We start from the raw sequence: 40,481 nt of genomic DNA, 5'->3' as shown, positions 1-40,481 counted from the left end.
GTTGGAGCGTTACGGAAAAGGCGTAAATATCAAAGCATGTTTGCATGAGGCGCTGGGGCGCCCCATGCAACACGTAATTGGGACATAGCCTTTTTATTGAGGGATCCCTTGTTTAACCCCGGGTTGCCAGTATAATCCGGAGCCCTTGATCCTCTGGATCCTCACGCTCGGCAGCGGCCTTTTCAAGACCACGGCAGGATGAGAGGGAACGGCGGATTGACTAAAAGCCGAACTCTGTTTAGAATTCGGCCTCTTTTGCTAGTCGTCACACGCTATAGCTGGCGCGTCGGCTAAGTGTGACAATCAAAACTGTACAGAAATACGGAATCGAATCATGAAACGTACTTTTCAACCGTCCAACCTGAAGCGCAAGCGCTCTCACGGTTTCCGCGCCCGCATGGCAACTGCCAACGGTCGTAAAGTTCTGGCCGCTCGTCGTGCCAAGGGTCGTGCCCGTCTGGTAGTTTAATGCCTACCCAGCACACCTTCTCTCGGGAGTTACGTCTGTTAACTCCCGAACACTTCAAACGCGTTTTCGCCGAGCCTGTCCGGGCTGCTTCCCCGCAAATTACGCTTCTCGCCTGCCCCAATTCACTCGAACACTCTCGTCTTGGTCTCGCTGTGCCCAAAAAAGCACTCAAGCGTGCCGTCTGGCGTAACCGTGTCAAACGGGTGGTCCGGGAAAGTTTCCGCCTCAAACAACATCAGCTGCCCGCTATCGACATCGTGGTGATCGCCAAAGCCGGTGTGAAAGAGATGGATAACGAGGAACTGTTCAAGTTACTGGAAAAGCTATGGCGCACCCTGTCACGCCGTTGCAATGGGTAGCTATCAAACTGATACGCCTGTATCAGCTAATCATTAGCCCTCTGCTCGGGCCGCGCTGCCGTTTTACTCCAACTTGTTCCCAATTTGCGATAGAAGCCATCCGACTTCACGGTTTCATAAAAGGCGTTTGGTTAGCTAGCAAACGTCTATTAAAATGCCATCCCTTATCCGAGGGTGGTTATGACCCGGTTCCGCAACCAAAGCGAAGAAACTGAAGACTATGGAATCACAACGCAATCTACTCCTGATCGGTTTGCTGTTCGTGAGCTTTCTGCTCTGGCAACAGTGGGAGTCCGACAAGGCTCCGAAGCCGGCCCCGACTACCGTGGCCCAAACCGAACATTTCGTACCTGAAGCCGGTCAGACCGGTGATATTCCTCAGGTTTCCGAGCAAGCCAACGCGACTGCCGCACGCAAGCTGATCACCGTCTCCTCTGACGTGCTCAAGCTGACCCTGGACACCCAGGGTGGCGACATCGTGTCTGCCGAACTGCTGTCTCACAAACTGGAAGAGGGCAAGGACCAACCGTTCGTGCTGCTGACCAGCAAGCCTGAGCACCTCTATATCGCCCAGAGCGGTCTGGTGGGTCGCAACGGTCCGGACAGTCAGGCCGAAGGTCGTCCTACCTATGAAGCCGCCCAGACCAGCTATCAGCTGGCCGATGGTCAGGATCAAGTCGTCGTTCCGATGACCTGGACCGACAGCAAGGGCGTGGTCTTCACCAAGGAGTTCATCCTCAAGCGTGGCGACTATGCCGTTGGCGTTGATTACCAGATCGACAACAAATCTGCCGAGCCGGTTCAGGTGCAGTTCTATGGTCAGCTGAAGCAGACCGTAGCCACACCGAAGGATCAGGAAGGTCATGCCATGGTAGCCAGCGCTTACCGTGGTGGTGCCTTCTCCACTGAAGATACCCGCTACAAGAAGTACACCTTCGACGAGATGAAGGATGCCGACCTGAACAAGACCACCAAGGGTGGTTGGGTCGCCATGCTGCAACACTACTTCGTCTCTGCCTGGGCACCGAATGCCGACGATACCAACAGCTTCTACAGCCGTGTGATCCCGGGCAAAGGCCAGGCCATCATCGGTTACAAGGCGCCGCTGGTTGACGTGGCCGCCGGCCAACAGGCTGAAGTAACCAGCAAGCTGTGGGTCGGTCCCAAGCTGCAAGACCAGATGGCCAAGGTGGCTAACCACCTTGACCTGACCGTCGACTACGGCTGGCTGTGGTTCATCGCCCAACCGCTGCACTGGCTGCTGACCGTGTTCCACGGTTTCGTCCAGAACTGGGGTCTGGCCATCATCATGCTGACCCTGCTGGTGCGCGGCATCATGTTCCCGCTGACCAAGGCCCAGTACACCTCCATGGCCAAGATGCGCATGCTGCAACCCAAGATTGCGGCCCTGCGTGAGCGCTTCGGCGATGACCGCCAGAAGATGTCTCAGGGCATGATGGAGCTGTACAAGAAGGAGAAGGTCAACCCGCTGGGTGGCTGCCTGCCGATCCTGGTTCAGATGCCGATCTTCATCGCCCTTTACTGGGCACTGATGGAGTCCGTCGAACTGCGTCACGCGCCGTTTGCCCTGTGGATCACTGACCTGTCAGTGAAGGACCCCTTCTTCGTGCTGCCAATCCTCATGGGTGCCTCCATGTGGTATCTGCAGAAGATGAGCCCGACCACCGTAACCGACCCGATGCAGCAGAAAGTGATGCAGTTCATGCCGATCATCTTCACTTTCATGTTCCTCTGGTTCCCGGCTGGTCTGACTCTCTACTGGCTGGTGAGCAACGTCATCTCCATCATCCAGCAGACCATCATCTATCGTCAGCTGGAGAAGAAAGGACTGCATTCACGCAGCTAATCTTCCCGTGATGACAAAAGAGGCGGCCTTCGGGCCGCCTTTTTTATTACAATGTCTCCCACTACGTTTTCCTATCAGCGAACAAACGAGCCAAGCAAGATGACAACAGATACGATCGTGGCCCAGGCCACCGCGCCAGGCCGTGGTGGCGTCGGCATAGTCCGGGTCTCCGGCCCCGCCGCCGAACAGGTCGCCGGGATAGTGCTCGGCAAGCTCCCGCGGGTGCGCTACGCCGAATATCTGCCGTTCAAGGATGAGCAAGGCCAGGTACTGGATCAGGGCATCGCCCTGCTGTTCAAAGCCCCCAACAGCTTCACCGGCGAGGATGTGCTGGAGCTGCAGGGCCACGGCGGTCCCGTCATCATGGACATGCTGATCCGCCGCATTCTGAAAATCGATGGCATCCGCCCTGCCCGCCCCGGCGAGTTTAGCGAGCGCGCCTTCATCAACGACAAGCTGGATCTGGCCCAGGCCGAAGCCATCGCTGACCTTATTGAAGCCTCCAGCGAACAGGCCGCTCGCAGTGCCATGCACTCCCTGCAGGGGCAGTTCTCCAGCAAAATCCAGCAACTGGTGGAGAGCCTGATCCGGCTGCGCATCTATGTGGAAGCGGCCATCGACTTCCCGGACGAGGAGATCGACTTCCTCTCCGACGGCAAGGTGGCGGGCGACCTCTACGCCATCATGTCCGAGCTGGACGACGTACGCGGGGAAGCCAAACAGGGCGCTCTGCTGCGGGAAGGGATGAAGGTGGTGATCGCCGGTCGTCCCAACGCCGGCAAATCAAGCCTGCTCAATGCCCTCGCGGGCCGCGAGTCAGCCATCGTCACCGAGATTGCCGGCACCACCCGCGACGTGCTGCGCGAACACATCCATCTCGATGGCATGCCGCTGCACATCATCGACACCGCCGGTCTGCGCGACACTCAGGACAAGGTGGAGCAGATCGGTATCGAACGCGCCTGGGCCGAGATCGAACAGGCCGATCGGGTGCTGTTTATGGTGGATGGCACCACCACAGATGCGGTCGACCCGCGGGAGATCTGGCCGGAATTTGTTGATCGGTTGCCAAAAAACATCGGCCTCACCGTTATTCGCAACAAGGCCGACCTGACCGGCGAGGATCTGGCACCGAGTCAGGAGCAGGGCCACGCCGTCTACCGCATCTCCGCCAAGACCGAGCTGGGGCTGCCAGCCCTGCGTGAGCACCTGAAAGCCTGCATGGGTTTCCAGGGCAACACCGAAGGGGGCTTTATGGCTCGCCGCCGCCATCTGGATGCGCTGGAGCGTGCCGCCGAGCGGCTGCTGGTGGCCAAGGAGCAGCTGGAAGTGTTCGTAGCTGGCGAACTGGTGGCCGAAGAGTTGCGCCTGGCGCAGGAGTCCCTCTCCGAGATCACCGGTGAATTCAGCTCCGACGATCTGCTGGGTCGTATCTTCTCCAGCTTCTGCATCGGCAAGTAAGCCGGTTCGGCAAACAATAAAAAGCCCGGGTTCATCCCGGGCTTTTTGTTGTGCGTTTTTTGTCCGCAAACCTAGAGGCGACGCAGGCACCACATGAAGTAAGCGCCCCCTAACAAGGTGGATACCAGCCCAACCGGCACTTCCTGCGGGAAGAGGATCTGCTGGCCGACCCAGTCCGCCGAGACCATCAACAGGGCGCCGGAAGCGGCGGCCCCAAGCAGGTGCCAGCGTGCCCGCACCAACCCCATCAGCTTGGCCATATGTGGCGCCAACAGGCCGACGAAGGAGAGCGGCCCCACCACCAGGGTAGCGCTGGCAGTGAGCACGGCCACCAGCAGCAGGATGGCGAGCTGGGCACGGTTGAGGCGAATACCGAGTGCAGTGGCTACCGCCGCCCCCATCGGTAGCAGATCGAGCCAGCGGCTCACCAGCAGGCAGGCGGCCAGCATCAACAGCGCCAGCCCCACCAGCCCATAGGCCACCGGCAGGGTGACGTAGTAGGTGGAGCCGGACATCCAGGAGAGCAGTTGCTGCACCCGCATGTCGCCGTTGGCCAGCGCGATGGCCTGCAGCGGCTCAAACAACGCTGTGATGGCGATACCTGAAAGCAGGATCCGCTCCGGCTGGAAGCCGTGCTTGCGATTGACCAGCACCAGCAGCAAGAGACAAGCGAAGGCCCCGAGCAGGCCACCGACCAGCATCAGCGGCAAAGGCAACGCGGGCAGCAGCAGCGCCGTCGCTATCACCCCCATAAAGGTGCCACCGCTCACCCCCAGCAGCTCCGGGCTCGCCATCGGGTTGTTGCTGACCCGCTGCAACAGGGTACCCGCCAGCGCCAGCAGTACGCCAGCCGCCCCCGCCGCCAGAGTGCGCGGCAGTCGCCACTCCAGCTGGGCCTGCCAGCGCAGCCAGCTCGGCCAGTTCCAGCCCGTCATCCCCTGTCCAACCAGCAGGGAGGCGACCACGGCCAGCATCAGCCCGACCAACAACAGGCCAATAAGGTGAGCCGGAGCCGGATGGCGAGCCACCAGCAGGCTGGCGTTTGCCTTCGGCGTACCCGACTTGATGCCAAGGCGCGGGATCAGCCATAGCAGCAACGGTGCGCCCAGCAGGGCAGTCATGGCGCCGGTGGGGATCAAGACTGGCCAGAAGCGGCTCAGGCTCTGCAGCAGCAAATCGGTGGCCGCCAACAGCAGGGCGCCGAGGATCGGTGCCCACAGCAGCCGCTGGCCAAGCTGGCGGATCCCGAGCAGCCGCACCATGGCCGGTGCGGCCAACCCGATAAAGCCGATCAGCCCCACCACGCTCACCACGCAAGCAGTGACAAATACCGCCAAGCCAAGCCCCGCCAGTCGCAAGTGTTGGAGGGAGACCCCCAGACTGCGGGCGCTGGCATCATCCAACTCCAGCACAGCCAGCGGGCGTACCAGCACAACGGCCAGCGCAGCGGCTGCCAGCAGGCGGGGCAACAGGTAACTCACCCCGCTCCAGCTGTTCTGCACTAGCGAGCCACTACCCCACACCAGCAAGCCTTTCAGCTCCTCCTGAAAGAACAGCAAGAGCCCCATGCTGATGGCCGCCAGATAGAGGTTGATCACCAGCCCGGCAAAGACGATGACCACCGGATTGAGCTGGCGACGCCAGGCCAGGGCAAACACCAGTGCCATCGCGAGGCTGCCACCGGCCATGGCGATCCACTCCCGCCCCAGCAGCAACCAGGAGGGGGCAAACAGGGTCACCATCATCAACGCCAGTTGGGCACCGGAGGCCACCCCCAAGGTGGTCGGTGACGCGAGCGGGTTGCGCAGCACCTGCTGCATCAGGGTGCCCGCCAGCCCGAGCGCCGCCCCAGCCAGCAGGGTGACCGCCAAGCGGGGCAGCCAGCTGAAATGCACCACCGCTTGGCTGACATCATCCAGATTGGGGGTGAACAGGCTCTGCCACCAGAGCGCACCGGGCAGCTGGCGAGCCAGCTCCCAATACGCGAGCAAGAGGGTCAACCCCAGCAGGATCGAGACCGGCCGCAGCAGCGGTGATGTGAGCAGTCGCTTCATCGGCTCGCCTCCATACGCTCGGCATCTTGCAGCAATGCATCGCTGAGCAGACCGGCGAAACGGCGGGCTGCAAGTACGCCGCCAAAACTCCAGACCGCAGGCAGATGCAGCACGGGCGCCTGCCGTACCAGCGGCAGATGCTGCCACAGCCCAGGCTCCTGCAGCCGTTCGCTCACCCCTACCGGGATGGGATCGACCACCACCAGCCGCGCGGTTGGCAAGGTCATAAACTGCTCGATGCTGACCACCGAGAACCCCCAGTCATTGGTCTGCTCCTGCCAGCCATTGCGCAGGCCGAGCCGCGTCATCACCGCATCGAACAGGCTGTGGCGACCAAACACCCGCACATGGCGCTCATCGATAAACTGCACCACCAGCAGGGGCGGCAGATCCGCAGGCAATCTGGCCTGCATACTGGCGAGCTCCAGATCCAGCCCGGCCAGCAGCCGTTCGCCCTCGGCGGTTTTACCCACCATACGGGCGAGGGTCAGGGTCACCTCGTGTAGTCTCTGCCACAGATCGGTTTGCCCATCATAGAGGGCGATGGTGCTCACCGGCGCGATGCGGGAAAGAGTTGGCGCCAGCGGGGCCGCCAGCGGCGAGATGAGGATTCGATCGGGTTTGAGCTCCGCCAGCAGCTCGCGGTTGGGCTGGGTGCGCAGGCCGATATCCACCACTCCGGCAGGTAGCCGTGGCTCGCCGACCCATGCCTGATAGGGGCCTGCATCCCCAACGGCCAGCGGCGTCACCCCGAGCGCCAGCAGGGTTTCGGCTATGGTCCAGTCGACGGTGGCGATACGGGGTAGCGGCGCAGCAGCGATCGAGGATGTGTCGGCCTGCGCAACAAGTGGTAACAACAGGCTGATAAGGCAGGGAGCCATCTTCTTCAATAAAAGGTTCAAGGATGCCCCCGGTCAGACGATGGCGATGGGATGAGCATGGGCCGGGTGGCGAATGACCTCCATCGGGATGCCATAGATGGCGTTCAGGGTCTCGCTGGTCATGAGCCCCTCAGGTTCACCGTGGGTAAGCAGGCGGCCGGAGTGGAGCGCCACCAGCCGATCACAGAAGCGGGAGGCCATATTGATGTCGTGAATGACGATGATGACGCCGAGGTTTAGCTGACGGCTGAGCTGCCTGACCAGGGTCAGCACCTCCACCTGATGGGCCACGTCCAGCGCGGCCAGCGGCTCGTCCAGCAGGATGAAGCGGCTCTCCTGGGCCAGCAGCATCGCCAGCCAGACCCGCCCCCGCTCGCCGCCGGAGAGGGTATCCACCAGCCGATCGGCAAAGCGTTCGGTATGGGTAAGGGCGATGGCCCGATCGACCTGACGGTGATCCTCCGCCCCCATCCGGCCCAGCAGGCCGCGCCAGGGGTAGCGGCCCATCTCCACCAGCTCCCGCCCGAGCAGATTCTCGGCGCTCGGCAGATGCTGGGGCAGATAGGCCACCTGACGGGCAAACTCCCGATTGCCCCAGTCGGGCAGCGGCTTGCCATCGAACAGGATCTCGCCGTCGCTGAGGGGTTGCTGGCGTGCCAGCAGCTTGAGCAGGGTCGATTTGCCCGACCCATTGTGGCCGATGAGGCCATAGACCTGTCCCTGCTCGAAACGCAGGTCGGTGGGGTGCAGCAGCGTGCGGTCATTGACCGTGAAGCTGGCTGATTTCATCTCGAACATAAGCAATTCCTGTGCTGGCTTGCCGCCAGTCTCATCGGTGCCAGCATCAAGCCAGCACCTCGCAATCCAGGTGAGCGATCGCATCACGGCTCACTTCGGCGCGGCGCGCGCCGGTCAGTTCGGTGAGCTGACCCTGACGCATCTCCAGCAGGCGATCGGCCAGCGGGAAGTAGTGATCATCGTGACTGATGGCAATCACCGTCTTGCCCATCTCCTTGAGGCGCGGCAGCAGCACCTGATAGAAGATGCGACGGAACTGGGGATCCTGATCCGCAGCCCACTCGTCAAACAGCATCACCTCGCGCTGCTCGGCCAGCGCCAGCAGCAGGGCGACCCGCTTGCGCTGCCCCTGAGAGAGTTCGATATCGGCGATAAAGCCATCCTCGATGGTGAGCTTGCTGCCCATCTGCAACCGCTCCAGCCACTCGGCCACCAGCTCATCCTTGGGTTCCGGCCCCAGCAGGTGCTGGAACAGGTGATAGTCGGTAAAGATGGCGGAGAAGAGCGCCAGATAGCCATTGCGATTGGTGATCGGCTCACCATCCAGCAGGATCCGGCCCGATACCGGCTGGTAAAGGCCGGTCAGCAGCATGGCCAGGGTCGACTTGCCGGAGCCATTGCCGCCGATGATGAAGATCTGCTCCCCCTTTTCGATGACCAGATCGATGGGGCCAACGGCAAAGCCGCCCTCCCCCTGATAGTGAAAGCTCACCTGCTCCAACTCGATACGCTGCCAGGGGCGGATGGCGGGCGGCAGCGGGAAGTCCGCATCCGGCTCGGCCAGATTGAGGGCGGCGATCTTGTCGAACGCCACCTGAGCGGCAAGCAGGGTCGGCAGGGCGCCAATCCCCTGCAACAGCGGGGTACGCAGGAACAGCAGGGTCAGCGCAAAGGTGGCGGCCACATTGGTGTTGGCCCAACCAAGGCCGTTGGCCAGAAAGAAGACCAGACCGATCGCCCCCAGCATCATGATATTCGACCAGTTCACCGCGCTCAGGTGATAGGTGTCGGCGCGGATGATCTGCTGGCGGTAGTCACGGGCATTTTGCTCATAGAGCTGGTGGTAAACGAAGTGAGCCCGCTCGCGGTTGAGCGCCAGCTCCTTGCTGCCCGCGATGATGGCCTGATAGTTCTGATAGAGCCGATCTTCGGCCTGACGCATGTGGGAGAGATGGCGATAAACACGGTTCACCAGCAACCAGCCCACCACCATGGTGACGGTGACCCAGAGCGCAGTCACCCCGAGCAATGCAGGAGAGAGCCAGCCAAGGTAAAGGGCAGAACCCAGCGTGAGCACCAGCCCCTGCACCAGCTCAGGCAGGCGCACGAAGGCGATGGTGATCTGGCCGATATCGCTGGAGAGGGAGGCCAGCAGTGGCCCCTGACCAATCTGGCGGATGCGGGCGACATCGGTATCCAACAGTTGCTTGAGCAGACGGCCACGCAACCGGTAGACAAAATGGTGACCGAGAGTGGTCAGGGCCAGCTGAGATCCGAGCGTGATCACCAGCAGCAACACAATCAGGCCGACCAGCTGACCGAGGATCGGCAGCGGATCACCTATAGATTCGATAAGAGACTGATTGATAAAAGCAATGACGCCAATCCCGCTGACGGCACTGAGCAGACTGAGCAGGGTAATGGCGATAAAAGGCCAACGATATTGGCGATAAACCAGAGACAAGAGTTCCATAACGGACCGGTATTCCAGATATATCAGAACAACTGCGGGTGAAAAGAAGGGCGGGAACCCGGTTCCCGCCCGACTTCGATTACCAGCGGTAGTTGATGCTGCCCACTACGCTGCGCGGCTCGCCGTAGTAGCAGTAGTAGTCACAACTGGCCACGTAGGTTTCACCCAGCAGGTTGTTGACGTTGAGCTGGGCACGCCAGTTCTTGGCAAAGTCATACCCGATCATCGCATCCCAGACGGTATGGGCCGGCACCTCGGCAGAGCCGTAGATGGGGGTGAAGTCCGCATTCACGGCGCCAATACCCACGCTGGAACCGATATAACGTACACCGGTACCCAGCTCCAGACCCGAAGCCACCCCTTGCTGCACCTTGTAGTTGCCCCAGAAGGAGGCCTGGTGGCGAGGGATCAGGCTGGCACGGCGATCGCCACTGCCGGTGTCGTTGGTTTTGGCATCTGTGTAGGTATAAGCAGCGGTCAGACGCAGCGCATCTGTCACCTGCACGCTCCCTTCCAGCTCAATCCCCTGAGAGGTCATCTCGCCAGCTTGGGTCTGCTGGCCTGAGCCACTGGAAACCAGAGCGTTACTTTGCTCCAGATCGAACAGCGCCAGATTGATGTAACCGTCGAGGAAGGCAGGCGCATATTTGACGCCTGCTTCATACAATTTTCCCTCACGGGATTTATATGAAGTTTTGGTATTCGGATCGATCCCGGGCAACATCAAGAACGACTCAGAATAAGCAAGATATGGCGAGATGCCGTTGTCGGCCAGATACATCAAGCTGCCGGAAAGGGATAGCGCATGATCGTACTGCTTTTCATCTCTATCATATGTTTTGCTGATGTTATGGGTCTCGACATAGTCAAAGCGACCACCTCCTGTCAGCAACCAGCGATCGTCCCAACGGATCTGATGCTGGGCATAGATCCCCTCTTGAGCCATAGTTGTTTTCTGGTAAGTGGCCGTTGACTCATCAAATCCAGGGAAGCCGCTGTAATCCGGGTTCATGGTATTGATGGAGCCCATACCGTAGTTGTCGGCCTCGACCCCTTCATTGACGTGACGCTGCAGATCCACCCCCAGCAGCAAGGTCTGTTCGGTGCTGTCAGTGTTCCAGTAACCCACCATCTGGTTATCCATGGTGGCACTCTTGGTATTGCCATCACGGTAAACCAGGCCACGACTGGCGGTTGTGCCTTCATAGGTCGGGAAGATATAGGTCTGGCGCAGCAGCAGATCGTTATAGTTGAAACGGACGTTCTGCTTGAACTCCCAGGTCTGGTTGAGCTGGTGGGCCAGCTCATAACCGGTGGAGATCTGGGTATTGCGGTTGCGATCGTAATCCGGCTGGCTCAGGTTGGTGGAGGGATCAATCTGGCCACCTGACGTATTCAGGGTGCCATAGACCGGGAAGAAGCCGTTGGTCGGGACCCCTTCGTCGTGCAGAAAACTGGCCAGCAGGGTCAGGCTGGTACGATCCGAAAGATCGAAGGTAACGCTAGGCGCCAGATAAACCCGATCGTTGTAGGTGCCGGTGAGCACCCCATCACGCTCTTTATAAAGAGCAACCATCCGGAAACGGCTGCTGTCGGAGAGCGAGTCAGAGACATCCACCCCGACCTGACGATGATCCCGGCTGCCCAGTTGCAGATCCACCAGCCCTTGCGGTGTGGCGGTTGGTCGCTTGCTAATGGCATTGATCACCCCGCCCGGAGGCGCTACGCCATAAAGCATTGAAGCGGGCCCCTTCAGCACTTCCAGACTCTCCAGGCCGAACGGTTCCGGCGTCCAAAGATAGTAACCAGAGCCAAACAGGATGCTTCCATCGAGATAGGAAGCAGCATCGAAGCCACGTACCTTGAACCAGTCGGTGTTGTTGTCGGAGCCATAGAGGCCGGTCAATACACCGGAACGGTAGCGAATCGCTTCATCAAGCTGCAACACGGCGTGCTGATCCAGCTCCTCGCGATTAACCACGGAGACGGCGCGAGGGGTCTCTGCCATCGGCACTTCCACCTTCATGGCCGTACCGGTCACCACCATGGTTTCGCTGGCTTTGGGCAGCTCAGCGGTGGTTTGTTCGGCCATCAGCGGCAGGGAGACGAGCAAACCGGAGAGCGAAAGCACGCCGAAGGCGCCCTTCTTGCCGGGTCCTGTAGTGTATTTTTGCGCAATCATATTAAATTCTCGTTTATCAATGAGTTATGTTGTTTTAATTGTTATTTGTGGTCGTTTGTCACGACATCACCCTGTTCCATGGGCGAATAAAGCAGCGCAATCCTACTACAGGAGCTGTGATCGAATCGATTCAATAATTGCTAATCATTTGCATCTACATTGTTATCTAGCTGCATCGTTGGCAGGATTTCGCGGGAGATGGGAGCCATCAGGAGAGCCATGAGCGGAGAAGAAAATGGAGAGGAATATAAAGAAGCAGAAAAAAGATCGGCAGGATGAATCCGGTGGCATTATCTGACTGGATCCATTATCCCCAAGCTTTATCCATATTTATCCACACCCTTTGGCGGTAGAATCCGGCTTTCCGTTTCTTTGTCTGAAATCAGGATCCATTCCATGGCCAAACTCAATCTCGTCGTCGGCTCCATGCTGGGCGCCGCCGAATATGTCGCAGACCACGTCGCCAACCTGCTGGAACAGGCTGGCCACCAGACCCGGATCCACAACCCGGCCAAGCTGGCAGAGGTGCTGGATGATGCGGGATCCATCCTGCTGGTGGTCACTTCCACCCATGGTGCCGGTGATGTACCCGACAACCTGCAACCCTTCGCCAAGGATCTTGCCGAGCAGCATCCGGATCTTAATTCATTGAAATATGGCGTGATCGCCCTTGGCGACAGCAGTTATGACACCTTTTGCCAGGGCGGCAAGACGCTGGAGCGGCTGCTGGCCGAGTGCGGTGCCAGCCGGATCGGCGAGCGGCTCGACATTGATGTGACCCAACACGAGATCCCCGAAGATGCCGCAGAAGTGTGGATCCGCGACTGGATGACGATGATCGCCTGATCAGCGTGCGGGAGATCCTGAAAAAAAGCTTGATCTCCCCACTTATCCCCAGATCGACTATCCACCATGTTATTAACAGATTGATCCGGGGGAGTTGTTCTACAAGGTTACCCACAACGCCCAGGGGTAATGTGCATAACTACGGTGTAAAGCTCTGCAAAACCTATAGTTATCCATGTATTAGATCCAGACCGACAGACCTCTGTGTATAAAAGTCCTGGTTATCCCCTCGTTCACCGGGCCAGGATCCAAGCTTTTCCACAAGCTAGGATCGTCCTTAAATTAATGATCTTTATGATCAAAAAGTGCTTATCAACAGAAAGGGCGGATCCTAATAAGAGATCCAGTAAAAGATCGATCTAAAGATCCTTAAGATCTAATTAGTGGATCCTCCCTTCATACTGAACGTTAAGTAGACGTTCCCCTCAGGACGCGAAACAGATAGAATGTTCCGCCCTTTAGCCCAGGCAAATAAAGATCTTCAGGCGTGCAGATCAAGGTGATCCCAATGCAATACCATGAACAATTTGATGTGATCGTCGTCGGTGGCGGTCATGCCGGAACCGAAGCAGCAACAGCGGCAGCCCGCATGGGCATGAACACCCTGTTGCTGACCCACAATATCGATACGCTGGGACACATGTCCTGTAATCCGGCGATCGGCGGGATCGGCAAGGGACACCTGGTCAAGGAAGTTGACGCACTCGGCGGGATCATGGCGCGTGCCATCGATCTTGGCGGGATCCAGTTCCGCACCCTCAACTCCTCCAAGGGCCCGGCGGTGCGAGCCACTCGTGCCCAGGCGGATCGCCTGCTCTACAAGGCCGTCGTTCGCCAGATGCTGGAGAACTACCCGAACCTGAAGATCTTCCAGCAGGCCTGTGACGATCTGATCATGGACGGGGATCGTGTTGCTGGTGTGGTCACCCAGAGCGGGATCCGCATCAGCGGCAAGACTGTGGTGCTGACGGTCGGTACCTTCCTGAATGGTTTGATCCACATCGGGATGGAAAACTACAAGGGCGGCCGTGCCGGGGATCCTCCCTCGATCGCATTGGCCCAGCGCCTGCGTGAACTGCCGCTGCGCATCGATCGTCTCAAGACGGGCACCCCGCCGCGCATCGATGCCCGCAGCGTCGATTTCTCCGTAATGCAGGAACAGCACGGCGACGATCCGCGTCCGGTCTTCTCGTTTATCGGCAATGCCACTCAGCATCCCCGTCAGGTGCCTTGCTACGTCACCCACACCAACGAGCGTACCCACGAGGTGATCCGCAATAACCTGGATCGCAGCCCCATGTACGCTGGGGTGATCGAGGGGATCGGCCCGCGCTACTGCCCGTCGATCGAAGACAAGATCACCCGTTTCGCCGACAAGACGGCGCACCAGATCTTCGTTGAGCCGGAAGGCCTGACCACCCACGAACTCTATCCGAACGGGATCTCCACCAGCCTGCCGTTTGACGTGCAGGTGCAGATCGTCCGTTCCGTGCGCGGCTTCGAGAACGCCCACATCACCCGCCCCGGCTATGCCATCGAATATGATTTCTTCGATCCGCGGGATCTCAAGGCCAACATGGAGAGCAAGTGCATTCCAAACCTATTCTTCGCCGGCCAGATCAACGGGACGACCGGTTACGAAGAGGCGGCGGCACAAGGCTTGATGGCGGGTCTGAACGCGGCACTGCGTGCCCAGGACAAGGATCCCTGGAACCCGCGTCGGGATCAGGCCTATATGGGGGTGATGATGGACGATCTCTCCACCTTGGGGACCCGCGAGCCTTACCGCATGTTCACCAGCCGCGCCGAATATCGCCTGCTGCTGCGTGAAGACAACGCCGATATCCGCCTGACCGCCATCGGTCGCGAGCTGGGTCTGGTGGATGACGAGCGCTGGAGCAAATTCAACGCCAAGATGGAACAGGTCGAGCTGGAGCGTCAGCGTATGCGTTCAACCTGGATCCACCCGCAACATCCGTCACTGGAAGCGGTCAACGCCCTGGTCAACACCCCGCTGACCCGCGAACAGAGTCTGGAAGAGCTGCTGCGTCGCCCCGAGGTGACCTATGATGCGCTGATGGCCATCGAAGGGGTTGGCCCTTCCGTGACTGATCCTGCCGCGGCCGAACAGGTTGAGATCCAGATTAAGTATGCCGGTTACATCGAGCGTCAACACGATGAAGTGGAAAAGCAGCTGCGCAACGAGAACACCCTGCTTCCGCTGGATCTGGACTATCGCGAGGTGAACGGCCTCTCCAACGAGGTGAAAGCCAAGCTGAACGATGCCAAACCGCAGACCATTGGTCAGGCTTCCCGCATCTCCGGCATCACCCCGGCGGCCATCTCCATCCTGCTGGTTCACCTGAAAAAACACGGCCTGCTGCGTAAAACCGCCTGAGGATTCTTACCGTTGGAAAATATGCTGGAAAGATTGAACGGCCTGCTCATGCAGGCCGGAATTGTTATCACCGATACCCAAAAGAGCCAACTGGTGCAGTTGGTCGAGTTGCTGCACAAGTGGAACAAGGCTTACAATCTCACCTCGGTGCGAGATCCGGACGCCATGCTGGTCAAGCATATCCTCGATAGCCTGGTGGTAAGCCCCCACTTGCACGGTGAGCGCTTCATCGACGTGGGGACCGGTCCCGGCCTGCCGGGATTGCCGCTGGCGATCATCAATCCGGACAAGCAGTTCGTCCTGCTCGACAGTCTGGGCAAGCGGATCAACTTCATCCGTCAGGTGATCCAGGAGCTGGGTCTGACCAATGTGACGCCGGTCAAATCCCGGGTTGAAGAGTATCAACCCGAGGTGGGATTTGATGGTGTACTGAGTCGGGCATTTGCCTCGCTGGAGGACATGCTGAGCTGGTGTCACCACCTGCCGTCAGAACAGGGTTGCTTCCTGGCACTCAAGGGACAATATCCCGAGCAGGAGCTGGCCCAGTTGCCTGCCAATATCCGTCTGGTAGCCTGTCATGAGTTGCGGGTGCCGGAGCTGGAAGGCGAACGTCATCTGCTGGAATTCAAACATATCCAGCCCGAATAGGGTCGCAGTTTCATTTAGGGGATCGTGTGGGAAAAGTCATCGCCATAGCCAACCAGAAGGGTGGAGTGGGTAAAACCACCACCTGTGTGAATCTGGCCGCCTCCCTGGCTGCCACTCGGCGCAAGGTGCTGGTGATCGATCTGGATCCGCAGGGCAATGCCACCATGGGCAGCGGTGTCGACAAGTATGACGTCGAGCGCACCGCCTATGAGCTGCTGATCGAGGATGCCCCCATCAGCGAAGTGATCATCCCTGAAACTTCCGGGGGCTATCACCTGATCGCCGCCAACGCCGACGTGACCGCGGCCGAAATCCGTCTGATGGAGTTTTTCGCCCGCGAAATCCGCCTGCGCAATGCGCTGGCCTCGGTGCGGGACAAATACGACTACGTCTTCATCGACTGCCCGCCTTCTCTCAACATGCTGACCGTGAACGCCATGGCTGCCGCCGACTCCGTGCTGGTGCCCATGCAGTGCGAATATTACGCGCTGGAGGGGCTTACCGCCCTGGTCGACACCATCAGCAAGCTGGCCGCCGTGGTCAATCCGGAGCTCAAGATCGAAGGGGTGCTGCGCACCATGTTCGATCACCGCAACCGGCTGGCCAATGATGTGTCCGATCAGCTAAAACAGCACTTCGGCGACAAAGTCTACCGAACCATCATTCCCCGCAACGTTAGATTGGCTGAGGCCCCGAGTTTCGGTGCCCCGGCCATGCACTATGACAAATCATCGGTGGGCGCCAAGGCCTACCTGGCACTGGCTGGCGAGATCCTGCGCCGCCAGGAGCAGGAACGTCAGGCGACCATCGCAGACCGAGAGAGCATATGACTCCGAAAAAACGTGGACTGGGCAAGGGGCTGGATGCCCTGCTCAGTACCAGCACGGCTGCCCGCCAGAAACAGGTGATGAGCGATCAACGTACTGAAGAGGCCATGGCCCCCACCAATCAGGGCGAGCTGCGCAAGCTGCCGGTGGAGTGGTTGCAGTCCGGCAAGTACCAACCCCGCAAGGACATGTCCCAGGATGCACTGGAAGAGCTTGCCAACTCCATCCGCGCCCAGGGGGTGATCCAGCCCATCGTGGTACGCCCTCTCGGCGAACAATCCTTCGAAATCATTGCCGGTGAGCGGCGCTGGCGCGCGTCCCAGCTGGCGCGGCTCGAGGTGGTGCCCTGCATCGTCAAGGATGTACCCGACGAGGCTGCCGTCGCCATCGCGCTGATTGAGAATATTCAGCGGGAAGACCTTAATGCCATCGAAGAGGCGGTCGCTCTACAAAGACTGCTGACCGAATTTGAACTCACCCACCAGCAGGTGGCCGAGGCGGTGGGCAAGTCCCGCACCACGGTGACCAACCTGTTGCGTCTCAACCAGCTCAACGATGATGTGAAGCGTTTCGTCGAGCATGGCGACCTCGACATGGGCCATGCCCGTGCCCTGCTGGCTCTGAGCGGCCAGGCCCAGTCCGAACTGGCCAAGCTGGTTGCCCAGAAAGGGCTGACCGTGCGCGATACCGAGAAGCTGGTGCAAAAAGCGCTCGAACCGGCAAAAGCCAGGGTCGAACCGGCCCGTGATCCGCAGATCGGCTACCTGGAGCGCCAACTGGCAGAAAAAATTGGCAATCAGGTGCAACTTCAGCCTGGCAAGCGGGATAGCGGGAAGTTAGTAATAAGTTACGAGAATTTGTCCGATTTGGACCGTATATTGGGCTATTTTGGCGTGTCGGAATCGTGATTTTTACGCTTTTTGTAGTAATAAAACATCCATTCCTTTTGATATGACCATAACCCTGATTTGCCGCGGAAAGCCGCAAAAATTAAGGATTTTTGTCATATTGCAATAGCTGCCCTCAAGGGTATAATTTGACCGGCTTTAAGAGCTGTTAACATGGGGTCTTCGGATCCCGATTTTTTACAGTTCTGTAATGTTCAGGGGTAGGTTGGTGAAGCAGAAAATAGCCTTGGAAGGTTTGACACTGGCCTTGGTTATGCTCGTTTGTCAGCTCATCCTGATCCTGGCGATGAGTGCCGTCTGGTTTTACCTGACTGGTGCCAGCGCCGGTTATTCCGCCCTCTACGGAGGGGGGATGTACTGGGTTCCTCAAGCCTTGTTTACTGTCTGGGTGCTGCGCCGCAAGGTGACAACCGAGAGTGTGGGCCTGGTTTTGCGGGACTTTTATGGTGGGGCAGGGATTAAGCTCATTTCTACAACAGGTCTATTCGCCCTGATGTTTGGTGCGGGAGTCGAGGTCGTTACCGTCTCGTTTTTCGCCACTTATATCCTCGCCCTCGTTGTACAGTGGATGGTTTCATTCACGCTTAACAACCACTATTAGGAAAACTCATGTCTGCAACCGGAGAAGTCCTGACTCCTCAGGGATATATCTCCCACCACCTGACCCACCTTCAAGTCGGGTCCGGGTTCTGGACGGTCAATATCGACTCAATGGTATTTTCCGTCGTGCTAGGCGCCCTGTTTATCCTGCTGTTCCGCAAAGTAGCCGTTAACGCTACCAGCGGGGTGCCGGGTAAGCTGCAGTGCTTTGTGGAGATGCTGGTCGAGTTTGTGAATGGTAACGTCAAAGACATCTTTCACGGTCGCAACAAGGTCATCGCACCTTTGGGGCTGACGGTGTTTGTGTGGATCTTCCTGATGAACTTCATGGATCTGATCCCCGTTGACTTTATCCCTCACGCTGCACAATTGATGGGTATTCCCTATCTGCGTGTGGTTCCCTCTGCTGACGTTAACATCACCATGTCCATGGCTTTGGGCGTGTTCTTCTTGATCCTGTATTACAGCATCAAGGTCAAGGGTATCGGCGGGTTTGTGAAGGAGCTGACGCTTCAGCCTTTCAACCACCCGGCGGCCATCCCGGTTAACCTCATCCTGGAAACTGTTACGCTGATTTCCAAACCTGTTTCTCTGGGTCTTCGACTGTTCGGCAACATGTATGCTGGCGAACTGATCTTTATCCTGATTGCGGGTTTGTTACCCTGGTGGTCACAGTGGATCCTGTCCGTGCCTTGGGCAATTTTCCACATCCTGATCATCACTTTGCAGGCATTCATTTTCATGGTTCTGACCATCGTCTATCTGTCGATGGCGCAGGAAGACCATGGTTGATGCAACTCAAATAATCCTTTTTATACAATCAATTACATCTAAATAACTGGAGATCCTCATGGAAAACTTGAACATGGACCTGCTGTACATCGCTGCTGCAATGATGATGGGTCTGGCTGCTATCGGCGCTTCCATCGGTATCGGTATCCTGGGTGGCAAGTTCCTGGAAGGTGCTGCTCGTCAACCGGATCTGATCCCTGTTCTGCGTACCCAGTTCTTCATCGTAATGGGTCTGGTGGATGCGATCCCGATGATCGCCGTTGGTCTGGGTCTGTACGTGATGTTTGCGGTTGCTGGCTAAGTCGTTACGACTCTCCAGGCATAACCCATTAACTAACTTAAGAGGACATCGGCTGTGAATATCAATGCCACCCTCCTCGGCCAAGCAATTGCTTTTTTCTTCTTCGTAGTGTTTTGCATGAAGTACGTATGGCCGCCGCTGATTGCTGCCATCGAAGCCCGTCAGAAAGCTATTGCTGATGGTCTCTCTTCTGCCGAACGTGCCAAGAAAGATCTGGATTTGGCCAAGGCCAACGCCACCGATCAGCTGAAAGAAGCCAAGCTGCAGGCTGCTGAAATCATTGAGCAGGCTAACAAACGTAAAGCCCAGATCATTGATGAAGCTGCCGCTGGTGCCCAGTCTGAGCGGGAAAAAATCCTGGCTCAGGGCCGTGCCGAGATCGAAGCTGAACGTCATCGTGCCAAAGAAGAACTGCGTAAGCAGGTTGCTGCTCTTGCCATTGCTGGTGCAGAGAAGATCCTGGCGCGTCAAATCGACCAGGCTGCCAACAGCGACATCGTCGACAAACTGGTAGCAGAACTGTAACGGGAACGGGGCTATGTCTGAACTGACTACAATCGCTCGCCCCTACGCCAAGGCTGCTTTCGAGTTTGCCGTTGAGCACAAGGCGGTTGACCAGTGGCTGGGTATGCTCGGTTTCGCTGCGCAAGTAGTGGAAAACGAGACCATGCACAACCTGGTAAACGGCTCTGTGGCCGCCGAAGAGCTGGCAACGCTGTTTGTCGGTGTCTGCGGTGAGCAACTCGACGTGCATGGCCAGAACCTGATCCGGGTGATGGCCGAGAATGGTCGCTTGGGTGTGCTGCCGGCGGTCGTTGCTGAATTTGTAGCGTTCAAAGCTGAACTGGATAAAGAGGTTCAGGCTGACGTGATTTCGGCGATCGAACTGACCGACCAGCAGAAAGCCAATATTCAGGCTTCTCTGGAACAACGTCTCGCGCGCAAAGTGAAGCTGAATTGCAGCATCGATGCGTCCTTGATGGCCGGGGTGCTCATCAAGGCCGGTGATCTGGTAATCGACGGCACAGTCCGCGGTAAGCTGGATCGCATGGCTGACGCGCTGCAATCTTGATTGGGGTATTAGAGCATGCAACTGAATTCCACTGAAATCGCCGAGCTGATCAAGCAGCGCATTGCGCAGTTTGATGTAAAGAGCGAAGCGCGTAACGAAGGTACTATCGTCTCTGTGAGCGACGGTATCATTCGTATTCACGGCCTGGCTGATGCCATGCAGGGTGAGATGATCGAGCTGCCGGGCAACCGCTACGCTCTGGCATTGAACCTGGAGCGTGACTCCGTCGGTGCGGTGATTATGGGTTCCTATGACGGTCTGTCAGAAGGAATGAAAGTAAAAGGTACTGGCCGTATTCTGGAAGTGCCGGTCGGTCGTGGTCTGTTGGGCCGGGTGTTGAACACCCTGGGTCAGCCGATCGACGGTAAAGGTCCGATCGACAACGACGGCTTCTCGCCGATCGAAGTGATCGCACCGGGCGTTATCGAGCGTAAGTCTGTTGACCAGCCGGTCCAGACCGGTCTGAAAGCCATCGATGCCATGATCCCAATCGGTCGTGGCCAGCGTGAGCTGATCATCGGTGACCGTCAGGTTGGTAAGACCGCCATCGCGATCGACACCATCATCAACCAGAAAGATTCCGGCATTAAGTGTGTCTACGTTGCGATTGGCCAGAAGGCCTCCACCATCGCCAACGTGGTGCGCAAGCTGGAAGAGCACGGCGCCCTGGCCAACACCATCGTGGTCGTTGCCTCTGCCTCCGAAGCGGCTGCTCTGCAGTACCTGGCTCCCTATGCCGGTTGCTCCATGGGTGAGTACTTCCGTGACCGCGGTGAAGATGCGCTGATCATCTATGATGACCTGTCCAAGCAGGCCGTAGCTTATCGCCAGATCTCCCTGCTGCTGCGCCGTCCGCCAGGACGTGAAGCTTACCCGGGTGACGTTTTCTATCTGCACTCCCGTCTGCTGGAGCGTGCTGCTCGCGTTAACGCCGAGTACGTAGAGAAGTTCACCAAGGGTGAAGTGAAAGGCAAAACCGGCTCTCTGACCGCGCTGCCGATCATCGAAACCCAGGCGGGTGACGTATCTGCGTTCGTTCCGACCAACGTGATCTCCATCACCGATGGTCAGATCTTCCTGACTTCACAGCTGTTCAACTCCGGTATTCGTCCGGCGGTTGACCCGGGTATCTCCGTATCCCGTGTAGGTGGTGCTGCTCAGACCAAGATCGTCAAGAAGCTGTCCGGTGGTATCCGTACCGCGCTGGCCCAGTATCGCGAACTGGCGGCATTCGCCCAGTTCTCTTCCGATCTGGACGAGGCGACTCGCAAGCAGCTGGATCACGGTGTGAAAGTGACCGAGCTGATGAAGCAGAAGCAGTACTCTCCGTTGAGCGTGGCTCACCAGTCTCTGGTGCTGTTCGCCGCCGAGAAAGGCTATCTCTCCGATGTCGAGCTGAACAAAATCGTCGACTTCGAAGCCGCTCTGCTCTCTTACGCCAATACCCAGCATGCCGAGCTGATGGCTGAAATCAATGCCAAAGCCGACTACAACGACGCGATCGTTGGCAAGCTGACTGCGTTGCTGGATAGCTTCAAAGCAACCCAGACCTGGTAAGCGTGTGTGGCAGCGTGAGCTGCCACTTGATGGAGAGTAAGAGATGGCCGGCGCAAAAGAGATACGTAACAAGATCGGGAGTGTGAAAAACACTCAGAAGATCACCGGCGCTATGGAAATGGTGGCAGCAAGCAAAATGCGCCGTGCGCAGGAACGCATGTCTGCCAGCCGTCCGTACGCTGAAACCATGCGCAAGGTGATCGGCCATATCGCTCAGGGGAACTTGGAATACAAGCACCCCTACCTCATCGAACGTGAGGTCAAGCGAGTGGGTTACATCGTCGTCTCCACCGACCGTGGCCTGTGTGGTGGTCTGAACATCAACCTGTTCAAGGCTGCCCTCAATGATATGAAGCAATGGAGCGCGAAAGGTGCCAAGGTTGACCTGGCACTGATCGGTAACAAGGCCTCCAACTTCTTTGAACGGCACGGCGCCAAGGTTAAAGCTCATGTCGCAGGACTGGGCGATAGTCCGAGCGTCAATGACCTGATTGGTTCAGTCAAGGTCATGCTGAAGGCTTACGACAACGGTGAGATTGACAAGCTGTATCTGGTGTACAACAAGTTCGTCAACACCATGGTGCAGCAACCACGGGTCGATCAACTGCTGCCTTTGCCCGTAACTGAAGACAGCAAGCTCGCCAAGAAACACCACTGGGATTACCTCTATGAGCCGGATCCCAAGAAGCTGCTGGATACCCTGCTGGTTCGCTATGTCGAATCTCAGGTTTACCAGGGTGTAGTGGAAAACTTGGCAAGTGAACAGGCAGCCCGAATGGTTGCCATGCAAGCCGCGACTGACAACGCCGGTAACCTGATTAACGATCTGCAACTGGTATACAACAAGGCCCGTCAGGCCAGTATTACCCAGGAGCTGACAGAGATCGTATCCGGTGCTGCTGCGGTGTAAGGCAAGGGTTATCAAAGGTTTAGAGGATTTGACATGAGTAACGGTTTCATCGTCCAAATCATCGGCGCTGTGGTGGACATCGAGTTCCCGCAGAATGCCGTGCCCCAGGTGTACGATGCACTGAAGGTCGTTAGCGAAGGTCAAGGCCAGGGTCTGGTGCTGGAAGTTCAGCAACAGATCGGTGGCGGCGTCGTTCGTTGCATCACCATGGGCTCCTCCGACGGTCTGCGTCGTGGGTTGGAAGTAGTGAATAGCGGTAAATCCATCCAGGTTCCGGTCGGTACTGCGACTCTGGGTCGGATCATGAACGTACTGGGCGAGCCAATCGACGAAAAAGGTCCGATCGGTGAAGAAGAGTGCTGGTCTATCCACCGCGCTGCCCCCAGCTACGAAGATCAGTCCAACAGCAACGATCTGCTGGAAACCGGCATCAAGGTTATCGATCTGGTATGCCCGTTCGCCAAGGGTGGTAAGGTTGGTCTGTTCGGTGGTGCCGGTGTAGGCAAAACCGTAAACATGATGGAGCTGATCCGTAACATCGCGATCGAGCACAGTGGTTACTCTGTGTTTGCCGGTGTTGGTGAGCGTACCCGTGAGGGTAACGACTTCTACCACGAGATGATGGAGTCCAACGTACTGGACAAAGTATCTCTGGTTTACGGTCAGATGAACGAGCCGCCCGGAAACCGTCTGCGCGTAGCGTTGACCGGCCTGACCATGGCCGAGAAGTTCCGTGACGAAGGTCGTGACGTGCTGTTCTTCGTGGACAACATCTACCGTTACACCCTGGCCGGTACCGAAGTATCCGCACTGCTGGGCCGTATGCCTTCCGCAGTAGGTTACCAGCCGACCCTGGCCGAGGAGATGGGTGTTCTGCAAGAACGTATCACCTCCACCAAGACCGGTTCCATCACATCCGTACAGGCCGTTTACGTTCCTGCGGATGACTTGACTGACCCGTCTCCGGCGACCACCTTCGCCCACCTGGATGCGACCGTCGTACTGTCCCGTCAGATCGCGGCACTGGGTATCTACCCGGCCGTTGACCCGCTGGACTCTACCTCTCGTCAGCTGGATCCGCTGGTGGTTGGCAAGGAGCACTACGAGACCGCTCGTGGCGTTCAGACCGTACTGCAGCGCTACAAAGAGCTGAAGGACATCATCGCCATCCTGGGTATGGATGAACTGTCAGAAGAAGACAAACTGACCGTAGCCCGTGCCCGTAAGATCGAGCGTTTCCTGTCCCAGCCGTTCTTCGTTGCAGAAGTGTTTACCGGTTCTCCGGGTAAATACGTGCCGCTGAAAGAGACCATCCGTGGTTTCCAGGGCATCCTGAAAGGCGAGTATGACGATCTGCCCGAGCAGGCGTTCTACATGGTTGGCGGTATCGACGAAGTCGTCGAGAAATCCAAGAAACTGTAAGCCTCGACAGGAGGGCCCATGGCAGAGATGATCTCCTTTCACCTGGACGTGGTGAGTGCCGAAGGAAAACTGTTTTCCGGTCGCGTGCAATCCGCTCAGGTATCAGGCTCCGAAGGTGAGTTGGGTCTCCGCCACGGTCATGCTCCGTTGCTGACTGCCATCAAGCCGGGCCTGGTCCGCTTGGTGAAGCAGAACGGAACTGAAGAGGTGCTGTACATCTCCGGCGGTATGCTGGAAGTACAACCTGAATCCGTGACCGTGCTGGCGGACACCGCGATTCGTGCTGACGACTTGGATGAGGCGAAAGCCCAGGAAGCCAAGCGCGCAGCCGAAGAGCGGATCCACAGCTCCCATGGTGATATCGACTACGCCCAGGCCGCCACCGAGCTGGCCAAGGCGATGGCTCAACTGCGAGTCATCGATATCGTCAAAAAGAATTACCGCTAATAACGGTGATGTAAAAAGCGACCTTCGGGTCGCTTTTTTTTTACCCGTTGGATAGACTCCGCCGAGTATTTCCTCATGTTCCAAAGGTCAATTTATGTCCCTCAACGTCGTGATCCTGGCTGCGGGTAAAGGTACCCGCATGCGCTCTTCCCTGCCCAAGGTACTGCACCCGGTAGCCAACAAACCTATGGTTTCCCATGTGATCGATACTGCACGTCAGGTCGGTGCCGAGCAGCTGCATCTGGTCTATGGCCACGGTGCCGAACTGCTGAAAGAGCGGATCGTGGCGGCCGATGTGAACTGGGTGCTGCAGGCGCAACAGCTGGGGACAGGTCACGCCGTCGCCCAGGCCATCCCGTTCTGCAAGGATGAAGACGATGTGCTGGTGCTCTACGGCGATACCCCGCTGATCCAGCCCGAGACCCTGCAGCGACTGCTGGCTGCCAAGGCTGAAAACGGGATGGCACTGCTGACCGTGGTACTGGACAACCCCACCGGCTATGGCCGCATCGTCCGTGAAAACGGTCTGGTGGTCGGTATCGTCGAGCAGAAGGATGCCAATGCCGAACAGCTGGCGATCCGTGAGGTGAATACCGGCGTGCTGGTGGCCAACGGCGGTCAGTTGCGCAGCTGGCTCTCCCGTCTGGACAACAAGAATGCCCAGGGGGAGTTCTACCTGACAGACGTGATCGCCATGGCGCACGCCGATTGCTGCCCGATTGCTGCGGTCCATCCGGAGCGTGCCGCTGAAGTGGAAGGGGCCAACAATCGGGTACAGCTGGCTGCTCTTGAGCGCAGCTATCAGCAGATGCAGGCCGAGAAACTGATGATCGCCGGTGCTACCCTGATCGACCCGGCCCGCTTCGATCTGCGCGGAACCCTCGAGATCGGTGAAGAGGTGGTGATCGACGTCAACGTCATCATCGAAGGCAAGGTCGTCTTGGGCAATCATGTGCGTATCGGTGCCGGTGCCGTGCTGAAGGATTGCGTCATTGGCGATCACACCGAGGTGAAGCCCTACTCCGTCATCGAAGGTGCCCAGATTGCCGATCAGTGCTCGGTCGGTCCGTTTGCCCGTCTGCGCCCCGGTGCCGTGCTGGAGCAGGATGCCCACGTCGGCAACTTCGTCGAGATGAAGAAGGCCCGTCTTGGGGTTGGTTCCAAGTGCGGTCATTTGACCTATCTGGGTGATGCCGAGATCGGAGCCGGGGTAAATATCGGTGCCGGTACCATCACCTGCAATTACGACGGCGTGAACAAGTTCCAGACCATCATTGAGGATGATGTGTTCGTCGGTTCCGATACCCAGCTGGTGGCGCCGGTGCGCATCGGCAAGGGGGCGACTCTGGGGGCGGGTTCTACCATCACCAAGGATGTGGCCGAGAACGAGCTGGTGATCACTCGGGTGCCCCAGCGCCACATCAAGAACTGGGCTCGCCCGGTCAAGAAGAAGTGATGCCCGATCAATAAAATAGAACCGGCGCCTGATGGCGCCGGTTTTTTTGGCTTATGACTTATGGCTGGTGTCACTGGTCGATGACTGGGGGGCCGCCCATGTGGTCGCGGGGGCGCTGTAGTCCATCACCTGATACCAGTCGAGCGTGCGGGTCAGCAGCATGATCAGCGCCAGGGTGGCGAACAAGAGCAGGGCCCCGAGCAGCAGAGCAATCTCTTCGGCTTGCAGCAGGCTGTAGAGGATGGCATAGACCAGCCCGAGCAGCGCAGCAAAGCCGATCCCCTGCTTCGGGCCGCCCAGCACATGACTGAGGTAGAAGCCGTTGAGCAGCACACTGGCCAGCGCGGCCACCAGATAGGCCCAGCCAAAACCGAGGTGTTCGGTCAGCGCCAGCAGCACCAGATAGAAAATGGCCAGCCCCATGCCCACCAGCGCGTACTGGATCGGGTGAACCCGCAGCCCCTTGAGCAGCTCGAACATGAAGAAGCTGATAAAGGTGAGGCCGATAAACAGCAGGGCATATTTGGCCGCCCGTTCGTTGAGCTGATAGTGATCCACCGGCTGCACCAGACTGACGCTGAAGGTGGAGAGATTGCTATCGCCCCCGTTCATCATCCGGTTGAAGCGGGTCTCCATGTCGCTGGCGAACCAGCTGGTTTGCCAGTTGGCCTCAAACCCTTGCGGGCTCAGGGTGCGACTGCCCGGCAGAAAGTCACCGATAAAGTTGGGGTGGGGCCAGTTGCCCGCCAGCTGCAGGGTGCTCTCCTTGCCCAGCGGGACTATGTCGAGGGCGTTCATCCCCTGTAGATTGAGCTCCAGATGGAAGGTGCCATCCTGCTGCGGCAGGCTGTCGAGCGGGGCATGGATACCGGCCAGCGCGTCACCGAGGCGGGCGCCGGGGGCAAACGGAATCCGCTGTGTGCCGAGTTGCAGTTCGGGGACGCTGTTGATACCGCGGGCATCGGAGAGCACCAGGCTCAGGTAGGGTTTGCCCACCACCAGCTCGGCCGTTTCATCGAGCGGTGAGGTCGCGTCATTCAGCAGACTCTGCCGGGTTGGCAGGCGGCCTGAGAGGGAGAGCCGGGTCTGATAGACCTGCGCCTGATAGATGCCCAGCTTGCGCGGGGTCACCTCCATGTTGGCCCTGATATCCAGTTGCTCCGGCAGCAGGTAGCGGTAGATCTGCTCCTGACGGACGAAGCGCTTGCCCTCCTGCTCGACCGTCACCGAACGGGTATAGGGCTGTACGATAATGGGCCCCATCAGCCGTTGCGGGCCGCTGCTGCTGGCCATGATGCTGTGAATGGCCTGACTGCGGTAAGCCTGACGCTCCCGGTTCAGCTCCATGATGGATTGCACCGGCACCATCAACAGCAAGCTGAGCAACAGCAGCAGAAATATCTTGTGGGTGAATATCTGTTTGACCATGACACGTCTCCTTGTTGGATGGAGTGAGTCTGTCAGTCCGGCGTGAAGTGGTGATGGGCTTGTGTGAAGTGGCGGTGAACTGTTGAAAAACGGCGCCATTAGGCGCCGTTGGATTGTTCAGGGGTGGGAGCGCACCAACCGAGCGGCTTGGGCGAAGCGATCGGTGTGGCCGTCGATGAGCCCGTGCATAAAGTCGATGTAGTAGACCAGTTCCGGCATCTCCTCAATAGAGCTGGAGGTCCAGTAGGGGGCTGAATTTTCCCCGTTGTCATGGATATCGGAGAAGAAGCGCGGGTCTGTCATCGGCGCCCGGCAATCTTCGTCGAGCAGGGTGAAGAGCTCCTCGATGGTGGGGAGTCGCCACCCCTCGCCAAGGCGGGCAGCTTCATCTTTGGCTTCAAGCAGCGTCAGCAGGGCCGGTGTGCCCACGCAGCCTTTCCCTTTCTGCCACTCGCTGCCCAGGCTGCACGCCTGCCATTCGAGGTGGTTTAGCCGATCATGGATGACTTCTCCCTGCCGACTCAGGCGGTCGGAGAGATCACAGGCAGCCAGCGCCATGCTGGCCGGAAGCCAGAGCAGCAATAGAAATAATTTCATGTTTGTCTCGTTTACGAATGGCGGTCAGCCCGTCGCTGGTGGGCTGACCGTGGTTATCGGGGTTTATCTGGCGGGAAGCGATCTCACTGCTTTTTAAGTTGTGCAGGCAGGGCGGCCAGCACCTCTTCTTTCGCTTTGAGGGAGGCGAACTGCTTGCCGGGCTTTTGCACCACGGTATGGACGAAGATTAGCTGCTTGCCCGGTTTGCTGGCCCAGCCGACGAACCAGCCGATCTGCTGATCGCGGTTGAGGCTGCCATCCAGCTTCTTCGGGTAGCCCATGCCGGTCTTGCCGTGGATCTGCCAGCCGTCGATCTCGCTCACCTTGAGGATATTGGCGGTGTATTGCAGGGTCTGCGCCGAGACCGGCAGCTTGCCGCTCAGCATCTTGCCGAGGAAGCGAGCCTGCTCCTCCGGACTGATGGCGAGGCTGGAGCTGAGCCAAGCCTGGGTCAGGCCGTCATGTTTGCCCGGATTGCCGGAGAGATCCCGATTGCCGTAGTCGAAGCGGTCGACATATTGCTGGAAGCGCTCCATCCCCAGCCATTCGGTGATCTGCTGGGAGAACCAGACGACCGAGTAGGTTTCCCAGCGGCGTGGGGTAGTGGTTTCGCGCCAGGCGGGCAGCCAGCCGTCATAGCTCGGTTTGTAAGGCAGTGCCGGATGCTCTTCATCCACCAGATAGCCACTGTCGTAACCCATCAGCGCAAGCGGGATCTTGAAGGTGGACGCGGGCGGTAGCTGGCTGGAGCAGTCCCCTTCGCTGGAGAGGGTCTGGCCGTTGCCGTCAGCATAGATAAAGCAGCCGCTGGCGGCGGAGGCTGGCAGGGCTGCGAGCAGACCGGCAGCCAGCAGGCTGGAGAGAAGCAGGCGGGACATAGCATTTCCTTGAGCAAATGGATGAGAGAAAGCGGCAGTCTAATGCCGCTTTGTGTGGGGAATGTGAAGTTGCGGGGGGACTAGGTGAACGGCAGCCAGAGTTCCGCCAGCGCGCCTCCCTCCGGCTGGTTGCTCAGGGTCAGACGACCGCCATGCTGGTGGGCTACTTCATGGGCGAAGCTGAGCCCCAGACCACTGCTCTTGCCCTTGTCCGGGCGCGGCAGGGAGTAGAAGCGCTCGAAGATGCGCGGCAGGGCGTAGTCGGGAATGCCGGGGCCGCAGTCGGTGACCCGAAAACAGTAGCCCTCCTCCTGCTGGCTGCCGCTTAGGGTGACTTGCCCGTTGGCGGGAGAGAAGTCGATGGCGTTATCCAGCAGGTTGCCGATGGCCTGCTCCACCAGCAGCGGATCCCACTTCTGTTTCGGCGCGCTGGCCAGCTCGGCCACCAACTCGACCTGACGGCGCTGGGCAATGATCTGGCGGGCATCGAGGGTGCGCTTGCCCAGTTTCGCTGGCTCCACCGACTGGCGATCCAGCCCCTGCCCCGACTCCAGCCGCGCCAGTTGCAGCATTCGCTCGATCAGCTGCTGCATGCGGGCGGTTTCCAGATTGATGTTGCCGATAAACCGTTTGGCAACTTCGGGGGGCGGCGTTTCGGCCAAAATCTCCCCTGCCCCGCGAATGGCGGCCAGCGGGCTCTTCAGCTCGTGGGTCAGGCTGTGCACATAGGCTTCGATGTAGCTTTTGCCATCGAGCTGGTGGCGCATGGTCTCCAGCGAGCGGCCGAGCCGATCCAGCTCGACGGTGTGCAACTGCGGCAGCGGTGCCGCCTCCCCCTTGCTGACCGAGTCGGCATAGTGCACCAGCTTGCCGATGGCGCGGTTGAGCCACCACACCAGCAGGCTGCCGATCAGCAGCGAGATGAGCAGCATCTGGCCGCCGGCCCGCAGTAGCTCCTGTTCCCCGCGCTCGATGGCTGGCATCAGGGTGCGATTGGGTTTGGCGACGGTGAGGGAGCCGATGATCTCGGCCCCTTCCCGCAGCGGCGCCGCCACATACATGGTCGAGCTGGCAGCATCATCGGGATCGGTGCGGGTGCTGCGGGCGCCATACTGGCCGCGCAGGGTGCGGTAGACATCGTTCCAGCGGGAATAGTCCTTGCCCAGATCCGTGCCGTCGGAGTCGTAAATCACCACACCTTGCCGGTCAGTGACATAGATGCGGTACTCCGCCTGCTGCTTGAGGTGGCCATCGATCATTGCATTGATGGGATTCTGGTTGAGGCGGGCGAAGGCGCTGGCCAACCGCCCGTTCATCATATTCCCCTCTTGCAGATCATCGAGGGCGAGCGGCGCCAGCAGCTGGGTCATGTCTACCAGAGTATCCTCGGTGGCGCTGCGCACCCCGGGTTTTATCTCCTCGACGAAGATCTCCAGCACGAACCAGGCGGCCAGCGCGAAGATCAGCAGCAGGCCGCACAGCAGTTGCAGCCCGAGTCTCATGCCAGCTCCAGGCTGTAGCCCAGCCCGCGGTGGGTGAGGATCAGGTTGGCCTCGGGATCATGTTCGCGCAGCTTGGCGCGGATGGTCTTGATATGGGTATCTACGGTGCGATCCAGACTCTCCTCCGCATCCTGCCACACCAGATCCATCAGCTGCTGGCGGGAGTAGACCCGCCCCGGCGCCAGCATCAGGGTCTTGAGCAGCAGATATTCGTAACGGGTGAGGGCCAGCGGCTGACCGCGAAAGTGAATGCGGGCACGCTCCTCATCTAGCACCAGCAGGGCGCTGGGCTGGGGGGCAACGGGCTGGCTGCGGCGCAGGATGACCCGCACCCGGGCACACACTTCCCGTGGCGAGAAGGGTTTGGCCACATAGTCGTCGGCACCGATCTCCAGCCCGATCAGTCGGTCTATCTCCTCGCTGCGGGCGGTGAGGAACATCAGGGGAATATCGGTCAGCGCCCTCACCTGCTTGCAGAGTTCGAAGCCGCTGATGTCGGGCAGCCCCACATCGAGGATCAGGAAGTCGGGTCGCGTCTGTTCCAGTCGTGTCAGCAACTGCTGGCCCAGCATGAACCACTCCACCTCGAACCCGTCGGTCTGCAGGGCGTAAATCAGGGTGTCGGCGATGCTGGCCTCATCCTCCACCAGCCAGATGACTCTCTTTTGCATGGCATCCTCGTCGCAAATTGGCACCCCATTCTGGCATCGAACCAAATCGGATCCTATTTGCTGTTTTATTTTTCCGAAAAAGGGGCTAATATTTCGATATTCTTTCGAATCGAAACTTAAAAATGACCAAGCGTAATACTCAACAACGCCGACACACCATAGTGACCTTGGTACAAGAGCAGGGTGAAGTGAGCGTCGACGCCCTCGCCAAACACTTTTCTACCTCCGAAGTGACCATCCGTAAAGATCTGGCGGTACTGGAGACCGGCGGTCTGCTGCTGCGTCGTTACGGTGGCGCCGTCCCCTTGCCGAGCGAGATGGTGGTCGAGGCCAATCCTGAACAAGTTTCGAACCGAAAGTTAGCCATTGCCCGTGCGGCGGCCGAGCGGCTGCGTGATCACAACCGCGTCATCATCGACAGCGGCAGCACCACCAGCGCCATGATCCCCATGCTGGGCAACAAGCGCGGCCTCATCGTGATGACCAACTCCCTCAATGTGGCCGGTGCCCTGCGCGAGCTGGAAAATGAGCCTACCCTGTTAATGACCGGTGGCACTTGGGACCCTCACTCCGAATCCTTCCAGGGGCAGGTGGCGGAACAGGTGTTGCGCTCCTACGACTTCGACCAGCTCTTTATCGGTGCTGACGGCATCGACCCGGAGCGTGGCACCACCACCTTCAACGAGCTGGTTGGCCTGTCGCGGGTCATGGCCGAGGTATCGCGGGAGGTCATTGTGATGGTCGAATCGGAAAAGATCGGCCGCAAGATCCCCAATCTCGAACTTCCTTGGTCGAGCATCCATACCTTGGTGACCGACGAGGGGCTGGCCAGCGAGGCCAGAGAACAGATTCAAGCCCAGGGGGTGACGCTTATCTGCGCCCCGGTCACTTGCTGACATCGAGCTCTGAACCATCCAACTGACTTTACGATTTGCATCTCAAGGAGAAGTGTATGTGTGGCATCGTCGGGGCTGTTGCCCAACGTGATGTGGCTGAAATTCTGGTAGAGGGCCTGCGCCGTCTGGAGTACCGCGGTTATGACTCAGCCGGTGTGGCCGTGTTCAGCGCCAACCAGCCGTTGCAGCGGGTTCGCCGTCTGGGCAAGGTGGCCGAGCTGGCCAAGGCGCTCGACGAGCAGTCCGTCCATGGTGGTACCGGCATCGCCCATACCCGCTGGGCCACTCACGGCGAGCCCTCCGAACGCAATGCTCACCCCCACGTCTCCGAGCATATCGTGGTGGTGCACAACGGCATTATCGAGAACCACGAAGAGCTGCGGGAAGAGTTGAAGGCGCTGGGCTATGTGTTCAGCTCCGACACCGATACCGAGGTGATTGCCCATTTGGTCCATCATGAGCTGAAGAGCGCCGGTAGCCTGCTGGCCGCCATGCAGACTGCGGTGAAGCAGCTGCGCGGTGCCTACGGTACCGTGGTGATGGACAGCCGCGACGACAGCCGCGTGGTGGTGGCCCGCTCCGGTTCACCGCTGGTGATCGGCCGCGGTATCGGCGAGAACTTTATCGCCTCCGACCAGATGGCGCTGCTGCCGGTGACCCGTCGCTTCATCTTCCTGGAAGAGGGTGATGTGGCCGAAGTGACCCGCCGCGATGTGCATATCTTCGATACCAACGGTAACGCCGTGGTGCGTGAAGAGCAGGAGTCCGAACTCTCCCACGATGCCGGTGACAAGGGCGAATACCGTCACTACATGCTCAAAGAGATCCACGAGCAACCCAAAGCGATCACCAACACCCTGGAAGGGCGTCTGGGCAGCGATCACGTGGTGGTCGAATCGTTCGGTAACGGCGCGCGCGCCATCTTTGACAAGGTCGAGCACGTACAGATCGTCGCCTGCGGCACCTCCTATCACTCCGGCATGGTGGCTCGCTACTGGTTCGAAGAGATCGCTGGCGTCTCCTGCGATGTGGAGATCGCCTCCGAGTTCCGCTATCGCAAATCGGTAGTGCGCCCCAACAGCCTGCTGGTGACCCTCTCCCAGAGCGGCGAGACTGCCGATACCCTGGCGGCGCTGCGTCTGGCCAAGGAATCCGGCTACATGAGCTCGCTGGCTATCTGCAACGTGCCGGGCTCCTCGCTGGTGCGTGAATCAGATCTGGCCTTTATGACCCGTGCCGGTGCCGAGATCGGCGTAGCCTCCACCAAGGCGTTCACCACCCAGCTGGCTGGCCTGTTGATGCTGGTGGCCTCGGTCGGTCACTGCCGTGGCCACCTGAGCGCCGCCGCCGAGGCTGAACTGGTCAAGGCGCTGCAAGCCCTGCCGCTGCGTATTAAAGAGAGCCTGGCGCTGGCCAAGGATATCGAAACCCTGGCCGAAGAGTTTGCCGACAAGCAGCACAGCCTGTTCCTCGGCCGTGGCAGCCAGTACCCCATCGCCATGGAGGGGGCGCTCAAGCTCAAAGAGATCTCCTACATCCACGCCGAAGCCTATGCCGCTGGCGAACTGAAGCACGGCCCGCTGGCGCTGATCGATGCCGAGATGCCCATCATTGTGGTGGCGCCGAACAACGATCTGCTGGAGAAGCTCAAGTCCAACGTGGAAGAGGTGCGCGCCCGTGGCGGTATCCTCTACGTGTTCGCCGATGCCGATACCGGCTTCAAGAGCGACGAGACCATGCGGGTCATGAACCTCAACCATGTGGAAGAGGTGATTGCCCCCATCGTCTATACCGTGCCGCTGCAGCTGCTCTCCTATCACGTTGCCCTGATCAAGGGGACTGACGTCGACCAGCCGCGAAACTTGGCAAAATCGGTGACCGTTGAGTAAGTCACTTTTGATAAGTCACTTTCTTGTGGGATGAAAATAAAGTTTCATCCCTACAAATAAAGTATCATCCTTGAAAATAGAGTTTCACCCTAAGCCAACGTGCGCTATGTTGATGGTATCAACTAGGGAGGGTGCGAATAAGCACCCTCCACAACGAAACTGAAAAATTTAGTTTATTAAATTCAAATGCTTACAAGGGCGCATTTTTATGTTTGGTGACTTATTCGCACCTTCCCTAGCCCCATGTAGTTTTATGGCACGGATTAGGATGATACTTTAGCTTCTATTTTGATCGAAAAAACGGCCACAAACGGCCGTTTTCTGTTTTTTAGGATGAAACTTTATTTTCATCTCACATTTCTGAAATGAAAAAGAGCCGCAATTGCGGCTCTTTTTGTTGCTGCTGAGGGTTACGACAGCCGCAGGTTGGTGATGGTGACCTCGTCGAGGGAGGGCACTATGATGCCGCTGGTGATCCCTTTGGCGATGGCCTGACTGCGGTTCTTTGAGTCGGTCTTGTTGGTCACCTGGGTCAGGTGAAAGTTGACCGTCCGCTCACTGATGCCGAGGATGGTGGCGATCTCCCAGGAGGTCTTGCCCTCGCTGGCCCAGAACAGACACTCCTTCTCCCGATCCGACAGTTCGGTCAGGTATTTCATCATATCCGGTCTGCTTTTGATCAGTTGCAGTGCGGAGTTGAAGATGTAGCTGGCGCAGAACGACAGCAGCGGGACATTTTCAAACATCAGGTCGGAGTTGGATTTCTCCTTGGTGATGAAAGAGAGGATGCCGTGCTCGCCCTGCGGGGTGTGCAGCGGAAAGGAGACGCCATTGCGTACCCCGAAATCGGCCGCAAGGTTCATCACGTCGCGGCTGGCGCTGGGTAGCCAGGGCGAATCGCAGTCGAGCTTGTTCCAGAAGATCGGCTGGGTCTGTTTCAGCCCCAGATAGACCACCGGATCCTGGGTCAGATACTGGTTTTCGCTGTAGGCGTCAAACCAGGTGGTCGGACAGTTGTTGAACAGTGCCACGTGGGATTTTTGCATGCTGATGGGGAAAATAATCAGCAGCCGAAAGTAATCAAAGCCCATTTGATGACTGAAGCGCTCCAGCAGTTGCTGGATATCACTGGTTTTTGTTGCCTTGGTGAACTTGTCGATATGTTCCCAGATCGCATCGTTGAGCATTACTTTCTCCTTTTTCGATCTCTATCACACTGATCGAAAAGATTTTTTATCGTTATTTATATTTGTGCGGTGGCTATTGGCGCCACTTATTCCGTGCGTGCTTAAAAATTATCCTGTTTTTGTGCATAAAGGCCAAGAAAATCCTCTCGTTGCCAGTCCGCCCTGCATTTGAGATAATGATAATAGTTATCATTAGTAAGATGTATTTCAATGAACAAATTATGGTGTGTGGCCCTGCTGCCACTGTCAGTCCACTTTGCTGCCATCGGGGATGAGCTGGTTGCTCCCGCCCTCAAGAACAGCATAGCTGCCGGGAAAGCCTCCCAGCAGCGGGTGGAAAAAGCCGCCGATGCCGCCGTTGCCGCACGACTGGAGCTGCAAAATGCCCAGCTGCAACTGCGCGACCTCGAAGCCTACAACCGCTACATGCAATCTCTGGTGGCCGATCAGCAAAATGAGCTGGGTAAATTGAGCCAGCAGCTGGAAGCGGTGCAAGAGACCCGTCAGGGCTTGATTCCGCTGATGTTGCAGATGCAGGCAGATCTGGAACAGCTGGTGCAAAACGACATCCCGCTGCGCAAGGAAGATCGTTTGGCGCGGGTTGAACAGTTGAAAGCGACCCTGGCTCGCGCAGACGTTAGCGAGGCGGAGAAATTCCGTCAGCTGCTGCAGGCCTATCAGATTGAAGCCGAGTACGGCAGCCGGATGGACAGCTATTCCGCCGAGCTGGAGCTAGATGGTGCTCCGCGTCGGGTCGATGTGCTGGCGCTGGGCCGGGTCTCCCTGCTGGCAATGACGGCCGATCGCAGTCAGGCATGGCGCTGGTCTGCCGAGTCTAAGCAGTGGCAAGCCCTCGATAGCCAGTGGCTCTCCCCCATCGCCGAGGCGATGGATGTGGCCGCCGACAAGAAAGTTCCCCAGTTGCTCAATGTCCCCCTCTCTGTCAGCAGCAGTCAGGAGGCCCAATCATGAGAGTCACCATGAAGTGGTTCCCCCTCCTTATTGCCCTCTCCTGCGGTACCAACGCCGCTGTCGCCGATGAGTGGCAGCAGCAGGAACAGGCTCGTGAACAGCAGGCTCAGCAAGATCTGGCGACCGTAGCCAAGGAGCTCGGCACTGCCCGCGCCAGACTGGCCGAGGCCCAGCGCCTGAGCAAGGAGCTGGCCGGCAAGTTTGCCAGTAACGAGAAGCAGCTGGTCGAGCTCAACGCCCAGTGGGAGCAAGCCTCCGGCGATATGAACGAGATCTTCGCGGTCACCCGTCAGGGCGCCAGCGATGCAGTCAAGCTGCTGAGCGAATCCGCCGTCGAGGGCCAGTACCCGGAGCGTCTCGCCCCGCTGAAAATCATGGCACAGGATAAACAGGTGCCGGATCGCGCCGCCCTCGCCCTGCTGCCCGCCACTCTGCTGCAGGAGATCCGCGAATCTGGCCGGGTTGCTCAGTTCAACGGCAAGGTGCTCGATGCCCAGGGGGCTGCCTGCGAGCAGTCGCTGACCCGGGTTGGCAGTTTTGCCCTGCTGGGGAGCGAAGGCTTCCTGCAACCGACCGCCGAAGGCTTGAGCCCGGTACTGGGTCTGCCCGGTAGCGTGCTCTCTGCCGTTGCGGCTTATCAGGGTCAGGAAGGGGAAGCGCTGCCGCTGGATCCTTCTCATGGCACTCTGCTGGCGATGCTGGCACAGGCGCCCACCTTCTGGCAGCAGGTACAGCAAGGTGGTCAGGTTGGCGCCATTATCGTGCTGCTGGCCGCCATCGGTCTGGGAATTGCTGCGGTACGGCTGTGGAGCCTCTCCCGCGAACTGGGTCGGGTGCGCCGCCAGCTCAAGAGCGGCGAGTATCACGCCGACAACGCCCTCGGCCGGGTGCTGACGGTGGCAGACAAACACCCCGAGCTGAGCATGGAGACCCTCGAACTGCGTCTTGATGAGGCGATCCTGCAGGAGACTCCTCGCATGGAGCGCGGCATCGGCATGGTCAAGGTAATCGCGGCCATCGCCCCCATGCTGGGTCTGCTCGGTACCGTGACCGGGATGATCGGCACCTTCCAGGCCATCACCCAGTTTGGTACCGGCGATCCCAAGATCATGGCGGGCGGCATCTCCATGGCACTGGTCACCACGGTACAGGGTCTGGTGGCGGCTATTCCGCTGATCCTGGCTCACAGCCTGCTGCAATCTCGCTTCACCGAGCTCTCCAATGTGCTGGAGCAGCAGGTGGCCGGCATTCTGGCCGAGCGCGCCGAGAGCAATAACGGCGGGATGGAGCGAGCAGCATGATGCTTGACATCTGGCAACAGCTGCAGAGCTTCATGGGCCGTGGCGGCCCTGTGCTCTGGGTCATTCTGGCCCTGCTGGTGCTGATGTGGATTTTGATGATCGAGCGGTTGCTCTACCTCAATCTGGGTTTTGGCCCCTTGCAGCAACAGCTGCTCGGCCGCTGGCAGGCCCGCAGCGAGTGCCACAGTTGGCACGCCCGGGCAATCCGCAGCCGCTGGCTGGCGCAGGCGGAGCTGGAACTGAACCGTCATCTGATCTTCATCCGCACCCTGGTGGTGCTCTGCCCCATGCTGGGGTTGCTGGGCACAGTGACCGGCATGATCGGTGTATTCGATGCGTTGGCTGCGGCCAACCGCTTTAACCCGGAGAGCATGGCGGGCGGGATCTCCCGCGCCACTATTCCCACCATGGCAGGCATGGTGGTGGCGCTCTCCGGCGTGTTGTTACTCAGTCGGCTCGAGAGTCAGGCCAAGCGTGCGCTGGCCAAGACCCGGGACGGCCTGCGAGAAGAGAAGGTAATGCAATGAGACGGCAATCCAAACGCCAGCGTGACGAAGTGCAGATCGACATGACCCCCATGCTGGATATCGTGTTCATCATGCTGATCTTCTTTATTGTCACCACCTCCTTCGTGCGTGAAGCCGGGCTCGAGGTGCACAGGCCCCAGGCCAGTCAGGCCAAGGCGCAGAAATCTTCCAGCATCATGCTGGCGATCGGGGCTCAGGGTCAGATCTTCCTCGACCGCAAGCAGGTCGATGTGGAGCGGGTACAGGCCACCATCGCCCGCCTGCTGGCGGAGCAACCCGATGCCAGTCTGGTGATCCAGGCCGATGAGCGAGTGCCCCACGGCAAGGTAGTGCGGGTGATGGATGAGGCCAAGGCGGCGGGTATTGCCAATATCGCCGTGGCGGTGGCGCCGAAATGAAATACAAGCTGATGAGCCTGGGGCTGGGGATTGCCCTCAGTCTGGGCATCCTGCTGTTCATGGCCACGCTGGTTGAACCGCCCCGGGGCGAGAAGGTGGCGAGCGAACAGAAGCCCATCGTCATCAATATGCAGAACGAGGTGACCGAGGTGCAGGTACGCGAGCGTCCGGTACCGCAGGAACCCGAGCCTCTGCCAGAGCCTCCCGCGGCATTGGCCTCGACACCGCTGCCGATGCCTGCCGCGGCCCCTTTGGCGGCCGTTGAGCCGAGTCTGGATCTGGTTTCCAGCCTCAGCGCGGTGCAGGTCTATGCCCCCGGAGTGGCGACCAGTACCGCACCGGTATTGAGTGGCAACTACCACGGCCAGCAGCAGGGAGCGGGTATCGGTGCCGGTGACATGCTGATGCCGCTGCAACGGATCGAGCCGGTCTACCCCTATCGTGCCCAGCAGTCAGGGATCGAAGGATTCGTCACCCTGCGCTTTAGCGTGAATGCTGAAGGTGGCGTGCAGGATGTGGAAGTGGTCGAGGCCAAGCCCAAGCGTCAGTTCGAGCGGGCGGCCATTCAGGCGATCAACAAGTGGCGCTATCAGCCGAGACCGGGCGCTACCGACAAGCTGGTGCAAGTCATCACGCTAAAATTCAAACTGGAGTCATAACTATGTTGCGGATCTGGATCTGTCTGCTGGCCCTGGTCGGCCAAGCCTGTCTGGCGATGGAGGTCAGCCCTCACTTCTCCCGTCAGCTTGAACCCGTGATGAAGCTCTATCAGTCCGGTCAGTGGCAACAAGCCCAGAGCAAGGCGTCCGGCCTCAAGCCAAATAGCGATGCCGAGCGTGCCTGGCTGGCGCAGTTGCAAGCCTCGCTGGCGGCCAATCTGCAACAGACCGCCCAGGCGAGCCGTTATGTCGAACAGGCTCTTGCCTATAAAGAGTGGCCCGAGCAACAACAGCTCCAGCTGCTGCGACTGCGCGGCGATATCCAGGCCCAGCAATCCAACTGGTCTGGTGCCATCGCCAGCTACAAGGCGGCGCTGGCGCTCAAGCAAGACGATGCGCTGCGCCTGCGTCTGGCTGGCCTCTATTACCACAACAAGCAGTACGGTGACGCCGCCAGTCAGAGCGAACAGTTGTTGAAAAAGGGTTGGCAGAAGCAGGCCGCCATCATTCGCCTCTCCGCCCTCACCGCTCAGCAACGTTATGGCGTGGCTGCTGATCAGGCGGCCGAGTTGATCAGCCACGAACCCAAAGAGAGCAAATGGTGGCAGCAGGCGGTGTCGCTCAACCTCTCCGCCAAACGTGGGGATCAGGCGTTGGCGCTGCTGCAGACTGCCATCGACAGAAAACTGATGGATGACGCGTCAGCCCGCAACCAGCTGATCCGCCTCTATGCCTGGCAAGGGCTGCCTTATCGTGGTGCCCGTCTGCTGGAGGCGGCCATGGCTAAGGGACAGATGAAGCAAAGTGCTGAAAACCGCCAACTGCTGGCCCAATTGTGGGAAGGTGCCCGGGAGTGGTCACAAGCAGTTGATAGCTGGCAGCAGCTGGCCAGCCTACATGGTCAGCCCAAAGCTGCCATGCGCGCCGCCGAACTGATGCTGCAACAGGGCAAGACTGATGCTGCCATGATCCAGCTCGCCGCCATCAAGTCGGTAAAAGGCGAGCAAGGCAATCGTGCCAAAGCGCTGCTGGTGCAGGCACACCTTAATAAGGAGCAGTATGCCCAGGCGCTGGAACTGGCCCGTGAGCTGCAGCAACAGGATAACTGGCAGCAGAAGGCAACCAGCTGGGTCAACTATATCCGGGCACAAAGCGAAGAATTGAGCAAAAAAGCGGCGTAAAAGAGGTGCCAAGGGGCTGTTTTGGGGCGTTCAGTTCGCTTTTTCAGCAAACGAACGCATTTTTGCAAAAAGCCCTTGTCATCCCGGCGCGGCTCCCTATAATGCGCCCCTACCAGCACGGCGGAACACGCCAAACTGATGAGCCAGCTTCCTAGCGAAGTGGGCGCCGAAAGAAAAGCGAAAACAATCGCTTGACTTTCGAAGTGAGAGGCGTAATATGCGCCTCCTCAACGCGGCAAGCGTGACGCTCTTTAACAATTTGAATCAAGCAATCTGTGTGGGCACTCACAGCATCGAACATCAAAAACAATTTTTGATTTTCAATGTCTGGTGAAGTGACCAAGACGATTTCTTAGCAATAAGAAGTCGAACAGTTTATTTCAGCAATTCATTGAGCCGCTTTTCGAAGCAACCAAACTTAAATTGAAGAGTTTGATCATGGCTCAG

The 40,481-nt window shown here is 58.7% G+C and carries 39 protein-coding genes; 28 read left to right on the top strand and 11 right to left on the bottom strand.

Features of this window, described 5'->3' with window-relative positions; all coding sequences use genetic code 11:
- Positions 1-334: 334 nt before the first annotated feature.
- The 5 genes from rpmH to mnmE all read left to right on the top strand — a co-directional run bounded on the left by rpmH (position 335) and on the right by mnmE (position 4,156).
- Positions 335-469 carry a 50S ribosomal protein L34 gene (gene rpmH / locus AB5Y90_RS14580; protein WP_005307156.1) on the top strand — a complete coding sequence of 45 codons (135 nt, stop codon included), beginning with the start codon at positions 335-337 and terminating at the stop codon, positions 467-469.
- A complete protein-coding gene (gene rnpA / locus AB5Y90_RS14575; RefSeq protein WP_005339313.1) occupies positions 469-828 on the top strand; it encodes a ribonuclease P protein component in 360 nt (119 codons plus the stop codon). Before rpmH ends, rnpA begins: the two co-directional genes overlap by 1 nt.
- The gene (gene yidD / locus AB5Y90_RS14570) at positions 795-1,043 is read left to right on the top strand and encodes a membrane protein insertion efficiency factor YidD (RefSeq protein WP_075116235.1); all 249 of its coding nucleotides are present in this window, start codon (positions 795-797) and stop codon (positions 1,041-1,043) included. Before rnpA ends, yidD begins: the two co-directional genes overlap by 34 nt.
- Positions 1,044-1,048: 5 nt before the next feature.
- Complete coding sequence (yidC, locus tag AB5Y90_RS14565) at positions 1,049-2,695, top strand: membrane protein insertase YidC (protein WP_307895884.1); 1,647 nt, start codon at positions 1,049-1,051, stop codon at positions 2,693-2,695.
- A gap of 99 nt (positions 2,696-2,794) precedes the next feature.
- Positions 2,795-4,156, top strand: a complete 1,362-nt coding sequence (gene mnmE / locus AB5Y90_RS14560; RefSeq protein ID WP_019445516.1) for a tRNA uridine-5-carboxymethylaminomethyl(34) synthesis GTPase MnmE — start codon at positions 2,795-2,797, stop codon at positions 4,154-4,156.
- Positions 4,157-4,227: 71 nt separating this feature from the next.
- On the opposite strand, the gene fhuB is transcribed toward mnmE, so the two are convergent.
- From fhuB to AB5Y90_RS14535, 5 genes are all read right to left on the bottom strand, one after another.
- Positions 4,228-6,210 carry a Fe(3+)-hydroxamate ABC transporter permease FhuB gene (fhuB, locus tag AB5Y90_RS14555; protein ID WP_307895873.1) on the bottom strand — a complete coding sequence of 661 codons (1,983 nt, stop codon included), beginning with the start codon at positions 6,208-6,210 and terminating at the stop codon, positions 4,228-4,230.
- On the bottom strand, positions 6,207-7,091 hold the full coding sequence (locus AB5Y90_RS14550; RefSeq protein WP_307896887.1) for an ABC transporter substrate-binding protein: 885 nt from the start codon (positions 7,089-7,091) through the stop codon (positions 6,207-6,209). Before AB5Y90_RS14550 ends, fhuB begins: the two co-directional genes overlap by 4 nt.
- A gap of 33 nt (positions 7,092-7,124) precedes the next feature.
- On the bottom strand, positions 7,125-7,889 hold the full coding sequence (locus AB5Y90_RS14545) for an ATP-binding cassette domain-containing protein (RefSeq protein ID WP_307895872.1): 765 nt from the start codon (positions 7,887-7,889) through the stop codon (positions 7,125-7,127).
- A gap of 46 nt (positions 7,890-7,935) precedes the next feature.
- Entirely contained in the window at positions 7,936-9,582 is a 1,647-nt protein-coding gene (locus AB5Y90_RS14540) for a multidrug ABC transporter permease/ATP-binding protein (protein WP_204480529.1), read from the bottom strand.
- A 79-nt stretch (positions 9,583-9,661) separates the two neighbouring features.
- Positions 9,662-11,764, bottom strand: a complete 2,103-nt coding sequence (locus tag AB5Y90_RS14535) for a TonB-dependent siderophore receptor (RefSeq protein ID WP_368167064.1) — start codon at positions 11,762-11,764, stop codon at positions 9,662-9,664.
- Between the two features lie 396 nt (positions 11,765-12,160).
- Between AB5Y90_RS14535 and mioC the strand changes: the two genes are divergently transcribed.
- From mioC to glmU, 15 genes are all read left to right on the top strand, one after another.
- Positions 12,161-12,610, top strand: coding sequence for an FMN-binding protein MioC (gene mioC / locus AB5Y90_RS14530; RefSeq protein ID WP_368167062.1), 450 nt, complete (start codon positions 12,161-12,163; stop codon positions 12,608-12,610).
- Positions 12,611-13,118: 508 nt separating this feature from the next.
- Entirely contained in the window at positions 13,119-15,008 is a 1,890-nt protein-coding gene (mnmG, locus tag AB5Y90_RS14525; protein WP_368167061.1) for a tRNA uridine-5-carboxymethylaminomethyl(34) synthesis enzyme MnmG, read from the top strand.
- 21 nt (positions 15,009-15,029) lie between these two features.
- Positions 15,030-15,656, top strand: a complete 627-nt coding sequence (gene rsmG, locus AB5Y90_RS14520; protein WP_041202839.1) for a 16S rRNA (guanine(527)-N(7))-methyltransferase RsmG — start codon at positions 15,030-15,032, stop codon at positions 15,654-15,656.
- 26 nt (positions 15,657-15,682) lie between these two features.
- The gene (locus AB5Y90_RS14515; RefSeq protein WP_042013350.1) at positions 15,683-16,486 is read left to right on the top strand and encodes a ParA family protein; all 804 of its coding nucleotides are present in this window, start codon (positions 15,683-15,685) and stop codon (positions 16,484-16,486) included.
- Positions 16,483-17,391 carry a ParB/RepB/Spo0J family partition protein gene (locus AB5Y90_RS14510; RefSeq protein ID WP_005342343.1) on the top strand — a complete coding sequence of 303 codons (909 nt, stop codon included), beginning with the start codon at positions 16,483-16,485 and terminating at the stop codon, positions 17,389-17,391. The genes AB5Y90_RS14515 and AB5Y90_RS14510 overlap by 4 nt, the downstream gene beginning before the upstream one ends.
- A 190-nt stretch (positions 17,392-17,581) precedes the next feature.
- On the top strand, positions 17,582-17,992 hold the full coding sequence (locus AB5Y90_RS14505) for an ATP synthase subunit I (RefSeq protein ID WP_019445506.1): 411 nt from the start codon (positions 17,582-17,584) through the stop codon (positions 17,990-17,992).
- 8 nt (positions 17,993-18,000) lie between these two features.
- Positions 18,001-18,783: a F0F1 ATP synthase subunit A gene (atpB, locus tag AB5Y90_RS14500; RefSeq protein ID WP_005339335.1), complete on the top strand. Its 783-nt coding sequence runs from the start codon at positions 18,001-18,003 to the stop codon at positions 18,781-18,783.
- 58 nt (positions 18,784-18,841) lie between these two features.
- Positions 18,842-19,084, top strand: coding sequence for a F0F1 ATP synthase subunit C (gene atpE, locus AB5Y90_RS14495; RefSeq protein ID WP_005307205.1), 243 nt, complete (start codon positions 18,842-18,844; stop codon positions 19,082-19,084).
- A gap of 54 nt (positions 19,085-19,138) precedes the next feature.
- On the top strand, positions 19,139-19,609 hold the full coding sequence (gene atpF / locus AB5Y90_RS14490) for a F0F1 ATP synthase subunit B (protein ID WP_005339336.1): 471 nt from the start codon (positions 19,139-19,141) through the stop codon (positions 19,607-19,609).
- Between the two features lie 13 nt (positions 19,610-19,622).
- The gene (gene atpH, locus AB5Y90_RS14485) at positions 19,623-20,156 is read left to right on the top strand and encodes a F0F1 ATP synthase subunit delta (RefSeq protein WP_005339341.1); all 534 of its coding nucleotides are present in this window, start codon (positions 19,623-19,625) and stop codon (positions 20,154-20,156) included.
- A gap of 15 nt (positions 20,157-20,171) precedes the next feature.
- Entirely contained in the window at positions 20,172-21,713 is a 1,542-nt protein-coding gene (atpA, locus tag AB5Y90_RS14480) for a F0F1 ATP synthase subunit alpha (protein WP_005339342.1), read from the top strand.
- Positions 21,714-21,756: 43 nt separating this feature from the next.
- The gene (atpG, locus tag AB5Y90_RS14475; RefSeq protein WP_005339343.1) at positions 21,757-22,623 is read left to right on the top strand and encodes a F0F1 ATP synthase subunit gamma; all 867 of its coding nucleotides are present in this window, start codon (positions 21,757-21,759) and stop codon (positions 22,621-22,623) included.
- A 33-nt stretch (positions 22,624-22,656) separates the two neighbouring features.
- Positions 22,657-24,045 (top strand): F0F1 ATP synthase subunit beta, encoded by a 1,389-nt coding sequence (gene atpD, locus AB5Y90_RS14470; protein ID WP_005339344.1) that lies wholly within the window; start codon positions 22,657-22,659, stop codon positions 24,043-24,045.
- 18 nt (positions 24,046-24,063) lie between these two features.
- The gene (locus AB5Y90_RS14465) at positions 24,064-24,492 is read left to right on the top strand and encodes a F0F1 ATP synthase subunit epsilon (RefSeq protein ID WP_005339345.1); all 429 of its coding nucleotides are present in this window, start codon (positions 24,064-24,066) and stop codon (positions 24,490-24,492) included.
- Positions 24,493-24,586: 94 nt separating this feature from the next.
- A complete protein-coding gene (gene glmU / locus AB5Y90_RS14460) occupies positions 24,587-25,948 on the top strand; it encodes a bifunctional UDP-N-acetylglucosamine diphosphorylase/glucosamine-1-phosphate N-acetyltransferase GlmU (protein ID WP_307895863.1) in 1,362 nt (453 codons plus the stop codon).
- A 51-nt stretch (positions 25,949-25,999) separates the two neighbouring features.
- On the opposite strand, the gene creD is transcribed toward glmU, so the two are convergent.
- The 5 genes from creD to blrA all read right to left on the bottom strand — a co-directional run bounded on the left by creD (position 26,000) and on the right by blrA (position 31,024).
- Positions 26,000-27,376 carry a cell envelope integrity protein CreD gene (creD, locus tag AB5Y90_RS14455; protein ID WP_307895862.1) on the bottom strand — a complete coding sequence of 459 codons (1,377 nt, stop codon included), beginning with the start codon at positions 27,374-27,376 and terminating at the stop codon, positions 26,000-26,002.
- Between the two features lie 117 nt (positions 27,377-27,493).
- Positions 27,494-27,973, bottom strand: coding sequence for a DUF1566 domain-containing protein (locus AB5Y90_RS14450; protein ID WP_307895860.1), 480 nt, complete (start codon positions 27,971-27,973; stop codon positions 27,494-27,496).
- A gap of 83 nt (positions 27,974-28,056) precedes the next feature.
- On the bottom strand, positions 28,057-28,851 hold the full coding sequence (gene blaOXA / locus AB5Y90_RS14445) for an OXA-12 family class D beta-lactamase (RefSeq protein ID WP_307895858.1): 795 nt from the start codon (positions 28,849-28,851) through the stop codon (positions 28,057-28,059).
- Positions 28,852-28,931: 80 nt separating this feature from the next.
- Entirely contained in the window at positions 28,932-30,353 is a 1,422-nt protein-coding gene (gene blrB, locus AB5Y90_RS14440; RefSeq protein WP_307895856.1) for a beta-lactam sensor histidine kinase BlrB, read from the bottom strand.
- Positions 30,350-31,024, bottom strand: coding sequence for a beta-lactam response regulator transcription factor BlrA (gene blrA / locus AB5Y90_RS14435; RefSeq protein ID WP_013724228.1), 675 nt, complete (start codon positions 31,022-31,024; stop codon positions 30,350-30,352). The genes blrB and blrA overlap by 4 nt, the downstream gene beginning before the upstream one ends.
- 122 nt (positions 31,025-31,146) lie before the next feature.
- Between blrA and AB5Y90_RS14430 the strand changes: the two genes are divergently transcribed.
- Both AB5Y90_RS14430 and glmS read left to right on the top strand, forming a co-directional pair.
- Positions 31,147-31,920, top strand: coding sequence for a DeoR/GlpR family DNA-binding transcription regulator (locus AB5Y90_RS14430; RefSeq protein WP_005339356.1), 774 nt, complete (start codon positions 31,147-31,149; stop codon positions 31,918-31,920).
- 56 nt (positions 31,921-31,976) lie between these two features.
- Positions 31,977-33,809: a glutamine--fructose-6-phosphate transaminase (isomerizing) gene (glmS, locus tag AB5Y90_RS14425; protein WP_005355853.1), complete on the top strand. Its 1,833-nt coding sequence runs from the start codon at positions 31,977-31,979 to the stop codon at positions 33,807-33,809.
- 410 nt (positions 33,810-34,219) lie between these two features.
- Here glmS and AB5Y90_RS14420 read toward each other — a convergent pair whose 3' ends face one another.
- Complete coding sequence (locus AB5Y90_RS14420; RefSeq protein WP_005357256.1) at positions 34,220-34,996, bottom strand: LuxR family transcriptional regulator; 777 nt, start codon at positions 34,994-34,996, stop codon at positions 34,220-34,222.
- Between the two features lie 210 nt (positions 34,997-35,206).
- Here AB5Y90_RS14420 and AB5Y90_RS14415 point away from each other — a divergent pair, with 210 nt between their 5' ends.
- The 6 genes from AB5Y90_RS14415 to AB5Y90_RS14390 are packed head-to-tail and all read left to right on the top strand — an operon-like array spanning position 35,207 to position 40,034.
- The gene (locus AB5Y90_RS14415; RefSeq protein WP_368167058.1) at positions 35,207-35,968 is read left to right on the top strand and encodes a DUF3450 domain-containing protein; all 762 of its coding nucleotides are present in this window, start codon (positions 35,207-35,209) and stop codon (positions 35,966-35,968) included.
- Positions 35,965-37,269 carry a MotA/TolQ/ExbB proton channel family protein gene (locus AB5Y90_RS14410; RefSeq protein WP_368167056.1) on the top strand — a complete coding sequence of 435 codons (1,305 nt, stop codon included), beginning with the start codon at positions 35,965-35,967 and terminating at the stop codon, positions 37,267-37,269. Before AB5Y90_RS14415 ends, AB5Y90_RS14410 begins: the two co-directional genes overlap by 4 nt.
- Positions 37,266-37,796: a MotA/TolQ/ExbB proton channel family protein gene (locus AB5Y90_RS14405; protein WP_307895850.1), complete on the top strand. Its 531-nt coding sequence runs from the start codon at positions 37,266-37,268 to the stop codon at positions 37,794-37,796. The genes AB5Y90_RS14410 and AB5Y90_RS14405 overlap by 4 nt, the downstream gene beginning before the upstream one ends.
- A complete protein-coding gene (locus AB5Y90_RS14400; protein ID WP_042082290.1) occupies positions 37,793-38,194 on the top strand; it encodes a biopolymer transporter ExbD in 402 nt (133 codons plus the stop codon). Before AB5Y90_RS14405 ends, AB5Y90_RS14400 begins: the two co-directional genes overlap by 4 nt.
- Positions 38,191-38,853 (top strand): energy transducer TonB, encoded by a 663-nt coding sequence (locus AB5Y90_RS14395; protein ID WP_005339371.1) that lies wholly within the window; start codon positions 38,191-38,193, stop codon positions 38,851-38,853. Before AB5Y90_RS14400 ends, AB5Y90_RS14395 begins: the two co-directional genes overlap by 4 nt.
- 2 nt (positions 38,854-38,855) lie before the next feature.
- Positions 38,856-40,034: a hypothetical protein gene (locus tag AB5Y90_RS14390; protein ID WP_115523020.1), complete on the top strand. Its 1,179-nt coding sequence runs from the start codon at positions 38,856-38,858 to the stop codon at positions 40,032-40,034.
- Positions 40,035-40,481: the final 447 nt, after the last annotated feature.

This window comes from Aeromonas sp. R4-1, assembly GCF_040908325.1.
Taxonomy (GTDB): domain Bacteria; phylum Pseudomonadota; class Gammaproteobacteria; order Enterobacterales; family Aeromonadaceae; genus Aeromonas; species Aeromonas veronii.
Note: the sequence above shows the minus strand (reverse complement) of the source record. Positions and strands in the feature narration are given on the sequence as shown.

What these genes read in the sequence shown, in the direction of transcription:
- creD (WP_307895862.1), bottom strand. Translation starts at nt 27,376, where the DNA reads ATGGTCAAACAGATATTCACCCACAAGATATTTCTGCTGCTGTTGCTC.
- AB5Y90_RS14395 (WP_005339371.1), top strand. Translation starts at nt 38,191, where the DNA reads ATGAAATACAAGCTGATGAGCCTGGGGCTGGGGATTGCCCTCAGTCTG.
- AB5Y90_RS14545 (WP_307895872.1), bottom strand. Translation starts at nt 7,889, where the DNA reads ATGTTCGAGATGAAATCAGCCAGCTTCACGGTCAATGACCGCACGCTG.
- AB5Y90_RS14430 (WP_005339356.1), top strand. Translation starts at nt 31,147, where the DNA reads ATGACCAAGCGTAATACTCAACAACGCCGACACACCATAGTGACCTTG.
- AB5Y90_RS14465 (WP_005339345.1), top strand. Translation starts at nt 24,064, where the DNA reads ATGGCAGAGATGATCTCCTTTCACCTGGACGTGGTGAGTGCCGAAGGA.
- AB5Y90_RS14505 (WP_019445506.1), top strand. Translation starts at nt 17,582, where the DNA reads ATGTTCAGGGGTAGGTTGGTGAAGCAGAAAATAGCCTTGGAAGGTTTG.
- glmU (WP_307895863.1), top strand. Translation starts at nt 24,587, where the DNA reads ATGTCCCTCAACGTCGTGATCCTGGCTGCGGGTAAAGGTACCCGCATG.
- atpD (WP_005339344.1), top strand. Translation starts at nt 22,657, where the DNA reads ATGAGTAACGGTTTCATCGTCCAAATCATCGGCGCTGTGGTGGACATC.
- AB5Y90_RS14510 (WP_005342343.1), top strand. Translation starts at nt 16,483, where the DNA reads ATGACTCCGAAAAAACGTGGACTGGGCAAGGGGCTGGATGCCCTGCTC.
- AB5Y90_RS14390 (WP_115523020.1), top strand. Translation starts at nt 38,856, where the DNA reads ATGTTGCGGATCTGGATCTGTCTGCTGGCCCTGGTCGGCCAAGCCTGT.
- glmS (WP_005355853.1), top strand. Translation starts at nt 31,977, where the DNA reads ATGTGTGGCATCGTCGGGGCTGTTGCCCAACGTGATGTGGCTGAAATT.
- AB5Y90_RS14410 (WP_368167056.1), top strand. Translation starts at nt 35,965, where the DNA reads ATGAGAGTCACCATGAAGTGGTTCCCCCTCCTTATTGCCCTCTCCTGC.
- AB5Y90_RS14540 (WP_204480529.1), bottom strand. Translation starts at nt 9,582, where the DNA reads ATGGAACTCTTGTCTCTGGTTTATCGCCAATATCGTTGGCCTTTTATC.
- mnmE (WP_019445516.1), top strand. Translation starts at nt 2,795, where the DNA reads ATGACAACAGATACGATCGTGGCCCAGGCCACCGCGCCAGGCCGTGGT.
- rnpA (WP_005339313.1), top strand. Translation starts at nt 469, where the DNA reads ATGCCTACCCAGCACACCTTCTCTCGGGAGTTACGTCTGTTAACTCCC.
- AB5Y90_RS14550 (WP_307896887.1), bottom strand. Translation starts at nt 7,091, where the DNA reads ATGGCTCCCTGCCTTATCAGCCTGTTGTTACCACTTGTTGCGCAGGCC.
- atpG (WP_005339343.1), top strand. Translation starts at nt 21,757, where the DNA reads ATGGCCGGCGCAAAAGAGATACGTAACAAGATCGGGAGTGTGAAAAAC.
- rsmG (WP_041202839.1), top strand. Translation starts at nt 15,030, where the DNA reads ATGCTGGAAAGATTGAACGGCCTGCTCATGCAGGCCGGAATTGTTATC.
- atpH (WP_005339341.1), top strand. Translation starts at nt 19,623, where the DNA reads ATGTCTGAACTGACTACAATCGCTCGCCCCTACGCCAAGGCTGCTTTC.
- yidC (WP_307895884.1), top strand. Translation starts at nt 1,049, where the DNA reads ATGGAATCACAACGCAATCTACTCCTGATCGGTTTGCTGTTCGTGAGC.
- rpmH (WP_005307156.1), top strand. Translation starts at nt 335, where the DNA reads ATGAAACGTACTTTTCAACCGTCCAACCTGAAGCGCAAGCGCTCTCAC.
- AB5Y90_RS14415 (WP_368167058.1), top strand. Translation starts at nt 35,207, where the DNA reads ATGAACAAATTATGGTGTGTGGCCCTGCTGCCACTGTCAGTCCACTTT.
- atpE (WP_005307205.1), top strand. Translation starts at nt 18,842, where the DNA reads ATGGAAAACTTGAACATGGACCTGCTGTACATCGCTGCTGCAATGATG.
- blrA (WP_013724228.1), bottom strand. Translation starts at nt 31,024, where the DNA reads ATGCAAAAGAGAGTCATCTGGCTGGTGGAGGATGAGGCCAGCATCGCC.
- atpB (WP_005339335.1), top strand. Translation starts at nt 18,001, where the DNA reads ATGTCTGCAACCGGAGAAGTCCTGACTCCTCAGGGATATATCTCCCAC.
- AB5Y90_RS14405 (WP_307895850.1), top strand. Translation starts at nt 37,266, where the DNA reads ATGATGCTTGACATCTGGCAACAGCTGCAGAGCTTCATGGGCCGTGGC.
- mioC (WP_368167062.1), top strand. Translation starts at nt 12,161, where the DNA reads ATGGCCAAACTCAATCTCGTCGTCGGCTCCATGCTGGGCGCCGCCGAA.
- AB5Y90_RS14420 (WP_005357256.1), bottom strand. Translation starts at nt 34,996, where the DNA reads ATGCTCAACGATGCGATCTGGGAACATATCGACAAGTTCACCAAGGCA.
- mnmG (WP_368167061.1), top strand. Translation starts at nt 13,119, where the DNA reads ATGCAATACCATGAACAATTTGATGTGATCGTCGTCGGTGGCGGTCAT.
- yidD (WP_075116235.1), top strand. Translation starts at nt 795, where the DNA reads ATGGCGCACCCTGTCACGCCGTTGCAATGGGTAGCTATCAAACTGATA.
- blaOXA (WP_307895858.1), bottom strand. Translation starts at nt 28,851, where the DNA reads ATGTCCCGCCTGCTTCTCTCCAGCCTGCTGGCTGCCGGTCTGCTCGCA.
- fhuB (WP_307895873.1), bottom strand. Translation starts at nt 6,210, where the DNA reads ATGAAGCGACTGCTCACATCACCGCTGCTGCGGCCGGTCTCGATCCTG.
- atpA (WP_005339342.1), top strand. Translation starts at nt 20,172, where the DNA reads ATGCAACTGAATTCCACTGAAATCGCCGAGCTGATCAAGCAGCGCATT.
- AB5Y90_RS14450 (WP_307895860.1), bottom strand. Translation starts at nt 27,973, where the DNA reads ATGAAATTATTTCTATTGCTGCTCTGGCTTCCGGCCAGCATGGCGCTG.
- blrB (WP_307895856.1), bottom strand. Translation starts at nt 30,353, where the DNA reads ATGAGACTCGGGCTGCAACTGCTGTGCGGCCTGCTGCTGATCTTCGCG.
- AB5Y90_RS14400 (WP_042082290.1), top strand. Translation starts at nt 37,793, where the DNA reads ATGAGACGGCAATCCAAACGCCAGCGTGACGAAGTGCAGATCGACATG.
- AB5Y90_RS14535 (WP_368167064.1), bottom strand. Translation starts at nt 11,764, where the DNA reads ATGATTGCGCAAAAATACACTACAGGACCCGGCAAGAAGGGCGCCTTC.